The organism is Pseudomonas sp. PS01303, assembly GCF_029959385.1.
Taxonomy (GTDB): domain Bacteria; phylum Pseudomonadota; class Gammaproteobacteria; order Pseudomonadales; family Pseudomonadaceae; genus Aquipseudomonas; species Aquipseudomonas rustica.
On the sequence record NZ_JASCPK010000041.1, the window covers coordinates 1 to 41,570 of the forward strand.

Here is a 41,570-nt window from a genome sequence, read left to right on the forward strand (position 1 = left end):
CGATAGCGTAGTGTCAGCCAATATTTTTGGCGGCTGATTCACCGCTATCGCGAGCAGGCTCACTCCTACAAGGGATGGTGTTGAGGCGGAAATTTGGGCAAAAAAATGCCGCTCGATTGAGCGGCATTTTTGTTACTCGGAAGCCACGGCGTTTTTCGCCAGAATCGCATTCGCCAGTTCCATGTCCGTCGCCTGCAGGCCCGGGTTGTCGGCGCGTACTTTCTGCATCGCGGCTTCCAGGTACGGCCCGCGAATGTCGCCGTCGCTGGCGACGAAACTGCCGGCATCATCCTGGGCGGCGATGATCAGTTTGTGATCCTTGAAGGTCAGGTAGGTCGAACCGGTGGTCGCACCGGACGAAATGACGTTACGCCAAAAGCTGTCCGCCATGGCCGAACCAACGGGAAGGGACAGCAGGGCCAAGGTGGCGACAGCAAGTTTGAGACGCATGATGAGGTGACTCCTGGGGGTTAACTAGGGCGTTGGATTGCCAAGCCCCGATCCAGTTCCCTGACGGCCTACTTGAGCTCACTCTGCGGCGTGACCCGCAACACTTCCTCAATCGTGGTCAGCCCCGCCGCGACTTTCTGCGCGCCGGACAGACGCAAACTGCGCATGCCTTCCTTGAACGCCTGACGTCGAATCGCTGCCAGATCGGTGTCCGGGGTGATGAACGTTTTGAGGCTGTCGCTCAGTTGCATGATTTCGTAAACCCCGGCGCGGCCGTGATAACCGGTGTCGCGGCACTCCACGCAACCGATGGCCCGTTGCGCATTGCCCGGCAGTGGCGCTTGCCACGGGCGGGTCAGGGTTTGCCAGTCTTCTTCCTCCAGCGTCTGCGGTGCCTTGCAGTGCGGGCACAGCGTGCGCACCAGACGCTGGGCCATAACGCCGAGCACGGTGGCTTTGATCAGGTAATGCGGCACGCCGAGTTCGAGCAGACGGCTGATCGCGCTGGGTGCGTCGTTGGTGTGCAACGTCGACAGCACCAAGTGCCCGGTCAGCGCTGCCTGAATAGCCATTTCGGCGGTTTCCAGATCGCGGATCTCGCCGATCATGATGATGTCCGGGTCTTGCCGCATCAGTGCACGCACCCCGGCGGCGAAGCTCAGGTCGATATTGTGCTGCACCTGCATCTGGTTGAACGCTGGCTCGACCATTTCGATCGGGTCTTCGATGGTGCAGAGGTTCACTTCCGGCGTCGCCAGTTTTTTCAGCGTGGTGTACAGGGTGGTGGTCTTGCCCGAACCGGTCGGCCCGGTGACCAGAATGATGCCGTTGGGCTGACGGGTCATGTCCTGCCAGCGCCGCAGATCGTCGGCGCTGAAACCCAGTTGATCGAAATCCTTGAGCAGCACTTCCGGATCAAAAATCCGCATGACCATTTTTTCGCCGAACGCGGTGGGCAGCGTCGACAGGCGTAACTCAACTTCGCCGCCCTCCGGGGTCTTGGTCTTGACCCGGCCGTCCTGCGGTTTGCGTTTTTCGGCGACGTTCATCCGCCCAAGGCTTTTCAGGCGACTGACAATCGCCATGGTCACCTGCGGCGGAAATTGATAGACGTTGTGCAGCACGCCGTCGATGCGAAAGCGCACGGTGCCTTGTTCGCGCCGGGGTTCGATGTGGATATCGCTGGCGCGTTGCTGAAAGGCGTACTGGAACAGCCAGTCGACAATGTTGACGATGTGCGCGTCGTTGGCGTCCGGCTCCTGATCGCTGGCGCCGAGGTTGAGCAGTTGTTCGAAGTTGCCGAGGTTGCCGCTCTGCGCATCGGCATTGCTGGCGCCGCTGACCGATTTTGCCAGCCGGAAAAACTCGACGCTGAAGCGCTGGATGTCCGCCGGGTTGGCCACCACCCGTTTGATCGGCAGTTTCAGCACGTGAGTCAGATCGGCTTCCCAGCCGGTGACGTATGGCTGGGCGCTGGCGACGGTCACCGCATCACGGTCGACCGCCACGGCGAGAATCTTGTGCCGTTGCGCGAAGGCGTAAGACATCAAGGGCGTGATCGCGGCGACGTTGATCTTCAGCGGATCGATGCGCAAATACGCCTGGCCGGCCTGCTGCGCCAGCCACAAAGTCAGGCTTTCCAGGTCGAGGTGTTTGCCCGGACGGCTGAGGTCGTCGAGTTGCTGGCTGGCGATAAATTCCAGCGGGTGCATCTGGCCATTTGCGGCGTGACGGCGGCGCGCATTCAGCGCCTGCTCCGCCGCGTCCTGGCAGATAAAGCCTTGGGCGACCAGTTCACGCAGCACATCATTGAGTTCCAGCCAGCGGTCCTGAGTGGCGAATTGAACGGACATGCGGGCTTCCTTTTAAACGACAGTGCGCAAAAGGATAGTCGTGGCCGGGCAGACCGTTGGGCCACTACCCGACGAAGCCGTTGCCGGATTTGTCAGCCGGCCGCTTGTGCAGGCGCATCCCAAGCGCTGTCGGCGTTTTGCAGATCCACCGAGCAGACGCTAATCAGGTTACGAAGTTTTTCCGCGATCACTTGCGCGCGATGCCAACTGAGGCCGCCCATGACAAGGTCGATCGACATCAGATCGTCCATGCGCTGCACGTTGACCTGTTCGGGGGTGAGGAATTGCAGGGCGAACAGATTCAGCACCCGCACCAGCAAATCCGGCTCGGCCTCGGCGAGGATTTGATATTGCGCCAGGCAATGGGCGTTGCTGACGTTCCAGACGTCGGCGCGGGTGGGCGTGGTGGTGACGGCTTCGAGGTGCGGCATGACGAGTCTCCAAATTCTCTGGAGGAATTTTTACATTCGGTGCGGGGTATTTCTTGGCTATGATCGGCGTTGTTGGCAATTGATCGAATGGATCTATTCGCAAGGCTGTTGATTAGAGGTTTTTCTATGCACAGTGAGCTGGACAGCTACGACCGCAAGATTCTCGCCCTGCTGCAAGAGGACGCTTCACTGTCGAGCGCGCAGATCGCCGAGCAGGTCGGCCTCTCGCAATCGCCGTGCTGGCGGCGGATTCAGCGGATGAAGGAGGAGGGCATCATTCGTGGCCAGGTGACCTTGCTTGATCGCAAGAAGATTGGCCTGAACACGCAGATCTTCGCCGAGATCAAACTCAACGCGCACGGGCGTTCGAACTTCACCGAATTTACCGAAGCGATTCGCGGCTTTCCGGAGGTGCTGGAGTGTTATGTGCTAATGGGCGCGGTGGATTTTTTGTTGCGGATCGTCGCGGCGGACATTGAGGCGTATGAGCGGTTCTTCTTCGAGAAGTTGTCGCTGGTGCCGGGGATTCAGGAAGTGAATTCGATTGTGGCGCTGTCGGAGATCAAATCCACCACCAGCCTCCCGGTTTGACCCTGATCGTTCCCACTGATCGTTCCCACGCTCTGCGTGGGAACGCCTCAATGGACGCTCTGCGTCCGCTTTGGGACGCGGAGCGTCCCGGGCTGCATTCCCACGCGGAGCGTGGGAACGATCACCACAGAGGGCTTACATGCGCAGCAGCATTTTCCACGCACGATTCTGGTAAACCGCAATCGCCTGCTGCTTGCGTGCATCAAGCAGTTCGTCAGTGATCGTCGGCTCGTTGGCCAGTTGTGCCAGTTTGTTCAGTTCGCCGTACAGGCGATCCATTTCCGGGATCTCCAGCACGTTGCGTGCGTGGTGCAGCCAGACCTGAATGCGCTCGATACGCGGCAGTTGCTCAGCCAGATCTTCCGGCTGCTGCTGATAACGCTGCAACTGCAAAGCAGTCGCTTCTTCGCCCAAGGTGCGCGGCAACCAGCTGTGCAACTGCGCACCGCCCTGACGATTACCACGCACGTTACGCTCGGCGGTCCAGGTGCGAGCCAGCAACCAGCGCGAAGTGTTCAGCGAGAACAGGCCCCAACGCGGGTCTTCGAGTTCTTCGAGGAACTGCTCCGGCGCGGCTTTGCGCACGTCTTCGTCTTCGATACCGGCTTGCACCAGCGGGCGCCAGTCTTCCAGCAATGCATCCAGTGCAACGCGCAAATCGTGAGTCGACTGACGCGGTGCGGCCTGGCCGAGGCTGCTGAGCAGGGCGCGCATTTCCGCGAGGTTCTCGACCCAGTCGAGCAACAGGCGCCAGTGGCCGTTGAAACGGTACTGTTCCGCCAGACGCTGGCTGCTGCCGAGCAAGTGCCAGCTCAGCGCGGCAAAAGCGTCGTCGAGCTGGGTTTCCGGGGTCAGCTCTGGCGCCGGCAGGCTCAGCGAGTAGCTGTTGGCGTCGTACAGACGATAACCGCGCTCAGCCTTGCTGATGTCGCACGGCATCAGCGCGAGGGTAGCGGCCAGTTCAGCGGCCAGTTCCAGCAGCGCAGCAGGCTCGCCTTCGCGCAGTTCCAGTTCCAGCTCGCAGATTTCTTCTTTCTGCTTGCCGACTACAACGTGACCGAGATCCAGCGCGGCTTCGATAACCACTTTGCTCTTGCCACGGCCCCAGGCAATTTCGGCGCGTTCGCGGACGAAATCGGTGGTGAAGATCGGCTTGAGGGTTTTCTTGTCCAGCTCGGCCAGCGACTCGGGCCAGCATTCGCCGTCGAGTTTCTTCACGTCGAGTTTGGCTTTCGGCAACTTCCAGTCGTATTCATTACGCTCGGACAGGCCGGCGACGCTCTGGCCACGGGTCTTGAGGGTCTGAATCACTTCGTCACCGTCCTTGCGCAGGCGCAGGGCGACTTTGGCCTGAGCCAGATCGCGCTCGGGGGTGTCGAAGTACTGGTTCATCAACTCACGGCGTTCCCAGCCACTTTTGTTGCGTTTTTTCAGTAACGGGTGCTCGCGCAGGGCGGCGAGGGTTTCGCGGCTGACGCGGAGTTTGATTTCGGTTTCTTTCTGCATGGCCGGAAAATCCAGGATCGGGAGCGCAGCCGGGGAATATGTGGCTGCCAAGGCCGTGCAGTGTACAGGACTGATTCGTCCTACGCCCTGCGGCGGTTTATTCCTGACGCCGGATGGTTCTATGATGGACTTCAAATCGGGAGTTGGAGTCAGCGATGCCTTTGCCGTCCATGCAAGACCAGTTCGCTGCGTTGATTGCCGCGCCGTCGGTCAGCTGTACCCAACCGAACCTTGATCAGTCCAACCGCGCGGTGATCGATTTGCTCGCCGGCTGGCTGGGTGATCTGGGTTTCAGCTGCGATATCCAGCAAGTCAGCCCCGGCAAATTCAACCTGCTCGCCAGTTTTGGCAGCGGCCCCGGCGGGCTGGTGCTGGCCGGGCACAGCGACACGGTGCCGTACGACGATGCGTTGTGGCAGACCGATCCGCTGAAATTGACCGAAGTCGATGGCCGCTGGGTCGGCCTCGGCAGTTGCGACATGAAGGGCTTTTTCGCGCTGATCATCGAAGCGGTGTTGCCGCTGCTCGATCAGCCGTTCAAACAACCGCTGCTGATCCTCGCCACTTGCGATGAAGAAAGCTCGATGTCCGGCGCCCGTGCACTGGCCGAGGCCGGGCGTCCGTTGGGCCGCGCAGCGGTAATCGGTGAGCCGACCGGGCTGAAACCGATCCGCATGCACAAAGGCATCATGATGGAGCGCATCGACATTCTCGGGCAGAGCGGCCATTCGTCGGATCCACGCTTGGGCCACAGTGCACTCGAAGCGATGCACGACGCGATCGGCGAACTGCGCGGTCTGCGCCTGTTGTGGCAGCGTGAATTCAACAACCCGCAGTTCAGCGTGCCGCAGCCGACGATGAACTTCGGTTGCATTCATGGTGGCGATAATCCCAACCGTATCTGCGGCCAGTGTTCGCTGGAGTTCGATCTGCGACCGCTGCCGGGCATGGATCCGAAGGTGCTGCGCGCGGAGATTCTGCGCAAGCTCAACCCGGTGGCCGAGCGGCATCAGGTGAAGATCGATTACAAACCGTTGTTCCCGGAAGTGCCGCCGTTCGAGCAGGATGCAGACGCCGAACTGGTGCGCATCGCCGAAAAGCTCACCGGTCATAGCGCCGAAGCAGTAGCGTTCGGCACCGAAGCGCCTTATCTTCAGCGCCTCGGCTGCGAAACCATCGTCCTCGGCCCCGGCGACATTGCCTGCGCGCATCAGCCCGGCGAGTACCTTGAAATGTCACGTTTGCAGCCTACCGTGCATCTATTACGGCAACTGATTGAACATTACTGCCTGAAGAATTGAACGCCTCCCTTGTAGGAGCTGCCGAAGGCTGCGATCTTTTGATCTTGGTTTTAAAGCGCAAAAGATCGCAGCCTGCGGCAGCTCCTACAGGGGGAGGTCGTTAAATTTGTGGGAATTGAACCCGTATTCATGAGGAGAGCGCGCGTGTCGCCAAGCCTGTTCCGACGATAACCATCAGCCCGCTGTGCGTTTTCCGTTTCGCCCTTTTTCCGGCTGCTATTTATTACAGGCCCAGGTTCATGCCCGAATACGTTAATTGGCTTCGTCACGCGTCCCCTTACATCAATGCCCACCGCGATTGCACCTTCGTCGTCATGCTGCCCGGCGACGGCGTGGAGCATCCGAACTTCGGCAACATTGTCCACGACCTGGTCTTGCTGCACAGCCTTGGCGTACGACTGGTGCTGGTGCACGGTTCGCGCCCGCAGATTGAAACCCGCCTCGCCGCGCGCGGCCTGACCCCGCATTACCATCACGGCATGCGCATCACCGATGCCGCGACGCTGGAGTGTGTGATCGACGCGGTCGGTCAGTTGCGCATTGCCATTGAAGCGCGGCTGTCGATGGACATGGCCTCGTCGCCGATGCAGGGCTCGCGTCTGCGCGTGGCCAGCGGCAACCTCGTTACCGCGCGGCCGATCGGCGTGCTGGAAGGCGTCGACTATCACCACACCGGCGAAGTGCGCCGGGTCGACCGCAAGGGCATCAATCGTCTGCTCGATGAGCGTTCGATCGTGCTGCTGTCGCCGCTGGGTTACTCGCCGACCGGTGAAATCTTCAACCTCGCCTGCGAAGACGTCGCCACCCGCGCTGCCATCGATCTGGGTGCCGACAAGCTGCTGCTGTTCGGCGCTGATCTCGGCCTGATCGACGAAAACGGCAAACTGGTGCGCGAACTGCGCCCGCAACAAGTGCCGGCGCATTTGCAGCGTCTGGGCAGCAACTATCAGGCGGAACTGCTCGATGCCGCTGCCGAAGCGTGCCGTGGCGGCGTGGCGCGCAGCCATATCGTCAGTTACGTCGAAGACGGTGCGCTGCTGACCGAACTGTTTACCCGTGACGGTGGCGGTACGCTGGTCGCGCAAGAGCAATTCGAGTTGGTGCGCGAAGCGGCGATTGAAGATGTCGGCGGTTTGCTCGACTTGATCAGTCCGCTGGAAGAACAGGGGATTCTGGTGCGTCGTTCGCGCGAAGTGCTGGAACGTGAGATCGAGCAGTTCAGCGTGGTCGAACGCGAAGGCATGATCATCGCCTGTGCGGCGCTGTATCAGATTGCCGAATCGGACGCCGGTGAACTGGCGTGCCTGGCGGTGAACCCGGAATATCGCCACGGTCGTCGCGGCGATGAGTTGCTGGAGCGCATCGAGACACGTGCGCGGGCGCAGGGCTTGAAAACGTTGTTCGTACTTACCACGCGCACCGCGCACTGGTTCCGCGAACGTGGCTTCGAGCCAAGCAGCGTCGAGCGCCTGCCAGCGGCACGGGCGTCGCTGTACAACTACCAGCGCAACTCGAAGATCTTTGAAAAAACCCTCTGACCCGGTTCATCGATCGTTCCCACGCTCTGCGTGGGAATGGCTCAACGGACGCTCCGCGTTCGGCTTTCGATGGGACGCGGAGCGTCCCGGGCTGAATTCCCACGCGGAGCGTGGGAACGATCAGCGATCGGCGTGGGAACGATCAATTACTCGGTGATGAACTTCGCGCTCACGTATGGCGAATAATCCGGCAGCACCGTCTCAACCTTGCCCTGTTCCTTCAAAAACTTCGCCGTCTCACCAATCGCCTTCGCCGTGCCGCCGTCCAGCAGCGCCGTGGTTTGTTGTGCCTTGGCATCCGGGAATGCGGAACCGGCGAGCAATTCAGGCACGTCGGCGGCATTGGCACCGGTCAGTTTGGCGATTTTTTGCACAGGCACCGAGTCAGCCGTCCAGCTGTCTTTGTGCGCCGCGTAATCAGCAAACGAGTCCAGCGTGACCTTGGCGAATTTGGCCACGACGTCCGGGTGCTTCTCGGCAAAGTCCTTGCGTGCGACCCACACTTCAAAGGTCGGCGCGCCCCACTGGCCAACTTGCGCAGCATCGGTCAAGGTCTTGCCGGTCTTGCGGATTTCACCCAGCGCCGGCGACCAGACAAACGCGCCATCAATATCGCCACGCTTCCACGCCGCGGCGATTTCTGCCGGTTGCAGGTTCACCACTTTGACTTTCGAAGCGTCGAGGCCCCAATGCTTCAGGGCACCGAGCAGGCTGTAATGCGAGGTGGAAACGAAGGGTGTGGCGATGGTCTTGCCGACCAGATCCTGCGGGGAATTGATGCCGCTGCCATTGCGCACCACCAGTGCTTCGGCGGCGTTGATCTGCGCTGAAACGATGAAGGCGACGATCGGCAGATTGCGTGAAGCGGCTGCCGCCAGCGGGCTGGAACCGAGGTTGCCGATCTGCACGTCGCCCGAAGCAATGGCTGTCACAACTTCCGGGCCGCTGTTGAAACGACGCCAGTCGATCTTCTCGCCGATGGTTTTCTCGTAGACACCGTCAGCCTGCGGGACTTTGCTCGGATCGATACCGGTTTGGTAGCCAACCGTGAGGTTGGCCGCCTGTGCGGAAAAAGAAAATATCGCCGATACACAAACTGTAACAAATTGACTCGATAGTGCGCGTTTGGCCATGATGGCGTCGCCTTTTGGATAGGGTTTGACGTGATTTGAATGCGCCAAAGCTAATCGATCTAAAAAAAGGCTAATAAATACCATTTAGGAATGAGCTTAGTAGCCGATATCCTGTATCCCGCTGCAGGTGGCCATTAATGGGCCATATACTCGAATGGTATTAAAAAGAATGAAATAATTCTTTTTGGGGTTATCAGGAAATCAGTACTGTGCAGGGACCAAATCACTGCGATTAGACCTTGGTCGTAGACACACGAGGTTACGATTGACTTGTCAGTCACGGTCTGGCGCTAATCGCGCATCTTAGGATCCAGGGCATCAGACCCCGGGCCAGGAACACAAAAATTAGAAACGAGAGGAGCTATACATGAACAAGTCCACCTTGGCCCTGGCTGTGGCCGTAGGGGTTATGGCGCAGCAGGCAGGCGCCGCCGGTTTCATCGAAGACAGCAAGGCCACACTGGGGCTGCGTAACTTCTACATCAATACCGATAACCGTGACTCCGGCACCAAAGCCGCTGGCGCTCAGAGCAAGAACGAAGAATGGGGCCAAGGCTTCGATCTGCGTTTCATCTCCGGTTACACCCAAGGCACCGTCGGCTTCGGTATCGACGCTATCGGCCTGCTGGGCATCAAGCTGGATTCGGGTGGCGGCACTAACGGCGCTACTGCTACCTCTTACGGCGGCACTGTGTTCCCGAGCAAGTCCAACGGCGAAGCGGTTGATAACTACTCGAGCCTGGGCCTGACTGCCAAAGCCAAGATCTCCCAGACCGAACTGAAATTGGGCACCCTGCAGCCAAAACTGCCGGTCATCGTGACCAACGACGGTCGTCTGCTGCCACAAACCTGGCAGGGTGGCCAGATCACTTCCGGCGACATCAAAGACCTGACCCTGGTCGGTGGTCAGATCGAAGCCGTGAAAGGTCGTAACTCCAGCAACAACGAGCAACTGTCGATTGGTGGCGCTAACAGCCCAACCGTCAGCGGTCGCGACAGCAACAAGTTCATCTACGCCGGTGGTGACTACAAAATCACCAAAGACCTGACTGCCCAGTACTACTACGGCAACCTGGAAGATTTCTACAAGCAACACTTCCTGGGTCTGGTTCACAACTGGGCAATCGGCCCGGGCGTGTTGAAGTCCGATCTGCGTTACTTCAACAGCTCCGATGACGGCGCCAACGGTGACACGCCTGCTTACTACAGCACCGGTAGCTACGCTGGTTTCGCCAACGGTCGCGGTAAAGTCGACAACAACCTGTACAGCGGCTTGTTCCTGTACACCGTTGCCGGTCACACCTTCGGTGGTGGCTATCAGGTCAGCAACGGCAGCAGCGACTTCCCTTGGCTGAACCAAGGCGACGGTTCGTCGAACTACACCATCACCGACATGCAAATCCAGAAGTTCGGCCGTGCCGGCGAGCGCACCTGGCAAGCACGCTACTCCTATGACTTCGCCAAAGTGGGCGTGCCTGGCTTGACCGCTGGCATGGTTTACCTGCGTGGCGACAACATCGATACCTACAACGCCGGTCGCGTTCAAACCTCGAACGGCGCTTCCGAGTGGGAACGCGATTTGACCGTCGCGTACGTGATCCCAGAAGGCCCGTTGAAGAACGTGGGCTTCATGTGGAAAAACGCTTCGTGGCGCAACGACATCGCCGGTCAGCGCGATCAGGACGAAAACCGTCTGATCCTCAGCTATTCGCTGCCGCTGCTGTAATAGCGTTTTCAAGTATCTGACGTAAAAAAAGCCCCGTCCGGCATCGCGCCGGACGGGGCTTTTGCGTTTTCGAGTCAGGCCCACCCCCGTAAGCCCTCCCCGAATTTCCCTCTTTACTGCAACTCAAGGCCTTCTCGAACCTTGCGACCGATGTTCGTCGGGATGCCGTTCAGCGTCCAGTGAACAGATGTTTAATATTCACTTATGATCTAGATATCTGATTATTTATTCTTTTTCATGATGGCAAATCCCGAGCTACAGTTGAGGTCTCCAACAACTCATCAGGAGCAGCACCATGAGCCTCAGACTCGGCGACATCGCCCCCGACTTCGAACAGGATTCCAGTGCCGGCAAGATTCGTTTTCACGAGTGGCTGGGCAATAGCTGGGGCGTGCTGTTCTCCCACCCGGCGGACTTCACCCCGGTGTGCACCACCGAGCTGGGCTTCACCGCCAAACTCAAAGATGAATTCAGCAAGCGCGGCGTCAAAGCCATTGCGCTGTCGGTCGACCCGGTGGACTCGCACCACAAGTGGATCGAAGACATCAACGAAACCCAGAACACCGTTGTCAACTTTCCGATCCTGGCCGATGCCGATCGCAAGGTGTCCGATCTGTACGATCTGATCCACCCGAACGCCAACGACACGTTGACCGTGCGTTCGCTGTTCGTGATCGATCCGAACAAAAAGATTCGCCTGACCATCACCTACCCGGCGAGCACCGGGCGCAACTTCCACGAGATTCTACGGGTGATCGATTCGCTGCAACTCACCGACAACTACAAAGTGGCCACGCCGGCTAACTGGCAGGACGGTGATGAGGTGGTGATCGTGCCTTCGTTGAAGGACGAGGAAGAGATCAAGCAGCGCTTTCCGAAGGGCTATCGGGCGGTGAAGCCTTATCTGCGCCTGACGCCACAGCCGAACAAGTGAGATTTGCGGTGTAGCCACCACCGCTTTCGTCGGAACGCCGCCCGGAGCCGGCTCGCTCCCACAGGTGATCGCATTCCAAATGTGGGAGCGAGCCTGCTCGCGAAGGCGTTAGTCCAGTGACCACGGAACCACTAAGCAGGGGATTTCGGGCCGTTTCGACGGCCTTTTTTTTCGCCTGAAACAAAGCAATCCGCATATCTCCAAAACGCATAACCAAATGAATAAATATGATTTATGGATATATAAATCAGCTGGTAAGGTCACTCCCATCGAAGCGAGATCGCAACCCGCGAATCGCCTGTAATGCTTAAGGAATCGTCTCAATGCTGGTTGTCTCACTCGGTGGCAGTCCCAGCCTGCGCTCCCGTTCCGGGGTGCTGCTGGAGCGCTCGCAACGTTGGTTGCAGCAGCAAGGCGTGGAAGTGGTGAGTTATCAGATTCGGGATTTCCCGGCCGAGGATTTGCTCCATGCCCGCTTCGACAGCCCGAAGGTGCTCGACCTGCTGCAACAGATTGAAAACGCCGACGGCCTGTTGATCGCCACACCGGTTTACAAAGCGTCTTTTTCTGGCGCGTTGAAGACGCTGCTGGATCTGCTCCCAGAGCGTGCCCTGAATCACAAGATTGTTTTGCCGATGGCCACCGGCGGCAGCATCGCCCACATGTTGGTGGTCGATTACGCGCTCAAGCCTGTGCTGTCGGCATTGAAAGCCCAGGAAATGCTCCAGGGGATTTTCGCCGAGGACAGCCAGATTGCTTACGGCGAAGGCAGTGCCGCCGCGCAACTGGCCCCGGCGCTGGAGCAGCGTCTGCATGAAGCGCTGGATCAGTTTGTCGGCGCCATGGCCCGCCGCCCGAAACCGCTGGAACCGGGCCTGTTGAACGAACGTTTGTTGAGTGCTCGCTGGAGCATTTAAGCCTCACCCGCATTTGATGTACTTCACCTTACTCAGCCGCTAACGGCCAAGCAGGTGCAGCCAAAACCCAACAGCAAAAAGGAGAGCGCTATGCGCACTGTATTTTTGCGTCGTGGTCTGGTCGCTCTGTTTGCTGCGGCTGTCACCTTCGGCGCCATCACTCAAGCTCAAGCCGAGACTCTTCGGATCGGTTATCAGAAGTACGGCACGCTGGTGCTGCTCAAAGCCAAGGGCACGCTGGAAAAACGTCTGGCCGCCCAAGGCGTCGACGTGCAATGGACTGAGTTCCCCGGCGGCCCGCAGCTGCTGGAAGGTCTGAACGTCGGCTCGATCGACTTCGGTGTCACTGGCGAAACCCCACCAGTGTTTGCTCAGGCTGCTGGCGCTGATCTGCTCTACGTTGCCTACGAACCGCCAGCGCCCAACAGCGAAGCGATCCTTGTGCCGAAAGACTCGCCGATCAAATCGGTGGCCGATCTCAAGGGCAAGAAAGTCGTGCTGAACAAAGGCTCCAACGTCCACTACCTGCTGGTGCGTGCGCTGGAAGATGCCGGTCTCAAGTACACCGACATTCAAACCGTATTCCTGCCGCCGGCCGATGCCCGCGCCGCGTTCGAACGTGGCAGCGTCGATGCTTGGGTCATCTGGGATCCGTACCAGGCTGCCGCCGAGAAACAACTGCAAGCGCACACCCTGCGCGATGGCAAGGGCATCGTCGACAACCACCAGTTCTATCTCGCCACCAAGCCTTACGCACAGAAAAATCCTGAGGTGATCAAAGCCCTCGTTGAGGAAGTGCGCGCCGTCGGCGAGTGGTCGAAAGCCAATCCTGAAGACGTGACCCAGCAAGTCGCGCCACTGCTCGGCCTGCCGGCGGACATCACCCTGACCTCGGTGAAACGCCAGGGCTACGGCGCACTGTTCCTGACCCCGGAAGTGGTCGCTGCGCAGCAAAAGATCGCTGACACGTTCTACCAGCTCAAGCTGATTCCGAAGCCGCTGAGCATCAAGGATGTGATCTGGACACCACAGGCCGCTGTGGCCAAAGCGCTGTAATTCGAATCCCCAAGGAGACCACTCCATGAGCCTCAATATCTTCTGGTTCCTGCCTACCCACGGTGACGGCCATTACCTTGGCACCGCCGAAGGCGCTCGCGCCGTCGACCACGGTTATCTGCAACAGGTCGCGCAAGCGGCGGATCGTCTGGGTTTCGGCGGCGTGCTGATTCCGACCGGCCGCTCTTGCGAAGACTCGTGGCTGGTGGCGGCGTCGCTGATCCCGGTAACCCAGCGCCTGAAATTCCTCGTTGCGCTGCGCCCCGGGATCATTTCCCCGACGGTCGCGGCGCGGCAGGCAGCGACACTGGATCGTCTGTCCGGCGGCCGTGCGCTGTTCAATCTGGTAACCGGCGGTGACCCAGAAGAATTGGCTGGCGACGGTCTGTTCCTCAGCCACGAAGAACGCTATCAAGCCTCGGTGGAATTCACCCGCATCTGGCGCCGTGTGCTGGAAGGCGAAACCGTTGATTACGACGGCGAGCACATCAGCGTGAAAGGCGCGAAGTTGCTCTATCCGCCGATCCAGCAACCGCGTCCGCCGCTGTACTTCGGTGGCTCGTCGGAAGCCGCGCAAGATCTGGCCGCCGAACAAGTGGAAATGGTGCTGACCTGGGGCGAGCCGCCAGCCGCGGTGGCCGAGAAGATTGCCCAAGTTCGCGCCAAAGCCGCCAAACTTGGCCGCACCGTGCGCTTCGGTATTCGTCTGCACGTGATCGTCCGTGAAACCAACGCAGAAGCGTGGCAAGCGGCGGATCGTTTGATCTCGCACCTGGACGACGACACCATCGCTCGCGCTCAAGCTTCGCTGGCGCGTTTCGATTCGGTCGGCCAGCAGCGCATGGCCGCACTGCACGGCGGCAGCCGCGACAACCTCGAAGTCAGCCCGAACCTGTGGGCCGGCGTCGGTCTGGTGCGCGGCGGTGCCGGTACGGCGCTGGTTGGCGATGGCCCGACTGTGGCTGCACGGGTGAAGGAATACGCCGATCTCGGCATCGACACCTTTATCTTCTCCGGTTATCCACACCTCGAAGAGTCGTATCGCGTCGCTGAACTGCTGTTCCCGCACCTCGACATCGAGCGTCCGGAACTGCCGAAAAGTGCCGGTTACGTCAGCCCGTTCGGCGAGATGGTCGCCAACGACATTCTTCCCAAAGCCGCGTCGCAGAGCTGAGGCGCGCCATGAAGAAAATCATCCACAGCCTCGCGCCTTGGGCGCTGCCGGTATTGCTGCTGGCGGTGTGGCAGTTGTCGGTGTCGGCGGGCTGGTTGTCGACACGGATTCTGCCGGCACCGGTGGCGGTGATCGAAGCCGGCGTGAGCCTGGTGCGCAGCGGCGAAATCTGGACGCACCTGGCGATCAGTGGCTGGCGTGCAGCCCTTGGTTTCACCATCGGCGGCAGCATCGGTCTGGTCTTGGGCTTCATCACCGGCCTGTCGAAATGGGGCGAACGCCTGCTCGACAGCTCGGTGCAGATGATCCGCAACGTGCCGCACCTGGCGCTGATTCCGCTGGTGATCCTGTGGTTCGGCATCGACGAGTCGGCGAAGATTTTTCTGGTGGCGTTGGGCACGTTGTTCCCGATCTACCTCAACACTTATCACGGCATCCGTAACGTCGATCCGGCGCTGGTGGAGATGGCGCGCAGTTATGGCCTGTCCGGTTTCAGCCTGTTCTGGCAGGTGATTCTGCCGGGCGCGCTGCCTTCGATTCTGGTCGGTGTGCGCTTCGCCCTGGGCTTTATGTGGCTGACGCTGATCGTCGCCGAAACCATTTCCGCCAGCTCCGGCATCGGCTACCTGGCAATGAATGCCCGGGAGTTTTTGCAGACCGACGTGGTGGTGCTGGCGATCCTGCTTTACGCGGTGCTCGGCAAACTGGCCGACCTTGCGGCGCGTGGACTTGAGCGTGTGTGGTTGCGCTGGCATCCGGCGTATCAGGTTGCCAAAGGAGGTGCAGCATGACCGCTCAACAACCTCCACGCCTGCTGCGCGGGATTCCGCTGGCAGTGCGCAACCTGCAGAAAACCTTCGGTTCGCGGCAGGTGTTGCGTGACATCGATCTGCACATTCCGGCGGGGCAATTCGTCGCTGTGGTCGGGCGCAGTGGCTGCGGCAAAAGTACTTTGCTGCGCTTGCTCGCCGGCCTCGATCAACCGACTGGCGGTGACTTGCTCGCCGGCTCTGCGCCGCTGAGCGATGCGCGGGAAGACACCCGATTGATGTTCCAGGAAGCGCGTCTGCTGCCGTGGAAAAAGATCATCGACAACGTTGGTCTCGGCCTTAAAGGCAACTGGCGTCCGCAGGCATTGGATGCGCTGGAAGCAGTCGGTCTGGCGGATCGCGCCAATGAGTGGCCGGCGGCTTTGTCTGGCGGACAGAAGCAGCGCGTTGCGCTGGCCCGGGCGCTGATCCATCAGCCACGGCTGCTGCTGCTCGACGAACCGCTCGGCGCGCTGGACGCGCTGACCCGCATTGAAATGCAGCAACTGATCGAACGTCTCTGGCAGCAACACGGCTTCACGGTGCTGCTGGTGACCCACGACGTCAGCGAAGCGGTGGCGATTGCCGACCGGGTGATTCTGATCGAGGACGGCGAAGTCGGCCTTGACCTGCACGTCGAACTGCCGCGCCCACGGGTACGCGGTTCGCACCGACTGGCCGCGCTGGAAACCGAAGTGCTCAACCGAGTTTTGTCCCTGCCCGGCGAACCGCCGGCGCCGGAACCTGTTTCACCACTGCCTACGCAATTGCGTTGGGCGCAATAACTCAAGTTTTATCAACGACAGGAATCAATGCCATGACTATTAAAGCCATCAACGTGCGCAACCAGTTCAAAGGCTCGATCAAGGAAATCGTCCTCGGCGACGTGCTGTCGGAAATCGACGTGCAAACCGCTTCGGGCATCGTCACTTCGGTGATCACCACCCGTTCGGTCAAGGAGCTGGAACTGGTGGTAGGCAGCGAAGTAATCGCCTTTGTGAAATCCACCGAGGTGTCGATCGCCAAGTTGTAAGCCAGTGAGTAAAAAACAACCCCGGAGGGCGTGAGCCCTTCGGGGTTTTTTGTGATCGTACCCATGCTCCGCGTGGGAATGCCTCTAGGGACGCTCCGCGTCCAGTGACGCGGAGCGTCACGGGCTGCATTCCCACGCAGAGCGTGGGAACGATCATGGCTCAGCGCTTGGGCAGATAAGGCGGCAAATACAGGCCGATATAGGCATCAAACACGCGCATCCCTTCCTCGGCCATGCGCGGGGTGATCTGCCCATGCTGCTGCACCGAGCGCGCATAAACCCGGTCGCCTAACTCCATCGCCAAGGCAAAAACGTCAACATCCTCCGGCAGCCTCGGCAACTCGAAGTGGTGATTGAACAGCTTGTGCATCAGGTCGCCCAGTTCGATGTCGTGCTGCCGGTCAGCCTGGGTCACTTCGGTCAAGCCGTGCTGGGCGAGAATCAACTGGCGTGCGGCGGCGTCTTCGTCGTAGATCTCCAGCATCCGTTGCTCGACCAACCGCGACAGATCGCGCCAGTCGCGCAGCGCTTCGTGATCGATCGGCGCTTGCAGGCAGGCGCGAAAAGCCGCGTGCACATCCGCCGTCAGCGCTTCGAGCAAGGCCGGTACGCTGGCGAAAAAGTGGTACACGGAGGAGGGCGGGATCTGCGCACGTTCGGCGACGCTGTAGATCGACAGACTCGCCACACCCTCGGCAGCCAGCAGCGTGCGCGCGGCGTCGAGTATCGAATCGATGCGCGCCTGGCTGCGGGCACGGGGTTTGCGAACGGGGGCGGGACGCGTCATGAAAGTCTCCTGCGGGGCAGCGGGCATTGTACGAGCCGGGTTCCGTGTTGTCTGCCAGTACCCTGTGGCGAGGGGATTTATCCCCGATGGGTTGCGAAGCAGCCCCAAAGCCATCCCACTCGGTGTGTCAGGAGTATCCGGCTCTCAGGGTTTACGACTGCTGCGCAGCCGATCGGGGATAAATCCCCTCGCCACAGGTTTGTATTCGGCCATAAAAAAACGCCGTTGGCTGAATCAGCCGACGGCGTTCTTTTTGGCGCTACAACCGCTTAAACGGTATGCAGATACCAGTTGTACTCAAGGTCGGAGATGGAGTGTTCGAACTCCTCCAGCTCGCTTTCCTTGCAGGCGACGAAGATATCGATGTACTTCGGATCGATGTACTTGGCCATCACCTCGCTGTCGTCCAGCTCGCGCAGGGCATCGCGCAAGTTGTTCGGCAGGCTTTGTTCGTTCTGCTCGTAGCTGTTGCCTTCGACAGGCGCGCCCGGCTCGATCTTGTTGGTCAGACCGTGGTGCACGCCGGCCAGTACCGAAGCCATCAGCAGGTACGGGTTGGCGTCGGCGCCGGCCACGCGGTGTTCGATACGTACGGCATCGGACGAGCCGGTCGGTACGCGAATCGCCACGGTGCGGTTGTCCAGACCCCAGCACGGCGAGTTCGGCACGTAGAACTGTGCGCCGAAACGACGGTAGGAGTTGACGTTCGGGCAGAGGAAAGCCATCTGCGCGGGCAGGGTCTCGAGCACACCGCCGATCGCGTGACGCAGCGCGGCGTTCTGCTCGGGATCCTCGCTGGCAAAAATGTTTTTGCCTTCTTTATCCAGAATCGAAATGTGGACGTGCAGACCATTACCGGCCTGGCCCGGGTACGGCTTGGCCATGAAGGTGGTGTCCATTTCATGGTCGTAAGCGATGTTCTTGATCAGACGCTTGAGCAGTACCGCGTAGTCGCAGGCCTTGATCGGGTCGGCGACGTGGTGCAGGTTCACTTCGAACTGCGCCGGGGCACTTTCCTTAACGATGGCGTCGGCCGGGATGCCTTGCTCTTTCGCGCCTTCCAGAATGTCCTGGAGGCAGTCGACGTATTCGTCGAGGTCGTCGATCAGGTAGACCTGAGTCGAGTGCGGGCGTTTACCGGAGATCGGCGAGCGTGGCGGCTGTGGACGGCCGTTCACGTTTTCCTGGTCGATCAGGTAGAACTCGAGTTCGAATGCGGCGCAGATGGTCAAGCCCAGCTCGTCAAACTTTGCAACAACTTGACGGAGCACTTCGCGCGGATCGGCGAAGAAAGGGTCGCCTTCGAGTTCGTGCATGGTCATCAACAGTTGCGCGGTTGGGCGCTTCTGCCATGGCTCGTTGCACAGAGTGTCGGGGATTGGATAGCAGATTCGATCGGCGTCGCCGATGTCCAGACCCAGGCCGGTGCTTTCCACCGTGGAGCCGTTGATGTCCAGAGCAAATAGAGAGGCCGGCAGGTTGATGCCTTTCTCGTAAACCTTGTGGAGACTGGTGCGTTCAATGCGCTTGCCGCGCACCACACCATTCATATCCGCAATCAGAAGGTCAACGTACAGAACCTCAGGATGTTCCTTAAGGAACGCGTTCGCTTCGTTAAGCTGAACGGCACGCGGGGGTACCGACATGATGCAACACCTTTGTTGTTAAAAATATCAATCATTGATCTTTTCTGGTTTCAGTCAACCCGAACGGCCTGCCGAAGTCAAGCGAGGCCTTTTTTGCCCTAAAAAAGCGCTGCAAGGGCATTTATGGGGCACTTTGGGGCGCTTTTGAGACGCTGGGACGCTTGCCACCCGCAGGCTTGAGCAGGCCGTGTTGTATTTTTTACGGGGGTGTTGTGTAAAAAAATGAACAAGGCTAAGCTCGGATCAAACCCATAACAGCAATAATACCGGGGTGCTTCATGTCTCGCCTGCCGTTAATCGGCATCACCGACTGCTCGCAACAGTCCGGTCTGCATGCTTATCACATCAGTGGCGACAAATCCGTCCAACGCTCCGCCAATAAGGCGCGCAGCCTGTCGACGAGGTTCTCGTCAGCAGCAGGCAAAACGGCAGCGTCCGATATTCTGGACGTACGACAAGGCACTCTGTTTATGGCGTCCCCTTCCAATATAGATCTCTTTTACTCCCAAAGCCTGTGCCGGCTGCCAAGCCGTGCTCACGATTCTGCACGCCTGAACTGTGCACAGGAAATGCAACGCCAGCGTAAAGGGCAGGTAAGCTCCTCTTTCATTGTCTATGCGCGGTGCCTGGCGTAAGCCCGCACTGCGCACAAGCAAGCCCTTTATCGCGACGCCCCGGCGTCAAACTTTGCCTGACATAGCGTCAGGAGACTCAGCCCAGAGGCATTTATGAGTAACAACCTCGACCAGCTCACCGATTGGTTGAAAGACCACAAGATCACAGAAGTCGAATGCATGATCGCCGACTTGACCGGGATCACCCGTGGCAAGATTTCGCCGACCAACAAGTTCATCGCCGAAAAAGGCATGCGCCTGCCAGAAAGCGTTCTGTTGCAGACCGTGACCGGCGATTACGTCGAAGACGACATCTATTACGAACTGCTCGACCCGGCCGACATCGACATGATCTGCCGTCCCGACCAGAACGCCGTGTACATGGTGCCGTGGGCCATCGAGCCGACCGCACAGGTGATCCACGACACCTACGACAAGCAAGGCAACCCGATCGAGCTGTCGCCGCGCAACGTGCTCAAAAAAGTTCTCAAACTCTATGCCGACAAAGGCTGGCAGCCAATCGTCGCGCCGGAAATGGAGTTCTACCTGACCAAGCGCAGCGACGACCCTGACTATCCATTGCAGCCGCCAATCGGTCGCTCGGGCCGTCCGGAAATCGGTCGTCAGTCGTTCTCCATTGAAGCGGCGAACGAATTCGACCCGCTGTTCGAAGACGTCTACGACTGGTGCGAACTGCAAGAACTGGATCTCGACACGCTGATCCACGAAGACGGCACGGCGCAGATGGAAATCAACTTCCGTCACGGCGACGCACTGTCGCTGGCCGACCAGATTCTGGTGTTCAAACGCACCATGCGCGAGGCCGCGCTCAAGCACGACGTCGCTGCGACCTTTATGGCCAAACCGATGACGGGCGAGCCGGGCAGTGCGATGCACTTGCACCAGAGCATCATCGACATCGAGACCGGCAAAAACGTCTTCTCTAATGAAGACGGCACCATGAGCCAGCTGTTCCTGCACCACATCGGTGGTTTGCAGAAACTGATTCCTGAGCTGTTGCCGTTGTTCGCGCCGAACGTCAACTCGTTCCGCCGCTTCCTGCCGGACACCTCGGCACCGGTGAACGTGGAATGGGGCGAAGAAAACCGCACCGTGGGTCTGCGCGTACCGGACGCCGGCCCGCAGAACCGTCGGGTGGAAAACCGTCTGCCGGGCGCCGACGCCAACCCGTACCTGGCGATTGCCGCGAGCCTGCTCTGCGGTTACATCGGCATGGTCGAAGGCCTCAACCCGAGTGCGCCAGTGGTCGGACGTGGTTATGAACGCCGCAACCTGCGCCTGCCGCTGACCATCGAGGATGCACTGGAGCGTATGGAAAACAGTGCAACCATCGAGAAGTACCTGGGCAAAACTTTCATCACTGGCTACGTCGCGGTCAAGCGGGCCGAGCATGAAAACTTCAAGCGCGTGATCAGTTCGTGGGAGCGCGAGTACCTGCTCTTCGCCGTCTGATACGCCGGGCGCGGCGTGCAGACGCCGCGCCTTCACCGATAACAAGGAGAATTGGCATGACCAGCAACAACCCGCAAACCCGCGAGTGGCAAGCACTCAGCAATGATCACCACCTGGCGCCGTTCAGCGACTTCAAGCAGCTGAAAGAGAAAGGTCCGCGGATCATTACCAGCGCCAAGGGCGTGTACCTGTGGGACAGCGAGGGCAACAAGATCCTCGACGGCATGGCCGGTCTGTGGTGCGTGGCCATCGGTTACGGTCGTGATGAACTGGCCGACGCCGCCGCCAAACAGATGCGTGAACTGCCGTACTACAACCTGTTCTTCCAGACCGCGCACCCGCCGGCACTGGAACTGGCCAAGTCGATCGCCGACGTGGCGCCAGAAGGCATGAACCATGTGTTCTTTACCGGTTCCGGCTCCGAAGGCAACGACACCATGCTGCGTATGGTTCGCCACTACTGGGCGATCAAAGGCCAGCCAAACAAGAAGGTCATCATCAGCCGCAAGAACGGTTATCACGGTTCGACCGTGGCTGGCGCGAGCCTCGGTGGCATGACCTATATGCACGAGCAAGGCGACTTGCCGATCCCGGGCATCGTCCACATCGCACAGCCGTACTGGTTCGCTGAAGGCGGCGACATGTCCCCGGAAGAGTTCGGTATCTGGGCGGCCAATCAGCTGGAAGAAAAGATTCTCGAAGTCGGCGTCGACAACGTCGGTGCCTTTATTGCCGAGCCGATTCAGGGCGCCGGCGGCGTGATCATTCCGCCAGACACCTACTGGCCGCGCATCAAGGAAATTCTCGCCAAGTACGACATCCTGTTCGTCGCGGACGAAGTGATCTGCGGTTTCGGCCGTACCGGTGAGTGGTTCGGTAGCGATTTCTACGACCTCAAACCTGACATGATGACCATCGCCAAAGGCCTGACCTCCGGTTACATCCCGATGGGTGGCCTGATCGTGCGCGACACCGTGGTGGCAGTGCTCAACGAAGGCGGCGATTTCAACCACGGCTTCACCTACTCCGGTCACCCGGTGGCGGCAGCGGTGGGTCTGGAAAACATCCGCATTCTGCGCGACGAAAAAATTATCGAGAACGCGCACAACGAAACGGCACCGTATTTGCAGAAACGTCTGCGGGAACTGAACGATCACCCGTTGGTGGGTGAAGTTCGCGGCGTCGGTCTGTTGGGGGCCATTGAGCTGGTGCAGGACAAGGCCACTCGCAAGCGTTACGAAGGCAAGGGCGTCGGCATGATCTGCCGTCAGTTCTGCTTTGATAACGGCCTGATCATGCGCGCTGTCGGCGACACCATGATCATCGCGCCGCCGCTGGTGATCAGCAAAGCGGAGATCGATGAACTGGTTACAAAGGCACGTAAATGCCTGGATCTGACCCTCAGTGCATTGCAGGGCTAAGTGCTAGGCTCTGAGCGGGGGAGCCGCGGCGCTCTCGCTCAAAGCTGTCAGAAAGGCTGGTCTTTTCTTGAAAGACCGCCTCGGATCTTGCCAGACTAGCCGCGGTTCCAGTTGTCCGGGTTCGGCCGCTGAACAAAGTGGTTCAAAAAAAGAAAATTTGGAGCATTACGCATGAAGGCATTAGGCAAAAAGCTCGCTGGCAAGACTCTGCTCGCCATGTCCCTGATGGGAATCATGGCGGCTGCGGCTCAGGCGGACGACAAGGTGTTGCACGTCTACAACTGGTCGGACTACATCGCTCCGGACACCATCAAGAAGTTTGAAGACGAGTCGGGCATCAAAGTCGTTTACGACGTCTTCGACAGCAACGAAACCCTCGAAGCCAAACTGCTCGCAGGCAAGTCCGGCTACGACATCGTCGTACCGTCGAACAACTTCCTCGCCAAGCAGATCAAGGCCGGTGTTTACCAGACGCTGGACAAGTCCAAGCTGCCTAACTGGAAAAACCTCAACACTGACTTGCTCAAAGCCGTGTCGGTCAGCGACCCGGGCAACGAGCACGCTTTCCCGTACATGTGGGGCTCGATCGGCATCGGCTTCAACGCCGAGAAGGTCAAGGCTGCACTGGGTGCCGACGCACCTGTCGATTCGTGGGATCTGATCTTCAAGCCGGAAAACGCGGCCAAGCTGAAATCCTGCGGCATCAGCCTGCTCGACTCGCCAACCGAGATGATTCCGGTGGCGTTGCACTACCTGGGCCTGCCAACCGACAGCCAGAAGAAAGAAGACATCGACAAGGCTGAAGCGCTGATCATGAAGGTGCGTCCTTCGATCGCCTACTTCCACTCGTCCAAGTACATCTCCGACCTGGCCAACGGCAACATCTGCGTCGCCGTCGGTTACTCGGGTGACATCTACCAGGCCAAGTCCCGCGCGGCTGAAGCCGGTGACAAGGTGAAAGTCAGCTACAACATTCCGAAAGAAGGTGCGGGCAGCTTCTACGACATGGTCGCCATCCCTAAAGATGCCGAAAACGTCGAAGGCGCCTACAAGTTCATGACCTTCCTGCAGAAGCCGGAAATCATGGCTGAAATCACCAACGCCGTACGCTTCCCGAACGGTAACGCCGCTGCAACGCCACTGGTTGATAAAGACATCACCAGCGATCCGAGCGTTTACCCACCGGCTGACGTACTGGCCAAGCTGTACGCGATCGCCGACTTGCCGGCCGCAACTCAGCGGATCATGACCCGCAGCTGGACCAAGATCAAATCCGGTAAATAAGCCGATTTGAAGCGATAACCGCTGGCCGTCGCCCTCGCGATGGCGGCCAGCGGATCAATTAAATGACAAAAGTTTTGCTGGAACGGTTTTTCGAGGGTAAGTTGCGCGCCGGTTTTGTTGCCGGGCAGCCACGGCTGTCATGCAGCGCGGGGCAACTTGGGCCCAACTAATTTAGAGGACCTCCACTTGCCTATTTTTTCTTCTTTGCGCAATGCCCTGCTGGCCACTGCCGGCCTGACGATTGCTGTCGGTGCCCAGGCCGCCGGTACGGTGCATATTTATAACTGGTCGGACTACATCGGCGAGACGACCCTGGCTGACTTCCAGAAAGCCACCGGGATCAAACCGGTTTACGACGTGTTCGATTCCAACGAAACCCTGGAAGGCAAACTGCTGGCCGGGCGTACCGGTTACGACGTGGTCGTGCCGTCGAACCACTTCCTCGGCAAGCAGATCAAGGCAGGCGCGTTCCAGAAGCTCGACCGCTCGCAGCTGCCGAATTATTCGAATCTCGACCCGGCGCTGCTCAAGCGCCTGGAGCAGAACGATCCGGGCAACTTGTACGCCGTGCCGTACCTGTGGGGCACCAACGGCATCGGTTACAACGTCGATAAAGTGAAGGCTGTACTGGGTGTCGACAAGATCGATTCCTGGGGCGTTTTGTTCGAACCAGAGAACATCAAGAAGCTGCAAAGTTGCGGCGTAGCGTTCCTCGATTCGGCGGATGAAATGATGCCGACCGTGCTCAACTACATGGGCCTGAACGCCAACAGCACCAATCCCAAGGACTACGAAAAAGCCACAGCCAAGCTGCTCGCGGTGCGTCCTTACGTGACCTACTTCCACTCCTCGAAATACATCGGTGACCTGGCCAACGGCGACATCTGCGTGGCCATCGGTTTCTCCGGCGATATTTTCCAGGCGAAGAACCGCGCTGCCGAAGCCAAGAAAGGCGTGAACATCGCCTACTCGGTGCCGAAAGAGGGCGGCGCGCTGTGGTTCGACATGCTGGCGATTCCGAAGGATTCGTCGAACGTGAAGGAGGCTCACGCCTTCATCAACTATTTGCTGAAACCTGAGGTGATTGCCCAGGTCAGTGATTACGTCGGTTACGCCAACCCTAACCCTGGGTCGGACAAACTGATGGAACAGTCCATCCGTACCGATGAGTCGGTGTACCCACCGCAGGCCGTTATCGACAAGGCCTACGTGTCGACCGAGTTGCCACCGAACATTCAGCGTCTGATGACCCGCAGCTGGACCAAGGTCAAGTCGGGGATGTAAGGCACACACTATCCTGGGTTCGCCTTGCGGGGCGGACTGCATTGTTTTTATCTGGGAGTTTCGTAAATGGCAGTTGCCTCCGGCGCCTATAAGAAAGCCCTCGAGGGCGACCAGACACCGAAACAGGTGTTGGTCAAAATCGACAGGGTCACGAAGAAGTTCGACGAGACGATTGCCGTGGACGATGTGTCCCTGGAAATCAAAAAGGGCGAAATCTTCGCTCTGCTCGGCGGATCGGGATCGGGCAAATCCACTCTGCTGCGGATGCTGGCAGGGTTCGAACGGCCCACGGAGGGGCGCATTTTCCTCGACGGCGTCGACATTACCGACATGCCGCCGTACGAACGTCCGATCAACATGATGTTCCAGTCGTACGCCTTGTTCCCGCACATGACCGTGGCGCAGAACATCGCCTTCGGCCTCAAGCAGGACAAGATTCCGGCGGCTGAAGTCGACGCCCGCGTGGCTGAAATGCTCAAGCTCGTGCAGATGAGCCAGTACGCCAAGCGCAAGCCGCATCAACTGTCCGGCGGTCAGCGTCAGCGTGTGGCACTGGCGCGTTCGCTGGCCAAGCGGCCGAAGCTGCTGTTGCTCGACGAACCGATGGGCGCACTGGATAAAAAACTGCGCTCGCAGATGCAGCTGGAGCTGGTCGAGATCATCGAGCGCGTCGGCGTGACCTGCGTGATGGTGACCCACGACCAGGAAGAGGCCATGACCATGGCCGAGCGCATCGCGATCATGCACCTGGGCTGGATCGCTCAGATCGGCAGCCCGATCGACATCTACGAAACCCCGACCAGCCGTCTGGTCTGCGAATTTATCGGTAACGTCAACATCTTCGAAGGCGAAGTGATCGACGACGCCGAAGGCCACGCGACCATCACCTGCAAAGACCTCGATCGGCAGATCTACGTCGGCCACGGCATCAGCACCTCGGTGCAGGACAAATCGGTGACTTACGCGATTCGTCCGGAGAAGCTGCTGGTCACCGCCGATCAACCGACCTGCGAGTACAACTGGTCGAGCGGCAAGGTGCACGACATCGCCTATCTGGGTGGGCACTCGGTGTTCTACGTCGAGTTGCCGAGCGGCAAACTGGTGCAGTCGTTCGTGGCCAACGCCGAACGCCGTGGCGCACGTCCGACCTGGGGTGATCAGGTTTACGTGTACTGGGAAGACGATAGCGGCGTGGTACTTCGCTCATGAACATGCGCAAATTCAAACGCCGCATCAACCGAATAATCCCCAGTGGCCGGCAACTGGTCATCGGGGTCCCGTTCATCTGGCTGTTTCTGTTCTTCATGTTGCCGTTCTTCATCGTTTTGAAGATCAGCTTCGCCGAAGCCGATGTGGCGATTCCGCCGTACACCGAGATCTACACCTTCGTTGAGCAGAAGCTGCAACTGCTGCTGAACCTGGGCAACTACGCGATGCTGGCGGGCGACGAGTTGTACATCGCCGCCTACCTCGGCTCGTTGAAGATGACGCTGATCAGCACCGTCCTCTGCCTGTTGATCGGCTACCCGATGGCCTATGCCATCGCCACCGCCCGTAAAGAGATGCAAACGGTGCTGGTGCTGCTGATCATGATGCCGACCTGGACGGCGATCCTGATCCGCGTTTACGCGTGGATGGGCATCCTCAGCAACAACGGCCTGCTCAATGGTTTCCTGATGAGCATGGGCTTTATCGACGAGCCGCTGCAGATCCTCAACACCAACCTTGCGGTGTACATCGGTGTTGTCTATTCGTACCTGCCGTTCATGATCCTGCCGCTGTACGCCAACCTGGTGAAGCACGATCACAGCCTGCTGGAAGCCGCTTCCGACCTCGGTTCGAGCACCTTCAATAGTTTCTGGAAAATCACCATTCCGCTGTCCAAGAACGGGATTATTGCCGGCTGCATGCTGGTGTTCATCCCGGTGGTGGGCGAGTTCGTGATCCCGGAACTGCTCGGCGGCCCGGAAACCCTGATGATCGGTAAAGTGCTCTGGCAAGAGTTCTTCAACAACCGTGACTGGCCGGTGGCGTCCGCGCTGGCGGTGGTGATGCTGGCGATCCTGATTGTGCCGATCATTCTGTTCAACCGCAGTCAGGCCAAGGAAATGGAGGGTAAAGAATGAAGCGCATCCGTTTCTCCAGCCTGATGCTGGTACTGGGTTTGTTGTTCATCTACTTGCCGATGCTGATCCTCGTGATCTACTCATTCAACGCCTCGAAACTGGTGACGGTGTGGGGCGGCTGGTCGATCAAGTGGTACGTCGGCCTGCTCGACAACACCCAACTGATGGGCTCGGTGGTGCGCTCGCTGGAAATCGCCTGCTACACGGCGGTGGCAGCGGTGGCGCTGGGTACGCTGGCGGCATTCGTGCTGACCCGTATCACTCACTTCAAGGGCCGCACGCTGTTCGGCGGCCTGGTGACTGCGCCGTTGGTCATGCCCGAAGTGATCACCGGTCTGTCGCTGTTGCTGCTGTTTGTGGCCATGGCGCAGATGATCGGCTGGCCGCAGGAACGCGGCATTGTCACCATCTGGATCGCGCATACGACGTTCTGTGCGGCTTACGTGGCGGTGGTGGTGTCGGCGCGTCTGCGTGAGCTCGATCTGTCGATCGAAGAAGCGGCGATGGACCTCGGTGCTCGGCCGTGGAAGGTGTTCTTCCTGATCACCATCCCGATGATCGCGCCATCGCTGGCGGCGGGCGGCATGATGTCCTTCGCCCTGTCGCTGGACGATCTGGTATTGGCGAGCTTCGTTTCCGGCCCGGGTTCGACGACCCTGCCGATGGAAGTGTTCTCGGCGGTGCGTCTGGGCGTGAAGCCTGAGATCAACGCCGTGGCGAGCTTGATTCTGTTGGCGGTATCGATCGTGACGTTCCTTGTCTGGTTCTTCAGCCGCCGTGCCGAAGAAGCGCGCAAGAAAGCCATCCAGCAAGCCATCGAAGAAAGCGCTGCCGATTCGTGGAAGCAACCGGACGTCCGCCGCGCGCCTGCGCCGGAAGCGGCTTAAGCAATATCGGGTTGGCCTCTACTTTGAGGTCAACCCAAATCTGATGTTGGAATGGGCTTTTGTGGTGAGGGGATTTATCCCCGATGGACTGCGTAGCAGGCCTGTTTTTTTGGGGTCGCTCCGCAACCCATCGGGGATAAATCCCCTCGCCACAGGGGCCAGTTTCAAATCTGGTTTTAGGCAGTCCAAGGGGAATTGCGGATGACTTCGACGAAGTTCATCGGTTTGAACCCTGGCACCTGATCCTTCAGCACATCGGTCTTCACGTTGCCAAACGTGGTCTGCGGACGATGGCGCAAGCCGTCGGCGAACGCGCAGATGATGCATTCCTTGAAACCTTCCCCACGTGGATGCGCATGCACCACCGCTTCGCGCTGCACGGTGCTGAACGCCGAGTAATCCATGCCCAGCACGTCCATCTCGACACCCGCCGTCACCAGCGCCACGGTCGGGCGCAAGTGTTTCGGCACGCCCGGCGTGGTGTGCAGGGCGATCGATAACCAGACTTGTTCGATGTCGTCATCGCTCAAACCGTACGGCTTGAGAAACGCCGCCGCCGCGTTGGCGCCGTCCACTTCAAAACGCTCGTCAGCGCTGCGATGGCCTTCGACCAGACCGAGGTCGTGGAACATCGCACCGACATAGAGCAGCTCTGGATCGTAGGCCAGTTGCTGGCGTTCACCGCTCAGCGCGCCGAACAGAAATACCCGGCGTGAGTGGTGGTAAAGCAGATCGGATTCGATGTCGCGGATGTACTCGGTGGTGGCGCGGGCGAGGGCGCTGTCGGGGATTTTGATGCCGGCGATGGTCGTGCTCATGGTGCTTTCCTTTCTGAAAGCGCCGTCGTGGCGCTGATGGGGAAAGTCTGTTCCCGACGCTGCAAGCGAACAATCGGCGCATGGCTGCGATCCTTGCCAATCCACCTGCAAATCGTGCCAACTGCCCGTCACAGGTTGGAATGCGATCCATTGTGGTGAGGGGATTTATCCCCGTTCGGCTGCGCAGCAGTCGCAAATCCAGCCATGAGGACTGCCTGACACAACGAGGTGTATGGTCTTGGGGCTGCTTCGCAACCCAACGGGGATAAATCCCCTCGCCACAGGGTTACAGGGGACTTCAAAAACATGAATAAAACCGTCGCCATCGTGGTGTTCGCAGGTGTGCAGTCGCTCGACGTCACCGGCCCCATGGATGTGTTCGCCGAGGCTAACCGTTTCCTCGCGCCGGAAGATCACTATCGGCTGGAAGTGATCGGTCTGGAAAAAACACCAATGGCCTGTTCCAACGGCTTGATCCTCAACGCCCATCGCCATTTCAGTGAAGCGCTGGACGCCTATGACCTGCTGCTGGTCGCCGGCGGGCCGCAGTTGCCGTTCATGGATTTCGGTGCGACGTTCGACACCTGGCTGCGCGACGCCTGCGCCCGTGCACAGCGTTTCGGCTCGATCTGCAACGGCGCTTTCATGCTCGCCCGCGCCGGGTTGCTGGAAGGGCGCACCGTGACCACGCACTGGAACGATGCCGAGGCTTTGGCGCAGTTGTGTCCATCGACGCAGGTGGACGCCGATCGTTTGTACGTCGAGGACGGCACGCTCTACACCTCGGCCGGGGTGACGGCGGGGATTGATCTGTCGCTGTATTTACTGGCGCGTGATCACGGTGCTGAAGTGGCGCTCAGTGTGGCGAAGCGGCTGGTGGTGTTCACTCAGCGCTCGGGCGGGCAGTCGCAGTTCAGCCCGTTCCTCACGCCGCATGCGGAGCCGACGTCGGCGGTGGCGATGGTGCAGTTGTATGTGCTGGCCAATCTGACCGGCGATCTGACCATTGCCGATCTGGCCAACGCGGCGAACATGAGCGCGCGTAATTTCTCGCGGGTGTTTGCCCGGGAAGCGAAGGTGACGCCGGCGGAGTTTGTCGAGCGGGCGCGGGTGGATGCGGCGCGGGTGATGCTGGAGAGCACGACGGCGCCGTTGAAGACGGTGGCGTATCAGTGCGGGTTTCGCGATGCGCAGCATATGCGCGGGGTGTTTAACCGCAGGTTGGGCGTGACGCCGCAGCAGTTTCGGCTGAATTTTGCGCTGATGGTTTGACCCTCACCCCAGCCCTCTCCCAGAGGGAGAGCGGGCCGATTCGGGGATATTGGGGAGATACGCCGACGTGATGTTGCTGTATCGAATCCATAATCGACTCGATCTCTCAAGTCGGTGCATAGCGAAAGACACCTCGGTCAGTCCCCTCTCCCTCCGGGAGAGGGCTAGGGTGAGGGGCTTTTAAGGTTTCGCCCGCATCGGCAACAGCTTCAACGTGCTATGCGTATTCGCCGTCACCTCTTCCTCACTAAAGTGCGCCTGCACATAAATCCCATCAACATACGCCTCAGCCTGATCGTCATAGTGGCTATCAAACGGCACACCACTCTGCCCAACCGGGTTAATCGTCAGCCCATGCGCCGGATCCGCAAAATCCACCAAGCGCCGCGTCGACGGCCCATACGTCACTGGCCACGGCGCCGGACCGATCTTCGCCGAAAGATTGTTTGGCACCTCATGACTGCCCGGCGCCGCAAACGGCCCGACGTTGAAAATCCGATCCAGCGGCTTCTGCTGCCCCAATGGATGGCCATGCGTCAGCGTGTGCGCCGCGCCCCATTTCCACTCGGCAGTGTTGTCGCCGAGGGTCAGCTTCAAGTGCTGCATGCTCGCCGCCCACGCGGTGCGCACAACATCGGCGCGAGTCTCTTTGGCCGGCGTGTTGCGGTTATCCCACCACGGCGAATCAGCGTTCGCCGCCAGACGTGGCAGCGCCGAATCGATCACCCGCGTCGACAACAGCGTGTCGAAAAACTCATTGCCCAATTCATCACGCATCGCCGCATCGGCGAGGTCGTAGAGGAACTGGCTAAACACCGTCGCACTCACCGAATCCAGCGGATAGTCACCCGGCCACTGCGCCAGTTGCTCGACCAGTTTCATCTGCGCTGGATCGCTCACCACTTCACGCAGCACCGGCAGCAAAGGCGCCAACACGCGCGGGCCGTAACCGGTCGCGGTGCCGAGTTGCAGCTTCTGGTTGGCCTCGTTCGTCCACTTGATATTCTTGTCGCTGAGCTGACGATTAAGCTGCTGCCCGCGATCGGCGAGATTGTAGTAACCGGGAATCTCCATGCCGGTCGGCGACAGCGGCTGGAAGTTGGCCGAGACGATGTAGCCGCGCGCCGGGTTCTCTTCCTGCGGGTTGGCGCTGAACGGGTAGTAACCGTCCTTGTCCGCCTGATTGCTGCTGCCGTCGAGAATGAATTCCGGCCTTACCCCGGCCGGGCGCTTGGGCAGCAACGCCGAGGCCCACCAGGCGATATCACCCTTGGCGTTGGCGTAAACCAGGTTCAGCCCCGGCGCCTGCACTTTTGCGGCCGCCGCGCGGGCCTTGGCCAACGTGTCGGCACGGTTGAGCTGATAGAAACCTTCGAGGATCGGGTTCGGCGTTTCGAGGAACGCCCACCACATCGCGATCGGCGTCTTGCCCGCTGCGGTGCCGAGTGCGTCGTTGACGATCGGGCCGTGGGGCGATTGGCGCAGGATGAGGGTCACCGGCGATTGGCCCTTCACATTGATCTGCTGTTCGCTGACGACCATGTCCGTCCACTGGCCGCGATACCAGACCTGATTGGCATTGTCCGGATTGACCTTCTCGGCGATCAGATCCAGATCGTCGTTCTGGAACATGGTCAGGCTCCAGCCGAAATCGAGGTTGTGCCCCAGAAACGCAAACGGCACCAGCGCCTGATGATGGCCGTACAGCTCAAAACCCGGCGCCGACAATTGCGCCTCGTACCACACCGACGGCACCGAGAAACGAATGTGCGGGTCTCCGGCCAGCAGCGGTTTGCCGCTCTGGCTGCGACTGCCCGAGATCACCCAGGCGTTGCTGCCTTCGAACTGCGGCAAGCCGTTGTCGATCAGTGCTTGTTCGCTGAGACGGGCGAGGGCGTTGAGGTCTTTCCAGTCGCCAGCCGCCAGGGCCGGCGTCGATGTGCTGTGGCCCTTGGCGAGCACGCCTTTGGGCTGCCAGTCGAGATCGAAGACGTTGAGGTAATCGGCGCCGAGTTGATCGCGCACGTAGGTCAACAGCGGCTCGGTACGAAACGCGGCGGCAAAGCTGTAAGCCATGTAACCGGCGACGCTGATGCTGTCCTCAGCAGTGAACGGCCGTTTCGGGATGCCCAGCACGTCGAACTCGATCGGCGCGGCGTGGGTGTCCTGATACTGGTTGATGCCATCGAGGTACGCTTGCAGGGCCTTCCACGACGGCGACTGTTTATCGAGGCTGGCGACGTAACTGGCGGCGCGCTCACGGATGCGCAGGCTGCGGAACAGCTTGTCGGTGTCGAGCAGTTTTGGCCCGAGCACCTCGGCCAGTTCGCCACGGGCGAGGCGGCGCATGGCTTCCATCTGGAACAGACGATCTTGCGCATGCACATAACCGAGGGCGCGGTAGAGGTCGGTTTCATTTTCGGCGCGGATGTGCGGCACGCCGCGCTCGTCGTAGCGCACGGTCACCGAACCCTGCAGGTTGCGCAGTTCGACCTGACCCTGTCGCGTCGGTTGTTTGCTGTAGACATACCAGCCGGCGCCGGCGAGCAGAACAACGATGAGCAGGGCCAGTACGGTGAACACGCGCTTCATGGTGACTCCTTGTGCTTGCGGGATTGCCGCCCGTCGGGCTGCAAACAATTAGCACAGTCCATCTGTGCCGTGCAGTGCTGTCCTCGAAAAGTCCGGAATGCCTTACTGCGCTTCCACCGGCCATGGGCAATAACAGCCGACCGCCAAAGTGTGCGTGGCATTCACCGGGCGATCGTCGGTCAGCGCGTTGAGGATTGGTTCGATAAAGCTGTTGCTGGAGTTGCAGGTCAGGCCTTCGCTGTACGGGCCGAAGTACGCCAGTTTGCCGCTGCGATCCCAGATCGCCACGGCCGGGCTGGCGGGCACTTGCTCGGAGCCGGGCAAGATCGTGAGGGTTTTCAGGCTGCTGAGCGTGGCGGGCAACTGGCCGTGGCTGCCGGCTCTCTGCACGGCAAAGAACTCGACGCCCTTGGCGCTGAATTGCTCGACCATCTCGGTCAGGTGCTGTTGATTGCCGACGTTGCACGGGCAGGCCGGATCCCAGAAATGCACCAGACGAATCGGCCCGGGCCCGGCGAGATCATCGGGCAGGCGCAGCGGATCACCGGAAAACACCGCGGTGTGTTCGCTGAATGCACGCAGGTAACGACCCTGAAACCAGTCGTACGCCGCCCACAGCACCCCGGCACAAATAAGCGCGAGCAGGCTGGCAAACAGTGCGGTGCGGTAGGGCGAACGCATGGTTTTCGATCCCAAAGAGGTGGGCTAGCTTGCCATGCTTGCCCCGACAGATGAATATCGCAGGCCGATAAAGTCTGTTTACCGTTTTGGAATCTTTGCATGCCTGCCACTTTCGACCCCGATCAAATACGCGCCAGCCTCAAGCCGTTGGCTGAGTGGCAGCCGTTGTCGGATGAGGCCAAGGCATATCAGCGCTTCTATCAGACTGACTTTCCCGAGCGCGATTTGTGGTGTGGGATGGGCCGTTTCGAAGTCGATGGCTACGAACTGGTCAGCCATTGCTGGTGGCCGGAGAAGGTCAAGGCGACGCTGTTTCTGCTGCACGGTTTTTACGATCACGTCGGGCTCTATCGGCATGTGATCGAGTGGGCGCTGGATCAGGATTTTGCCGTGATCGCCTGCGACTTGCCGGGCCATGGCCTGTCGAGCGGGCCGCGCGCGAGCATCCGCGACTTCTCCGAATATCAGGACACCCTGCAAGCGTTGTTCGCCGAAGCGCGTTCGATTGCCCTGCCTGAGCCGTGGCATTTGTGCGGGCAGAGTACCGGCGGCGCGATTGTGGTTGATCATTTGCTCAACCATGGCGAGAGCAGTCCGGCGCAAGGCCAGGTGATTTTGTTGTCGCCGCTGGTGCGACCTCGGGCGTGGGGTTGGTCGCAGCTGAGTTATTACGTGTTGAGGCCTTTTGTTCGAGGCATCGCGCGGCGCTTCAGCGAGAACTCGAATGACCCGGAATTTCTGCCGTTTCTGCTGAAGGATCCGTTGCAGCCAAAGCGCTTGCCGACGGCGTGGGTCGGGGCGTTGTCACGCTGGATCGTGCGCGTTGAACACGCGAAAAAAAGTCCGCGACGGCCGCTGATCATTCAGGGGCAGGCGGACATGACAGTGGACTGGCAGCACAATTTGCAGGTGTTGAAGTGGAAGTTTGATCGGCCGCAGATTCTGCTGCTGGCGGAGGCGCGGCATCATCTGGCAAATGAGACGGTGGAGATGCGAGAGGAGTATTTCGAGTTTCTGAGCAAGCGGATCAGGGGGCGGAATCTTTAGCGTCTGGGAGGGCCTCTTCGCGAGCAAGCTCAGCTCCTACAAGGGGAGCGTAATCCCGTAGGAGCAAAGCTTGCTCGCGATGGCGGTCTATCTGGCGAAGAAGATCACTGCCCAACCGCCAACCCCGCCCGAATCGCCGCCAGCGCCGCCTGATAATAAGCCTTGCCCTCAGCCGATTCGGCAAACGTCGCAAACTCTTCCAGCTCTTCATCCGACAAGTCGCGATAAACGTAAAGCAGCGTGTTGTTCATGTCCGCGCCAATCTGATCCATCAGGCGCTGACGCTGACCGTTCAACATGCTCTGCGCCTGACCACCGCCAAGCAATCCCGGAATCATCGAACTCAAACTGTCTGCCGCGACGCCGGCAATCGCCAGGCTCACTTCGGCGCCCGCTTCACGCGCGGGCAAGGCTTGAGCGAGGTGGCCGATGATCAGCAGACGGCTGTCGCTGACCTGCATCTTCGGCAGACCCTTGGCGTTTTTCGCCAGTTGATCGCGGCGGGTCGCGAGCAATTCGGCGGCGACGATTTTTTTGCCCAGTGGCGATTGAAAGAAGGTCAGCGCCGGTTTCGGGTCGGCGAGGTTCTGCCGCAGTTGCGCTTCGGCGCGTTGATCCACGGCCTGCGGGGCAAAGCGCTGATTGCTGTTGTTCAGCAGCGCTTGAAACACCGCGGGCGGCAGGCTGTTTTGATAGCGCTGCTGAGCGGCCGTCAGGGCGTCGTTGAAATGCGCGCGTTGTTCTGGCCAGCCGGCGACCTTGTACAGCTGATCGTGGCCGTCCGCCCAGACGGGCAAAACACAGAACATCAACAGTGAAAAAAGCAAACGGCGCATAGGGACTCCTGTCAGCAGCGGACTATTCTCCGTGCGGTGCCGGTACTTGTCGAGAATTCGTATCAAGCCGCTGCGTGGCTCTGTCGGATTTTTCGCCGGCGGCATACTATGCGCGCCATGCAAATATCCTCTGAACACCCGCTGCTGTTACGCATTGTCGACGACCTGGCCGATCACGGCTGGTCGCAGCAGAACATTTTCCTGCCCGCCGGTTTGACCCGCGAGTTGGCGGCCGAGTGCCGTAAACGCGAGGCCGAAGGTGAACTGGCGCCGGCAGCGGTGGGGCGTGGGCCGTTTTCAGAGATTCGCGAGGGGATTCGTGGCGATCATATCCAGTGGATCGACCCGGGTCAGGCCGAGTCCAGTGACCGTTATCTGAATCTGATGGAGAGCCTGCGCGAGGCGCTCAATCGTGGCTTGTTCCTTGGCCTTGAAGATTTTGAATGCCATTTCGCCCTGTATCCGCCCGGTGCGTTTTATCGCCGGCACGTCGACCGTTTTCGCGACGATGACAAGCGCATGGTTTCGGTGGTGGTTTACCTCAATGACGCCTGGCTGCCGGAGGACGGTGGGCAGTTGCGCATGTACCTGAACGAGGATCGCGTGCACGACGTGCAGCCTACCGGCGGTTGTCTGGTGGTATTTCTCTCCGGCGAAGTGCCGCACGAAGTGCTGCCGGCGAACCGCGAGCGTTTGTCGCTGACCGGTTGGTTCCGCCGTCGTGGGAACGAGCCGTTCTGATGGAAAAGATTCTGGTCAGCCGCTGCCTGTTGGGTCATCGCGTGCGTTACGACGGCGGCGCGAGCGGGCCGTTTGATTTGCTCGAGCAGTGGATTGCCGAAGGGCGCGTGGTGCCGTTGTGTCCGGAAGTCGCGGGCGGTTTGCCGACGCCACGGGCGGCAGCGGAGATTCCCGGAGGGCAGGGCGCTGAGGTGCTGGATGGAACTGCTGCGGTGATCACCACCGAGGGCGAGGACGTCAGTGCGCAGTTTCTGGATGGTGCGCGGCAGGCGCTGGCTCTCGTGCAGAAGCATGGCATTCGCGTGGCAGTGCTGAAAGCCAACAGTCCATCCTGTGGGAACCTGCGGACCTATGACGGGACGTTCAGTGGCGTGAAAGTCACTGGCGAAGGCGTGACGGCTGCACTGCTCAAGCGCCATGGTGTGCAGGTTTTCAGCGAACTTGAATTGGCTGAGACGGCGGTGGCTTTGGCTGCTTTGAACTGATCCGAAATCGTTGCCCTCACCCCAGCCCTCTCCCGGAGGGAGAGGGGGCCGACCGAGTTGTTCGGCGTCTTACATCGACCTGAAAGACCTTATCGACTATGGATTCGACACAGCCATGACCAGTCGATTTCGGATTCGGTACATCCATTTCAGGTCGGCGTATCCCTTCAGCATCCCCCATTCAGTCCCCTCTCCCTCTGGGAGAGGGCTAGGGTGAGGGGCTTTTAAGGCTTCAACCACTTCTCGGTCAGCGCCGCCAAGCGCCCATCCGCCCTGATCCGCTGCATCGCGCTTTCAAGGCTGGCGTGAAACGCCGGGTTACCCTTCTGAAACGGAATCGCCAATTCCACCGGCGCGCTCGCCTTCGGTTTGGCATCCGTCAACGCCTGCACCAGCACCATCGGTTGCGGCTGCGCCGGCTCATCCTTCTTCGCCAGCATCTGCGCCTCGACCTTGCCATAAGACTCGACGTCGAAACGATCCTTGAGTTCGGCGGTCAGTGCTATGTGGTTGAGCGCAACGTCGTATTTGCCGCTTTCAACGCCCTGGTACAGGTCGGCTTCGTCGGTGACGATGAAGTCGGCGCGCACATCCAGCTCGTTGGCGAGCATTTGCCCCAGCTCGACCTCGAACCCCGTGAGTTTGTCGCCATCGTCCTTGTAATTGAAGGGCGGTGTATTAGCCTCAAGGGCTATGCGCAGCTCACCGCGATCATTGACGTCATCTATAAGTTCGGCGTGAGCCAATGGGCTCAGAAGGGGTAGCAGGCAGATCAGGCCAGGCAGAAAACGCATGGTCACTCCTTTGAAATCATTATCGCGATGCTCTGATTCAGGCTCGCTTTGCTATGGTTGTCGAGTGCCTTCGACAACGAATGGTCATGAAGTTGTCATGACCGTGCGGATTTTACGGAAAAACTGGAGAAGAAAATGAAAAGCTTTATGTCACGTGCAGCATTGGCCGGTGTGCTGATGGGTGTTTCGGTGCTGGCCAGTGCTGCCACCCCTGCGCCAAAAGGTGCCGAAGTGTTCATCGTTTCTCCCGAGGACGGGGCCACGGTTTCCCAGCAGTTCAAGGTCAAGTTCGGTACCAAGGACGTCGCACTGGCACCGGCCGGTGACGTCACCGCCAACACCGGTCACCACCATCTGCTGATCGACGCCAAGGAAATCGTTCCGGCCGGCGCTGTGGTGCCGACTGACGCCAACCACATGCACTTCGGCAAGGCGCAGACCTTTGCTGAAATCAAACTGGCCCCGGGCAAGCACACCTTGCAACTGGAGTTGGGTGACAAGAATCACATGGCGTTCGACCCGCCAATCGTCTCGAAGAAAATCACCATCAACGTCGAATAAAAAAAGGGAGCCCTTTCGGGGCTCCCTTTTTTTATCAGCGGCGAGTTGCGAGCCACGAGCTTCAAGCAAAAGCTAAGCGAACATCACTTGTCGCTTGTCGCTCGCGGTTTGTAGCTGTTCTTAGAAAAGAACGCGGCTACGGATAGTGCCGTTGATGTGCTGCAGCTTCTCTTGCGCCAGATCCGAATACTCGGCGTCGACGTCGATCACCACGTAGCCAACCTTCTCGTTGGTCTGCAGGAACTGACCGGAGATGTTGATGCCGTTTTCGGCGAAGACCTTGTTGATCTCGCTCATCACACCCGGAATGTTCTCGTGGATGTGCAGCAGGCGGTGCTTGCCAGGGTGAGCCGGCAGGGCCACTTCCGGGAAGTTTACCGACGAAACCGAAGTACCGTTGTCGCTGTACTTGACCAGTTTCTCCGCCACTTCCAGACCGATGTTGGCTTGCGCTTCGGCGGTCGAACCACCGATGTGCGGGGTCAGGATCACGTTGTCGAGGCCACGCAGCGGGCTTTCGAACTCTTCGTCGTTGGAGCGTGGCTCCACCGGGAACACGTCGATGGCCGCGCCGATCAGGTGCTTGTCCTTGATCGCGTCCGCCAGGGCGTCCAGCTCGACCACGGTACCGCGCGCCGCGTTGATCAGGATGCCGCCCTTCTTGATGGCGCGGATTTCCTTCTCGCCGATCATCCACTGGGTCGCAGCGGTTTCCGGAACGTGCAGGGTGACGATGTCGGACATGCCCAGCAGCTCGGTCAGGTTACCGACCTGAGTGGCGTTGCCCAGCGGCAGCTTGGTCACGGTGTCGTAGAAATACACCTGCATGCCCAGGCCTTCAGCCAGAACCGACAGCTGAGTACCGATCGAGCCGTAGCCGACGATGCCGAGTTTCTTGCCACGGATCTCGAAGGAGTTGGCTGCGGATTTGATCCAGCCGCCACGGTGGCAGGAAGCGTTTTTCTCCGGGATGCCGCGCAGCAGCAGGATCGCTTCGGCCAGCACCAGCTCGGCAACGGAGCGGGTGTTGGAGTACGGCGCGTTGAACACGGCAATACCGCGCTCGCGGGCAGCACTCAGGTCAACCTGGTTGGTGCCGATGCAGAAACAGCCGACCGCTACCAGCTTCTTCGCGTGATCGAAGATCTCTTCGGTCAGTTGCGTGCGCGAACGAATGCCGATGAAGTGAGCGTCAGCAATCTTTTCCTTGAGCTGGGCTTCCGGCAGAGAACCGGTGAGGTACTCAATGCTGGTGTAGCCCGCCGCCTTGAGGACGTCGACAGCCGATTGGTGGACGCCTTCGAGAAGAAGGAACTTGATCTTGCTCTTATCGAGAGAAGTCTTGCTCATCTGCGTAAACCTGTATCCCGGAGAAAAATGGCAGGAAATGGTCAACAGACGCTGACCCGGACGACAAGAATGTCGTCTCCGCGGATCTGGCCTTGGGCACTGTCCTGCGGGGTCGATATGCTAGCATAGCCTCCCCGCTAAACACTCATTCCTGCGACGTGAAGCGTTCTCAGGATGACCATGAATTGTTCGAGAGTTCTGTCGATGACCAATCCTGCCCTGATTGATGAACTGAAGACCCTGGTTGAGCCTGGCAAAGTCCTCACCGACGCCGACTCCCTGAATGCGTACGGCAAGGATTGGACCAAGCACTTCGCCCCGGCGCCGAGCGCTATCGTGTTTCCCAAGACCATTGAGCAGGTGCAGGCGGTTGTCCGCTGGGCCAATACGCACAAGGTGGCGCTGGTGCCGTCGGGCGGGCGCACCGGGCTTTCCGCCGCTGCGGTGGCGGCGAATGGCGAAGTGGTCGTCTCGTTCGATTACATGAATCAGATTCTCAACGTGAACCTCACTGACCGCACCGCCGTTTGTCAGCCGGGCGTGGTCACCGAGCATTTGCAGAACGTCGCCGAAGAAAAAGGCCTGTATTACCCGGTCGACTTCGCCTCGGCAGGTTCCAGCCAGATTGGCGGCAACATCGGCACCAATGCCGGCGGGATCAAAGTGATTCGCTACGGCATGACCCGCAACTGGGTGGCTGGCATGAAAGTCGTCACCGGCAAGGGCGACGTGCTGGAACTGAACAAAGACCTGATCAAGAACGCCACTGGTTACGACCTGCGCCAGCTGTTCATCGGCGCTGAAGGCACGCTGGGTTTCGTCGTCGAAGCGACCATGCGCCTCGATCGTGCGCCGAAAAACCTCACCGCGATGGTGCTCGGCACCGCCGATTTCGACTCGATCATGCCGGTGCTGCACGCCTTCCAGGGCAAACTCGACCTGACCGCGTTCGAATTCTTCTCCGACAAAGCGCTGGCGAAGGTCATGGGTCGTGGCGACGTACCGGCGCCGTTTGAAACCGATTGCCCGTTCTACGCGTTGCTGGAATTCGAAGCGACCACAGAAGAAGTGGCCAACAGCGCACTGGAAACCTTTGAGCATTGCGTCGAGCAGGGCTGGGTGCTGGACGGCGTGATGAGCCAGAGCGAAACCCAGCTGCAGAATCTGTGGAAGCTGCGCGAGTACATCTCCGAAACCATCTCGCACTGGACGCCGTACAAAAACGACATCTCGGTCACCGTGTCGAAAGTGCCGGCATTTTTAAAGGAAATCGACGCGATCGTCGGCGAACACTATCCGGATTTCGAAATCGTCTGGTTCGGCCATATCGGCGACGGCAACCTGCATTTGAACATCCTCAAGCCGGATAACTTGAGCAAGGACGAGTTCTTCGCCAAGTGCGCGACTGTCAACAAGTGGGTGTTCGAAACCGTCGAGAAGTACAACGGTTCGATCTCCGCCGAGCACGGCGTGGGCATGACCAAACGTGATTATTTGACCTACAGCCGCTCGCCGGTTGAGATCGAGTACATGAAAGCGGTAAAAGCGGTGTTCGACCCGAACGGCATCATGAACCCGGGCAAGATCTTCGCGGTTTGATCTGTAATCTTTGATGAATCAATGAAGGCAGGAGTCGGTAAATGAGCTATCAGCACCAGTACGTCGACGGCACGCGCATCCACTTCCCGATCGGGAAAGTCGTGTGCATTGGCCGTAATTACGCCGAACACGCCAAGGAACTGGACAACCCGGTGCCTACCGAGCCGTTGCTGTTCATCAAGCCGGGCAGTTGCGTGGTTGAGCTGGAAGGCGGTTTCGCCATTCCGACCGAGCGCGGTTCGGTGCACTACGAAGCGGAAATCGCCGTGTTGATCGGCAAGCCGTTGTCGACCAAGCCGAGCCGTGAAGAAGTGCTGGATGCGATCTCCGGTTTCGCCCCGGCGCTGGATCTGACCCTGCGCGACAAACAGGCCGAGTTGAAAGCCAAGGGTCTGCCGTGGGAAATCGCCAAGTCGTTCGACGGCGCGGCAGTAATCGCTCCGTTCGTGGTCGGCAGCACCTTCGCTGACCTGACCGACATCGGCATTCGCCTGACCATCAACGGCGAAGTCCGCCAGGACGGCAACAGCAGTGCGATGCTCAACCCGATCGTGCCGATGATCCAGCACATGGCCGGCTGCTTCTCGCTGCAGGCGGGTGACGTGATCCTGACTGGCACGCCAGTGGGCGTCGGCCCGCTGAATGTGGGCGACGACATCGTCCTGGAACTGGTCGGCGCGAGCAGCTTCACCAGCAGCGTGCGCTGATTAAGCATTTTTTGTTGTGATGTGATTTTGTGGCGAGGGGATTTATCCCCGTTGGACTGCGCAGCAGTCCCAAGATCTTTGGGGCCGCTGCGCGACCCAACGGGGATAAATCC

At 59.6% G+C, this 41,570-nt stretch carries 39 protein-coding genes; 26 read left to right on the plus strand and 13 right to left on the minus strand.

Features of this window, described 5'->3' with window-relative positions; translation table 11 throughout:
- Positions 1-132: 132 nt before the first annotated feature.
- The 3 genes from QMX93_RS13825 to QMX93_RS13835 form a co-directional block, all read right to left on the minus strand.
- Complete coding sequence (locus tag QMX93_RS13825; RefSeq protein WP_282356586.1) at positions 133-453, minus strand: DUF2388 domain-containing protein; 321 nt, start codon at positions 451-453, stop codon at positions 133-135.
- A 65-nt stretch (positions 454-518) separates the two neighbouring features.
- Positions 519-2,303 (minus strand): GspE/PulE family protein, encoded by a 1,785-nt coding sequence (locus tag QMX93_RS13830; RefSeq protein WP_053124863.1) that lies wholly within the window; start codon positions 2,301-2,303, stop codon positions 519-521.
- 92 nt (positions 2,304-2,395) lie between these two features.
- Positions 2,396-2,734, minus strand: a complete 339-nt coding sequence (locus QMX93_RS13835) for a hypothetical protein (protein ID WP_282356563.1) — start codon at positions 2,732-2,734, stop codon at positions 2,396-2,398.
- Positions 2,735-2,860: 126 nt separating this feature from the next.
- On the opposite strand from QMX93_RS13835, the gene QMX93_RS13840 reads away from it, so the two are divergent.
- Positions 2,861-3,325: an Lrp/AsnC family transcriptional regulator gene (locus tag QMX93_RS13840; protein WP_016983809.1), complete on the plus strand. Its 465-nt coding sequence runs from the start codon at positions 2,861-2,863 to the stop codon at positions 3,323-3,325.
- Between the two features lie 135 nt (positions 3,326-3,460).
- On the opposite strand, the gene QMX93_RS13845 is transcribed toward QMX93_RS13840, so the two are convergent.
- Positions 3,461-4,831: a CYTH domain-containing protein gene (locus QMX93_RS13845; protein WP_053124859.1), complete on the minus strand. Its 1,371-nt coding sequence runs from the start codon at positions 4,829-4,831 to the stop codon at positions 3,461-3,463.
- 155 nt (positions 4,832-4,986) lie between these two features.
- On the opposite strand from QMX93_RS13845, the gene argE reads away from it, so the two are divergent.
- Both argE and argA read left to right on the plus strand, forming a co-directional pair.
- Positions 4,987-6,132, plus strand: coding sequence for an acetylornithine deacetylase (gene argE / locus QMX93_RS13850; RefSeq protein WP_282356564.1), 1,146 nt, complete (start codon positions 4,987-4,989; stop codon positions 6,130-6,132).
- Between the two features lie 239 nt (positions 6,133-6,371).
- A complete protein-coding gene (gene argA, locus QMX93_RS13855) occupies positions 6,372-7,670 on the plus strand; it encodes an amino-acid N-acetyltransferase (RefSeq protein WP_053124855.1) in 1,299 nt (432 codons plus the stop codon).
- Between the two features lie 146 nt (positions 7,671-7,816).
- Here the strand turns inward: argA and tauA are convergent, their stop codons facing one another.
- Positions 7,817-8,806, minus strand: coding sequence for a taurine ABC transporter substrate-binding protein (gene tauA / locus QMX93_RS13860; protein ID WP_282356587.1), 990 nt, complete (start codon positions 8,804-8,806; stop codon positions 7,817-7,819).
- A gap of 364 nt (positions 8,807-9,170) precedes the next feature.
- Here tauA and QMX93_RS13865 point away from each other — a divergent pair, with 364 nt between their 5' ends.
- The 8 genes from QMX93_RS13865 (at position 9,171) to QMX93_RS13900 (ending at position 16,452) form a co-directional block, all read left to right on the plus strand.
- Positions 9,171-10,529 carry an OprD family porin gene (locus tag QMX93_RS13865; RefSeq protein ID WP_282356565.1) on the plus strand — a complete coding sequence of 453 codons (1,359 nt, stop codon included), beginning with the start codon at positions 9,171-9,173 and terminating at the stop codon, positions 10,527-10,529.
- 295 nt (positions 10,530-10,824) lie between these two features.
- The gene (locus tag QMX93_RS13870) at positions 10,825-11,463 is read left to right on the plus strand and encodes a peroxiredoxin (RefSeq protein WP_053124849.1); all 639 of its coding nucleotides are present in this window, start codon (positions 10,825-10,827) and stop codon (positions 11,461-11,463) included.
- A gap of 323 nt (positions 11,464-11,786) precedes the next feature.
- Positions 11,787-12,380, plus strand: a complete 594-nt coding sequence (gene ssuE, locus QMX93_RS13875) for an NADPH-dependent FMN reductase (RefSeq protein WP_008085340.1) — start codon at positions 11,787-11,789, stop codon at positions 12,378-12,380.
- 90 nt (positions 12,381-12,470) lie between these two features.
- Positions 12,471-13,436: a sulfonate ABC transporter substrate-binding protein gene (locus QMX93_RS13880; RefSeq protein WP_282356567.1), complete on the plus strand. Its 966-nt coding sequence runs from the start codon at positions 12,471-12,473 to the stop codon at positions 13,434-13,436.
- 25 nt (positions 13,437-13,461) lie between these two features.
- On the plus strand, positions 13,462-14,610 hold the full coding sequence (ssuD, locus tag QMX93_RS13885) for an FMNH2-dependent alkanesulfonate monooxygenase (protein WP_008085337.1): 1,149 nt from the start codon (positions 13,462-13,464) through the stop codon (positions 14,608-14,610).
- 8 nt (positions 14,611-14,618) lie between these two features.
- Positions 14,619-15,401, plus strand: coding sequence for an aliphatic sulfonate ABC transporter permease SsuC (ssuC, locus tag QMX93_RS13890; protein ID WP_003229260.1), 783 nt, complete (start codon positions 14,619-14,621; stop codon positions 15,399-15,401).
- On the plus strand, positions 15,398-16,204 hold the full coding sequence (gene ssuB / locus QMX93_RS13895; RefSeq protein WP_212545121.1) for an aliphatic sulfonates ABC transporter ATP-binding protein: 807 nt from the start codon (positions 15,398-15,400) through the stop codon (positions 16,202-16,204). Before ssuC ends, ssuB begins: the two co-directional genes overlap by 4 nt.
- A 32-nt stretch (positions 16,205-16,236) precedes the next feature.
- Positions 16,237-16,452: a TOBE domain-containing protein gene (locus QMX93_RS13900; protein ID WP_003229256.1), complete on the plus strand. Its 216-nt coding sequence runs from the start codon at positions 16,237-16,239 to the stop codon at positions 16,450-16,452.
- A 160-nt stretch (positions 16,453-16,612) separates the two neighbouring features.
- Here QMX93_RS13900 and QMX93_RS13905 read toward each other — a convergent pair whose 3' ends face one another.
- Together QMX93_RS13905 and QMX93_RS13910 are read right to left on the minus strand one after the other, a co-directional pair.
- Positions 16,613-17,239: a TetR/AcrR family transcriptional regulator gene (locus QMX93_RS13905; protein WP_159811925.1), complete on the minus strand. Its 627-nt coding sequence runs from the start codon at positions 17,237-17,239 to the stop codon at positions 16,613-16,615.
- Between the two features lie 269 nt (positions 17,240-17,508).
- On the minus strand, positions 17,509-18,885 hold the full coding sequence (locus QMX93_RS13910; RefSeq protein WP_007913842.1) for a glutamine synthetase family protein: 1,377 nt from the start codon (positions 18,883-18,885) through the stop codon (positions 17,509-17,511).
- Between the two features lie 278 nt (positions 18,886-19,163).
- Here QMX93_RS13910 and QMX93_RS13915 point away from each other — a divergent pair, with 278 nt between their 5' ends.
- From QMX93_RS13915 to QMX93_RS13950, 8 genes are all read left to right on the plus strand, one after another.
- On the plus strand, positions 19,164-19,520 hold the full coding sequence (locus QMX93_RS13915; protein WP_156316191.1) for a glutamine amidotransferase: 357 nt from the start codon (positions 19,164-19,166) through the stop codon (positions 19,518-19,520).
- Between the two features lie 93 nt (positions 19,521-19,613).
- The gene (locus tag QMX93_RS13920; protein ID WP_007913846.1) at positions 19,614-20,972 is read left to right on the plus strand and encodes a glutamine synthetase family protein; all 1,359 of its coding nucleotides are present in this window, start codon (positions 19,614-19,616) and stop codon (positions 20,970-20,972) included.
- 56 nt (positions 20,973-21,028) lie between these two features.
- Entirely contained in the window at positions 21,029-22,393 is a 1,365-nt protein-coding gene (locus tag QMX93_RS13925) for an aspartate aminotransferase family protein (RefSeq protein WP_159811924.1), read from the plus strand.
- A 171-nt stretch (positions 22,394-22,564) separates the two neighbouring features.
- Positions 22,565-23,677: a polyamine ABC transporter substrate-binding protein gene (locus QMX93_RS13930; protein ID WP_282356571.1), complete on the plus strand. Its 1,113-nt coding sequence runs from the start codon at positions 22,565-22,567 to the stop codon at positions 23,675-23,677.
- A gap of 186 nt (positions 23,678-23,863) precedes the next feature.
- Positions 23,864-24,961: a polyamine ABC transporter substrate-binding protein gene (locus tag QMX93_RS13935; RefSeq protein ID WP_053124832.1), complete on the plus strand. Its 1,098-nt coding sequence runs from the start codon at positions 23,864-23,866 to the stop codon at positions 24,959-24,961.
- 66 nt (positions 24,962-25,027) lie between these two features.
- Positions 25,028-26,170, plus strand: coding sequence for a polyamine ABC transporter ATP-binding protein (gene potA, locus QMX93_RS13940; protein ID WP_008085321.1), 1,143 nt, complete (start codon positions 25,028-25,030; stop codon positions 26,168-26,170).
- Positions 26,171-26,205: 35 nt separating this feature from the next.
- Positions 26,206-27,087, plus strand: coding sequence for an ABC transporter permease subunit (locus QMX93_RS13945; RefSeq protein ID WP_282356588.1), 882 nt, complete (start codon positions 26,206-26,208; stop codon positions 27,085-27,087).
- Positions 27,084-27,974: an ABC transporter permease subunit gene (locus QMX93_RS13950; RefSeq protein ID WP_053124828.1), complete on the plus strand. Its 891-nt coding sequence runs from the start codon at positions 27,084-27,086 to the stop codon at positions 27,972-27,974. Before QMX93_RS13945 ends, QMX93_RS13950 begins: the two co-directional genes overlap by 4 nt.
- Before the next feature lie 176 nt (positions 27,975-28,150).
- Here the strand turns inward: QMX93_RS13950 and QMX93_RS13955 are convergent, their stop codons facing one another.
- Positions 28,151-28,792: an HD domain-containing protein gene (locus QMX93_RS13955; RefSeq protein ID WP_282356572.1), complete on the minus strand. Its 642-nt coding sequence runs from the start codon at positions 28,790-28,792 to the stop codon at positions 28,151-28,153.
- Between the two features lie 306 nt (positions 28,793-29,098).
- Between QMX93_RS13955 and QMX93_RS13960 the strand changes: the two genes are divergently transcribed.
- Positions 29,099-30,064 carry a GlxA family transcriptional regulator gene (locus QMX93_RS13960; protein WP_282356574.1) on the plus strand — a complete coding sequence of 322 codons (966 nt, stop codon included), beginning with the start codon at positions 29,099-29,101 and terminating at the stop codon, positions 30,062-30,064.
- 180 nt (positions 30,065-30,244) lie between these two features.
- Here the strand turns inward: QMX93_RS13960 and QMX93_RS13965 are convergent, their stop codons facing one another.
- Positions 30,245-32,656, minus strand: a complete 2,412-nt coding sequence (locus tag QMX93_RS13965; protein WP_282356576.1) for a penicillin acylase family protein — start codon at positions 32,654-32,656, stop codon at positions 30,245-30,247.
- A 102-nt stretch (positions 32,657-32,758) separates the two neighbouring features.
- Positions 32,759-33,337, minus strand: coding sequence for a DUF6436 domain-containing protein (locus QMX93_RS13970; RefSeq protein WP_053124820.1), 579 nt, complete (start codon positions 33,335-33,337; stop codon positions 32,759-32,761).
- 99 nt (positions 33,338-33,436) lie between these two features.
- Between QMX93_RS13970 and QMX93_RS13975 the strand changes: the two genes are divergently transcribed.
- The gene (locus QMX93_RS13975) at positions 33,437-34,384 is read left to right on the plus strand and encodes an alpha/beta hydrolase (protein ID WP_282356577.1); all 948 of its coding nucleotides are present in this window, start codon (positions 33,437-33,439) and stop codon (positions 34,382-34,384) included.
- A 104-nt stretch (positions 34,385-34,488) separates the two neighbouring features.
- Here the strand turns inward: QMX93_RS13975 and QMX93_RS13980 are convergent, their stop codons facing one another.
- Positions 34,489-35,220: a DUF2059 domain-containing protein gene (locus QMX93_RS13980; protein ID WP_282356578.1), complete on the minus strand. Its 732-nt coding sequence runs from the start codon at positions 35,218-35,220 to the stop codon at positions 34,489-34,491.
- Positions 35,221-35,328: 108 nt separating this feature from the next.
- Between QMX93_RS13980 and QMX93_RS13985 the strand changes: the two genes are divergently transcribed.
- Together QMX93_RS13985 and QMX93_RS13990 are read left to right on the plus strand one after the other, a co-directional pair.
- On the plus strand, positions 35,329-35,961 hold the full coding sequence (locus tag QMX93_RS13985) for a 2OG-Fe(II) oxygenase (RefSeq protein ID WP_282356580.1): 633 nt from the start codon (positions 35,329-35,331) through the stop codon (positions 35,959-35,961).
- On the plus strand, positions 35,961-36,446 hold the full coding sequence (locus QMX93_RS13990) for a DUF523 domain-containing protein (RefSeq protein ID WP_282356582.1): 486 nt from the start codon (positions 35,961-35,963) through the stop codon (positions 36,444-36,446). Before QMX93_RS13985 ends, QMX93_RS13990 begins: the two co-directional genes overlap by 1 nt.
- A 224-nt stretch (positions 36,447-36,670) precedes the next feature.
- On the opposite strand, the gene QMX93_RS13995 is transcribed toward QMX93_RS13990, so the two are convergent.
- Positions 36,671-37,240 (minus strand): transporter substrate-binding domain-containing protein, encoded by a 570-nt coding sequence (locus QMX93_RS13995; protein ID WP_282356583.1) that lies wholly within the window; start codon positions 37,238-37,240, stop codon positions 36,671-36,673.
- A gap of 135 nt (positions 37,241-37,375) precedes the next feature.
- On the opposite strand from QMX93_RS13995, the gene QMX93_RS14000 reads away from it, so the two are divergent.
- Positions 37,376-37,801 (plus strand): DUF4399 domain-containing protein, encoded by a 426-nt coding sequence (locus QMX93_RS14000; RefSeq protein ID WP_053124809.1) that lies wholly within the window; start codon positions 37,376-37,378, stop codon positions 37,799-37,801.
- A gap of 120 nt (positions 37,802-37,921) precedes the next feature.
- Here QMX93_RS14000 and serA read toward each other — a convergent pair whose 3' ends face one another.
- On the minus strand, positions 37,922-39,151 hold the full coding sequence (serA, locus tag QMX93_RS14005) for a phosphoglycerate dehydrogenase (RefSeq protein ID WP_053124806.1): 1,230 nt from the start codon (positions 39,149-39,151) through the stop codon (positions 37,922-37,924).
- 204 nt (positions 39,152-39,355) lie between these two features.
- Between serA and QMX93_RS14010 the strand changes: the two genes are divergently transcribed.
- Positions 39,356-40,750 carry an FAD-binding oxidoreductase gene (locus QMX93_RS14010; RefSeq protein ID WP_282356585.1) on the plus strand — a complete coding sequence of 465 codons (1,395 nt, stop codon included), beginning with the start codon at positions 39,356-39,358 and terminating at the stop codon, positions 40,748-40,750.
- Between the two features lie 41 nt (positions 40,751-40,791).
- The gene (locus QMX93_RS14015) at positions 40,792-41,457 is read left to right on the plus strand and encodes a fumarylacetoacetate hydrolase family protein (RefSeq protein WP_008085293.1); all 666 of its coding nucleotides are present in this window, start codon (positions 40,792-40,794) and stop codon (positions 41,455-41,457) included.
- The last annotated feature ends 113 nt before the right edge of the window (positions 41,458-41,570 follow it).

Bases quoted from the DNA above. Each gene is read 5' to 3' on its own strand.
- QMX93_RS13830 (WP_053124863.1), bottom strand. From the start codon at position 2,303: ATGTCCGTTCAATTCGCCACTCAGGACCGCTGGCTGGAACTCAATGAT.
- QMX93_RS13955 (WP_282356572.1), bottom strand. From the start codon at position 28,792: ATGAGCACGACCATCGCCGGCATCAAAATCCCCGACAGCGCCCTCGCC.
- ssuE (WP_008085340.1), top strand. From the start codon at position 11,787: ATGCTGGTTGTCTCACTCGGTGGCAGTCCCAGCCTGCGCTCCCGTTCC.
- ssuC (WP_003229260.1), top strand. From the start codon at position 14,619: ATGAAGAAAATCATCCACAGCCTCGCGCCTTGGGCGCTGCCGGTATTG.
- argA (WP_053124855.1), top strand. From the start codon at position 6,372: ATGCCCGAATACGTTAATTGGCTTCGTCACGCGTCCCCTTACATCAAT.
- QMX93_RS13990 (WP_282356582.1), top strand. From the start codon at position 35,961: ATGGAAAAGATTCTGGTCAGCCGCTGCCTGTTGGGTCATCGCGTGCGT.
- QMX93_RS13985 (WP_282356580.1), top strand. From the start codon at position 35,329: ATGCGCGCCATGCAAATATCCTCTGAACACCCGCTGCTGTTACGCATT.
- ssuD (WP_008085337.1), top strand. From the start codon at position 13,462: ATGAGCCTCAATATCTTCTGGTTCCTGCCTACCCACGGTGACGGCCAT.
- QMX93_RS13915 (WP_156316191.1), top strand. From the start codon at position 19,164: ATGTCTCGCCTGCCGTTAATCGGCATCACCGACTGCTCGCAACAGTCC.
- QMX93_RS13910 (WP_007913842.1), bottom strand. From the start codon at position 18,885: ATGTCGGTACCCCCGCGTGCCGTTCAGCTTAACGAAGCGAACGCGTTC.
- QMX93_RS13865 (WP_282356565.1), top strand. From the start codon at position 9,171: ATGAACAAGTCCACCTTGGCCCTGGCTGTGGCCGTAGGGGTTATGGCG.
- QMX93_RS13840 (WP_016983809.1), top strand. From the start codon at position 2,861: ATGCACAGTGAGCTGGACAGCTACGACCGCAAGATTCTCGCCCTGCTG.
- QMX93_RS13995 (WP_282356583.1), bottom strand. From the start codon at position 37,240: ATGCGTTTTCTGCCTGGCCTGATCTGCCTGCTACCCCTTCTGAGCCCA.
- QMX93_RS14015 (WP_008085293.1), top strand. From the start codon at position 40,792: ATGAGCTATCAGCACCAGTACGTCGACGGCACGCGCATCCACTTCCCG.
- QMX93_RS13905 (WP_159811925.1), bottom strand. From the start codon at position 17,239: ATGACGCGTCCCGCCCCCGTTCGCAAACCCCGTGCCCGCAGCCAGGCG.
- QMX93_RS13970 (WP_053124820.1), bottom strand. From the start codon at position 33,337: ATGCGTTCGCCCTACCGCACCGCACTGTTTGCCAGCCTGCTCGCGCTT.
- ssuB (WP_212545121.1), top strand. From the start codon at position 15,398: ATGACCGCTCAACAACCTCCACGCCTGCTGCGCGGGATTCCGCTGGCA.
- QMX93_RS13845 (WP_053124859.1), bottom strand. From the start codon at position 4,831: ATGCAGAAAGAAACCGAAATCAAACTCCGCGTCAGCCGCGAAACCCTC.
- QMX93_RS13880 (WP_282356567.1), top strand. From the start codon at position 12,471: ATGCGCACTGTATTTTTGCGTCGTGGTCTGGTCGCTCTGTTTGCTGCG.
- QMX93_RS13925 (WP_159811924.1), top strand. From the start codon at position 21,029: ATGACCAGCAACAACCCGCAAACCCGCGAGTGGCAAGCACTCAGCAAT.
- QMX93_RS13920 (WP_007913846.1), top strand. From the start codon at position 19,614: ATGAGTAACAACCTCGACCAGCTCACCGATTGGTTGAAAGACCACAAG.
- argE (WP_282356564.1), top strand. From the start codon at position 4,987: ATGCCTTTGCCGTCCATGCAAGACCAGTTCGCTGCGTTGATTGCCGCG.
- potA (WP_008085321.1), top strand. From the start codon at position 25,028: ATGGCAGTTGCCTCCGGCGCCTATAAGAAAGCCCTCGAGGGCGACCAG.
- QMX93_RS14000 (WP_053124809.1), top strand. From the start codon at position 37,376: ATGAAAAGCTTTATGTCACGTGCAGCATTGGCCGGTGTGCTGATGGGT.
- QMX93_RS13975 (WP_282356577.1), top strand. From the start codon at position 33,437: ATGCCTGCCACTTTCGACCCCGATCAAATACGCGCCAGCCTCAAGCCG.
- serA (WP_053124806.1), bottom strand. From the start codon at position 39,151: ATGAGCAAGACTTCTCTCGATAAGAGCAAGATCAAGTTCCTTCTTCTC.
- QMX93_RS13950 (WP_053124828.1), top strand. From the start codon at position 27,084: ATGAAGCGCATCCGTTTCTCCAGCCTGATGCTGGTACTGGGTTTGTTG.
- QMX93_RS13965 (WP_282356576.1), bottom strand. From the start codon at position 32,656: ATGAAGCGCGTGTTCACCGTACTGGCCCTGCTCATCGTTGTTCTGCTC.
- QMX93_RS13835 (WP_282356563.1), bottom strand. From the start codon at position 2,734: ATGCCGCACCTCGAAGCCGTCACCACCACGCCCACCCGCGCCGACGTC.
- QMX93_RS13980 (WP_282356578.1), bottom strand. From the start codon at position 35,220: ATGCGCCGTTTGCTTTTTTCACTGTTGATGTTCTGTGTTTTGCCCGTC.
- QMX93_RS13960 (WP_282356574.1), top strand. From the start codon at position 29,099: ATGAATAAAACCGTCGCCATCGTGGTGTTCGCAGGTGTGCAGTCGCTC.
- QMX93_RS13930 (WP_282356571.1), top strand. From the start codon at position 22,565: ATGAAGGCATTAGGCAAAAAGCTCGCTGGCAAGACTCTGCTCGCCATG.
- QMX93_RS14010 (WP_282356585.1), top strand. From the start codon at position 39,356: ATGACCAATCCTGCCCTGATTGATGAACTGAAGACCCTGGTTGAGCCT.
- QMX93_RS13900 (WP_003229256.1), top strand. From the start codon at position 16,237: ATGACTATTAAAGCCATCAACGTGCGCAACCAGTTCAAAGGCTCGATC.
- QMX93_RS13870 (WP_053124849.1), top strand. From the start codon at position 10,825: ATGAGCCTCAGACTCGGCGACATCGCCCCCGACTTCGAACAGGATTCC.